This is a genomic window from Novosphingobium sp. HR1a, from assembly GCF_015594425.1.
In the GTDB taxonomy this organism is placed as follows: Bacteria; Pseudomonadota; Alphaproteobacteria; order Sphingomonadales; family Sphingomonadaceae; genus Novosphingobium; species Novosphingobium resinovorum_A.
In genome coordinates this window covers 1-54,508 of record NZ_JABXWS010000048.1, presented here as the reverse complement: position 1 = coordinate 54,508, position 54,508 = coordinate 1, and the positions used below count along the sequence as shown (strand labels likewise).

Annotated in this window: 58 protein-coding genes, 3 tRNA genes and 1 riboswitch (1 of these 62 cut by a window edge); of the genes, 37 read left to right on the top strand and 24 right to left on the bottom strand. The window is 67.1% G+C overall.

The window, feature by feature from the left end:
- The 12 genes from HWN72_RS12575 to HWN72_RS12520 all read left to right on the top strand — a co-directional run.
- A protein-coding gene (locus HWN72_RS12575; protein WP_036526250.1) for a YbjN domain-containing protein crosses the window boundary here: on the top strand, positions 1–357 show its 3' portion. The gene continues 162 nt to the left of window position 1, outside the view; only the last 357 of its 519 coding nucleotides appear in the window; the start codon falls outside the window, past its left edge; the stop codon is at positions 355–357.
- Positions 358–493: 136 nt separating this feature from the next.
- Complete coding sequence (gene proC / locus HWN72_RS12570) at positions 494–1,303, top strand: pyrroline-5-carboxylate reductase (RefSeq protein WP_211150396.1); 810 nt, start codon at positions 494–496, stop codon at positions 1,301–1,303.
- 161 nt (positions 1,304–1,464) lie between these two features.
- Positions 1,465–2,211 (top strand): Bax inhibitor-1/YccA family protein, encoded by a 747-nt coding sequence (locus tag HWN72_RS12565; RefSeq protein ID WP_008830191.1) that lies wholly within the window; start codon positions 1,465–1,467, stop codon positions 2,209–2,211.
- A gap of 163 nt (positions 2,212–2,374) precedes the next feature.
- The gene (locus HWN72_RS12560; RefSeq protein ID WP_156799823.1) at positions 2,375–3,145 is read left to right on the top strand and encodes a hypothetical protein; all 771 of its coding nucleotides are present in this window, start codon (positions 2,375–2,377) and stop codon (positions 3,143–3,145) included.
- 119 nt (positions 3,146–3,264) lie between these two features.
- Positions 3,265–3,340, top strand: a tRNA-Ala gene (locus HWN72_RS12555).
- Positions 3,341–3,508: 168 nt separating this feature from the next.
- Entirely contained in the window at positions 3,509–4,567 is a 1,059-nt protein-coding gene (gene obgE, locus HWN72_RS12550; RefSeq protein ID WP_008830189.1) for a GTPase ObgE, read from the top strand.
- Positions 4,568–4,755: 188 nt separating this feature from the next.
- Positions 4,756–5,898 carry a glutamate 5-kinase gene (gene proB / locus HWN72_RS12545; protein WP_008830188.1) on the top strand — a complete coding sequence of 381 codons (1,143 nt, stop codon included), beginning with the start codon at positions 4,756–4,758 and terminating at the stop codon, positions 5,896–5,898.
- Entirely contained in the window at positions 5,895–6,833 is a 939-nt protein-coding gene (locus tag HWN72_RS12540; RefSeq protein ID WP_008830187.1) for an NAD(P)-dependent oxidoreductase, read from the top strand. The genes proB and HWN72_RS12540 overlap by 4 nt, the downstream gene beginning before the upstream one ends.
- 16 nt (positions 6,834–6,849) lie before the next feature.
- Positions 6,850–7,836: a bile acid:sodium symporter family protein gene (locus HWN72_RS12535; RefSeq protein WP_008830186.1), complete on the top strand. Its 987-nt coding sequence runs from the start codon at positions 6,850–6,852 to the stop codon at positions 7,834–7,836.
- Positions 7,837–8,001: 165 nt separating this feature from the next.
- Positions 8,002–9,174 carry a hypothetical protein gene (locus HWN72_RS12530; protein WP_008830185.1) on the top strand — a complete coding sequence of 391 codons (1,173 nt, stop codon included), beginning with the start codon at positions 8,002–8,004 and terminating at the stop codon, positions 9,172–9,174.
- Positions 9,175–9,185: 11 nt separating this feature from the next.
- The gene (locus HWN72_RS12525; protein WP_008830184.1) at positions 9,186–10,376 is read left to right on the top strand and encodes a sulfotransferase; all 1,191 of its coding nucleotides are present in this window, start codon (positions 9,186–9,188) and stop codon (positions 10,374–10,376) included.
- A complete protein-coding gene (locus HWN72_RS12520) occupies positions 10,373–11,389 on the top strand; it encodes an alcohol dehydrogenase catalytic domain-containing protein (protein WP_008830183.1) in 1,017 nt (338 codons plus the stop codon). Before HWN72_RS12525 ends, HWN72_RS12520 begins: the two co-directional genes overlap by 4 nt.
- Positions 11,390–11,506: 117 nt before the next feature.
- On the opposite strand, the gene HWN72_RS12515 is transcribed toward HWN72_RS12520, so the two are convergent.
- Positions 11,507–12,733, bottom strand: coding sequence for an MFS transporter (locus tag HWN72_RS12515; protein WP_008830182.1), 1,227 nt, complete (start codon positions 12,731–12,733; stop codon positions 11,507–11,509).
- Between the two features lie 205 nt (positions 12,734–12,938).
- Here HWN72_RS12515 and HWN72_RS12510 point away from each other — a divergent pair, with 205 nt between their 5' ends.
- From HWN72_RS12510 to HWN72_RS12495, 4 genes are read left to right on the top strand one after another with little or no spacing between them, the layout of a single operon-like run.
- A complete protein-coding gene (locus tag HWN72_RS12510) occupies positions 12,939–13,466 on the top strand; it encodes a spore coat U domain-containing protein (protein ID WP_211150395.1) in 528 nt (175 codons plus the stop codon).
- Positions 13,466–14,164, top strand: coding sequence for a molecular chaperone (locus tag HWN72_RS12505; protein WP_008830180.1), 699 nt, complete (start codon positions 13,466–13,468; stop codon positions 14,162–14,164). Before HWN72_RS12510 ends, HWN72_RS12505 begins: the two co-directional genes overlap by 1 nt.
- Positions 14,165–14,181: 17 nt before the next feature.
- Positions 14,182–16,500 carry a fimbria/pilus outer membrane usher protein gene (locus tag HWN72_RS12500; RefSeq protein WP_211150394.1) on the top strand — a complete coding sequence of 773 codons (2,319 nt, stop codon included), beginning with the start codon at positions 14,182–14,184 and terminating at the stop codon, positions 16,498–16,500.
- 2 nt (positions 16,501–16,502) lie between these two features.
- On the top strand, positions 16,503–16,997 hold the full coding sequence (locus HWN72_RS12495; RefSeq protein WP_008830178.1) for a spore coat U domain-containing protein: 495 nt from the start codon (positions 16,503–16,505) through the stop codon (positions 16,995–16,997).
- Positions 16,998–17,128: 131 nt separating this feature from the next.
- Here HWN72_RS12495 and HWN72_RS12490 read toward each other — a convergent pair whose 3' ends face one another.
- From HWN72_RS12490 to HWN72_RS12475, 4 genes are all read right to left on the bottom strand, one after another.
- A complete protein-coding gene (locus tag HWN72_RS12490) occupies positions 17,129–17,902 on the bottom strand; it encodes a sulfite exporter TauE/SafE family protein (RefSeq protein ID WP_008830177.1) in 774 nt (257 codons plus the stop codon).
- A 169-nt stretch (positions 17,903–18,071) separates the two neighbouring features.
- Entirely contained in the window at positions 18,072–18,248 is a 177-nt protein-coding gene (locus HWN72_RS12485) for a YezD family protein (protein ID WP_008830176.1), read from the bottom strand.
- A gap of 102 nt (positions 18,249–18,350) precedes the next feature.
- A complete protein-coding gene (locus tag HWN72_RS12480; RefSeq protein WP_008830175.1) occupies positions 18,351–18,803 on the bottom strand; it encodes an Rrf2 family transcriptional regulator in 453 nt (150 codons plus the stop codon).
- Positions 18,804–19,053: 250 nt separating this feature from the next.
- Positions 19,054–19,803 (bottom strand): energy transducer TonB, encoded by a 750-nt coding sequence (locus HWN72_RS12475; RefSeq protein WP_008830174.1) that lies wholly within the window; start codon positions 19,801–19,803, stop codon positions 19,054–19,056.
- 150 nt (positions 19,804–19,953) lie between these two features.
- Between HWN72_RS12475 and HWN72_RS12470 the strand changes: the two genes are divergently transcribed.
- From HWN72_RS12470 to HWN72_RS12455, 4 genes are all read left to right on the top strand, one after another.
- Positions 19,954–20,223 carry a GlsB/YeaQ/YmgE family stress response membrane protein gene (locus HWN72_RS12470; RefSeq protein WP_008830173.1) on the top strand — a complete coding sequence of 90 codons (270 nt, stop codon included), beginning with the start codon at positions 19,954–19,956 and terminating at the stop codon, positions 20,221–20,223.
- Between the two features lie 129 nt (positions 20,224–20,352).
- On the top strand, positions 20,353–20,628 hold the full coding sequence (locus tag HWN72_RS12465; protein ID WP_008830172.1) for a hypothetical protein: 276 nt from the start codon (positions 20,353–20,355) through the stop codon (positions 20,626–20,628).
- Between the two features lie 256 nt (positions 20,629–20,884).
- Positions 20,885–21,487 (top strand): superoxide dismutase, encoded by a 603-nt coding sequence (locus HWN72_RS12460; RefSeq protein WP_008830171.1) that lies wholly within the window; start codon positions 20,885–20,887, stop codon positions 21,485–21,487.
- Between the two features lie 238 nt (positions 21,488–21,725).
- A complete protein-coding gene (locus tag HWN72_RS12455) occupies positions 21,726–22,904 on the top strand; it encodes an MFS transporter (protein WP_036527212.1) in 1,179 nt (392 codons plus the stop codon).
- Here the strand turns inward: HWN72_RS12455 and HWN72_RS12450 are convergent.
- Positions 22,882–23,430 carry a sigma-70 family RNA polymerase sigma factor gene (locus HWN72_RS12450; protein WP_008830169.1) on the bottom strand — a complete coding sequence of 183 codons (549 nt, stop codon included), beginning with the start codon at positions 23,428–23,430 and terminating at the stop codon, positions 22,882–22,884. The genes HWN72_RS12455 and HWN72_RS12450 overlap by 23 nt on opposite strands.
- Positions 23,423–23,608: a NepR family anti-sigma factor gene (locus HWN72_RS12445; protein WP_155986315.1), complete on the bottom strand. Its 186-nt coding sequence runs from the start codon at positions 23,606–23,608 to the stop codon at positions 23,423–23,425. Before HWN72_RS12445 ends, HWN72_RS12450 begins: the two co-directional genes overlap by 8 nt.
- Before the next feature lie 272 nt (positions 23,609–23,880).
- Here HWN72_RS12445 and HWN72_RS12440 point away from each other — a divergent pair, with 272 nt between their 5' ends.
- Both HWN72_RS12440 and HWN72_RS12435 read left to right on the top strand, forming a co-directional pair.
- A complete protein-coding gene (locus HWN72_RS12440) occupies positions 23,881–25,563 on the top strand; it encodes a CHASE domain-containing protein (RefSeq protein WP_008830168.1) in 1,683 nt (560 codons plus the stop codon).
- Between the two features lie 93 nt (positions 25,564–25,656).
- Entirely contained in the window at positions 25,657–26,004 is a 348-nt protein-coding gene (locus tag HWN72_RS12435; protein ID WP_036527214.1) for a PilZ domain-containing protein, read from the top strand.
- 139 nt (positions 26,005–26,143) lie between these two features.
- Here the strand turns inward: HWN72_RS12435 and HWN72_RS12430 are convergent, their stop codons facing one another.
- Both HWN72_RS12430 and HWN72_RS12425 read right to left on the bottom strand, forming a co-directional pair.
- Positions 26,144–27,226, bottom strand: coding sequence for a glycosyltransferase family 1 protein (locus HWN72_RS12430; RefSeq protein ID WP_036527215.1), 1,083 nt, complete (start codon positions 27,224–27,226; stop codon positions 26,144–26,146).
- Positions 27,223–28,128, bottom strand: coding sequence for a UDP-2,3-diacylglucosamine diphosphatase (locus tag HWN72_RS12425; RefSeq protein ID WP_008830165.1), 906 nt, complete (start codon positions 28,126–28,128; stop codon positions 27,223–27,225). Before HWN72_RS12425 ends, HWN72_RS12430 begins: the two co-directional genes overlap by 4 nt.
- Before the next feature lie 275 nt (positions 28,129–28,403).
- Between HWN72_RS12425 and HWN72_RS12420 the strand changes: the two genes are divergently transcribed.
- The gene (locus tag HWN72_RS12420; RefSeq protein ID WP_008830164.1) at positions 28,404–29,078 is read left to right on the top strand and encodes a response regulator transcription factor; all 675 of its coding nucleotides are present in this window, start codon (positions 28,404–28,406) and stop codon (positions 29,076–29,078) included.
- 166 nt (positions 29,079–29,244) lie between these two features.
- On the opposite strand, the gene HWN72_RS12415 is transcribed toward HWN72_RS12420, so the two are convergent.
- Both HWN72_RS12415 and HWN72_RS12410 read right to left on the bottom strand, forming a co-directional pair.
- The gene (locus HWN72_RS12415; protein ID WP_008830163.1) at positions 29,245–29,853 is read right to left on the bottom strand and encodes an LON peptidase substrate-binding domain-containing protein; all 609 of its coding nucleotides are present in this window, start codon (positions 29,851–29,853) and stop codon (positions 29,245–29,247) included.
- Positions 29,854–29,858: 5 nt separating this feature from the next.
- Entirely contained in the window at positions 29,859–30,761 is a 903-nt protein-coding gene (locus HWN72_RS12410) for a tetratricopeptide repeat protein (protein WP_211150404.1), read from the bottom strand.
- Positions 30,762–30,975: 214 nt separating this feature from the next.
- On the opposite strand from HWN72_RS12410, the gene HWN72_RS12405 reads away from it, so the two are divergent.
- The 3 genes from HWN72_RS12405 (at position 30,976) to HWN72_RS12395 (ending at position 31,696) form a co-directional block, all read left to right on the top strand.
- Positions 30,976–31,050, top strand: a tRNA-Gly gene (locus HWN72_RS12405).
- Between the two features lie 111 nt (positions 31,051–31,161).
- The gene (locus HWN72_RS12400; RefSeq protein ID WP_008833224.1) at positions 31,162–31,506 is read left to right on the top strand and encodes a hypothetical protein; all 345 of its coding nucleotides are present in this window, start codon (positions 31,162–31,164) and stop codon (positions 31,504–31,506) included.
- 115 nt (positions 31,507–31,621) lie between these two features.
- Positions 31,622–31,696 (top strand) — tRNA-Gly (locus HWN72_RS12395).
- A 215-nt stretch (positions 31,697–31,911) separates the two neighbouring features.
- On the opposite strand, the gene HWN72_RS12390 is transcribed toward HWN72_RS12395, so the two are convergent.
- Positions 31,912–33,258 (bottom strand): TldD/PmbA family protein, encoded by a 1,347-nt coding sequence (locus HWN72_RS12390; RefSeq protein WP_008832090.1) that lies wholly within the window; start codon positions 33,256–33,258, stop codon positions 31,912–31,914.
- An 83-nt stretch (positions 33,259–33,341) separates the two neighbouring features.
- A complete protein-coding gene (locus HWN72_RS12385) occupies positions 33,342–33,698 on the bottom strand; it encodes a hypothetical protein (protein ID WP_248005981.1) in 357 nt (118 codons plus the stop codon).
- Positions 33,699–33,993: 295 nt separating this feature from the next.
- Between HWN72_RS12385 and lptB the strand changes: the two genes are divergently transcribed.
- From lptB to HWN72_RS12370, 3 genes are all read left to right on the top strand, one after another.
- On the top strand, positions 33,994–34,779 hold the full coding sequence (gene lptB / locus HWN72_RS12380; protein ID WP_036527225.1) for an LPS export ABC transporter ATP-binding protein: 786 nt from the start codon (positions 33,994–33,996) through the stop codon (positions 34,777–34,779).
- 131 nt (positions 34,780–34,910) lie between these two features.
- Positions 34,911–36,419, top strand: coding sequence for an RNA polymerase factor sigma-54 (gene rpoN / locus HWN72_RS12375; protein WP_008832087.1), 1,509 nt, complete (start codon positions 34,911–34,913; stop codon positions 36,417–36,419).
- A gap of 181 nt (positions 36,420–36,600) precedes the next feature.
- Positions 36,601–37,287: an energy transducer TonB gene (locus HWN72_RS12370; protein ID WP_008832086.1), complete on the top strand. Its 687-nt coding sequence runs from the start codon at positions 36,601–36,603 to the stop codon at positions 37,285–37,287.
- 299 nt (positions 37,288–37,586) lie between these two features.
- Here the strand turns inward: HWN72_RS12370 and dinB are convergent, their stop codons facing one another.
- Positions 37,587–38,714, bottom strand: coding sequence for a DNA polymerase IV (dinB, locus tag HWN72_RS12365; RefSeq protein WP_008829809.1), 1,128 nt, complete (start codon positions 38,712–38,714; stop codon positions 37,587–37,589).
- Between the two features lie 91 nt (positions 38,715–38,805).
- On the opposite strand from dinB, the gene HWN72_RS12360 reads away from it, so the two are divergent.
- The gene (locus HWN72_RS12360; protein WP_202196475.1) at positions 38,806–40,071 is read left to right on the top strand and encodes a multidrug effflux MFS transporter; all 1,266 of its coding nucleotides are present in this window, start codon (positions 38,806–38,808) and stop codon (positions 40,069–40,071) included.
- 18 nt (positions 40,072–40,089) lie between these two features.
- Here the strand turns inward: HWN72_RS12360 and HWN72_RS12355 are convergent, their stop codons facing one another.
- The 6 genes from HWN72_RS12355 to crtY form a co-directional block, all read right to left on the bottom strand.
- A complete protein-coding gene (locus HWN72_RS12355) occupies positions 40,090–40,236 on the bottom strand; it encodes a lmo0937 family membrane protein (protein WP_008829807.1) in 147 nt (48 codons plus the stop codon).
- A gap of 79 nt (positions 40,237–40,315) precedes the next feature.
- Positions 40,316–41,287: a phytoene/squalene synthase family protein gene (locus HWN72_RS12350; RefSeq protein ID WP_008829806.1), complete on the bottom strand. Its 972-nt coding sequence runs from the start codon at positions 41,285–41,287 to the stop codon at positions 40,316–40,318.
- Between the two features lie 156 nt (positions 41,288–41,443).
- Positions 41,444–42,037 (bottom strand): TIGR00730 family Rossman fold protein, encoded by a 594-nt coding sequence (locus tag HWN72_RS12345; protein ID WP_008829805.1) that lies wholly within the window; start codon positions 42,035–42,037, stop codon positions 41,444–41,446.
- Between the two features lies 1 nt (position 42,038).
- Positions 42,039–42,476: a hypothetical protein gene (locus tag HWN72_RS12340; RefSeq protein WP_008829804.1), complete on the bottom strand. Its 438-nt coding sequence runs from the start codon at positions 42,474–42,476 to the stop codon at positions 42,039–42,041.
- The gene (locus HWN72_RS12335; RefSeq protein ID WP_008829803.1) at positions 42,473–43,951 is read right to left on the bottom strand and encodes a phytoene desaturase; all 1,479 of its coding nucleotides are present in this window, start codon (positions 43,949–43,951) and stop codon (positions 42,473–42,475) included. The genes HWN72_RS12340 and HWN72_RS12335 overlap by 4 nt, the downstream gene beginning before the upstream one ends.
- Entirely contained in the window at positions 43,948–45,147 is a 1,200-nt protein-coding gene (gene crtY, locus HWN72_RS12330) for a lycopene beta-cyclase CrtY (protein ID WP_008829802.1), read from the bottom strand. The genes HWN72_RS12335 and crtY overlap by 4 nt, the downstream gene beginning before the upstream one ends.
- 38 nt (positions 45,148–45,185) lie before the next feature.
- Between crtY and HWN72_RS12325 the strand changes: the two genes are divergently transcribed.
- The 3 genes from HWN72_RS12325 to HWN72_RS12315 all read left to right on the top strand — a co-directional run bounded on the left by HWN72_RS12325 (position 45,186) and on the right by HWN72_RS12315 (position 47,302).
- Positions 45,186–45,779 (top strand): GNAT family N-acetyltransferase, encoded by a 594-nt coding sequence (locus HWN72_RS12325; protein WP_008829801.1) that lies wholly within the window; start codon positions 45,186–45,188, stop codon positions 45,777–45,779.
- Between the two features lie 20 nt (positions 45,780–45,799).
- Positions 45,800–46,378: a DUF2585 domain-containing protein gene (locus HWN72_RS12320; protein ID WP_036527289.1), complete on the top strand. Its 579-nt coding sequence runs from the start codon at positions 45,800–45,802 to the stop codon at positions 46,376–46,378.
- A 120-nt stretch (positions 46,379–46,498) separates the two neighbouring features.
- Complete coding sequence (locus HWN72_RS12315) at positions 46,499–47,302, top strand: MipA/OmpV family protein (RefSeq protein ID WP_008829799.1); 804 nt, start codon at positions 46,499–46,501, stop codon at positions 47,300–47,302.
- Here HWN72_RS12315 and HWN72_RS12310 read toward each other — a convergent pair.
- The 3 genes from HWN72_RS12310 to HWN72_RS12300 form a co-directional block, all read right to left on the bottom strand.
- The gene (locus HWN72_RS12310) at positions 47,290–47,898 is read right to left on the bottom strand and encodes a uracil-DNA glycosylase family protein (RefSeq protein ID WP_008829798.1); all 609 of its coding nucleotides are present in this window, start codon (positions 47,896–47,898) and stop codon (positions 47,290–47,292) included. The genes HWN72_RS12315 and HWN72_RS12310 overlap by 13 nt on opposite strands.
- A gap of 46 nt (positions 47,899–47,944) precedes the next feature.
- Positions 47,945–48,814 carry a DUF1838 family protein gene (locus HWN72_RS12305; protein ID WP_008829797.1) on the bottom strand — a complete coding sequence of 290 codons (870 nt, stop codon included), beginning with the start codon at positions 48,812–48,814 and terminating at the stop codon, positions 47,945–47,947.
- Positions 48,815–48,911: 97 nt separating this feature from the next.
- The gene (locus HWN72_RS12300; protein WP_036527234.1) at positions 48,912–49,538 is read right to left on the bottom strand and encodes an SOS response-associated peptidase family protein; all 627 of its coding nucleotides are present in this window, start codon (positions 49,536–49,538) and stop codon (positions 48,912–48,914) included.
- A 43-nt stretch (positions 49,539–49,581) separates the two neighbouring features.
- A riboswitch (TPP riboswitch) is annotated at positions 49,582–49,692 on the top strand.
- Between the two features lie 63 nt (positions 49,693–49,755).
- Between HWN72_RS12300 and thiC the strand changes: the two genes are divergently transcribed.
- Entirely contained in the window at positions 49,756–51,630 is a 1,875-nt protein-coding gene (gene thiC, locus HWN72_RS12295) for a phosphomethylpyrimidine synthase ThiC (RefSeq protein WP_211150392.1), read from the top strand.
- A 109-nt stretch (positions 51,631–51,739) separates the two neighbouring features.
- Here the strand turns inward: thiC and HWN72_RS12290 are convergent, their stop codons facing one another.
- Complete coding sequence (locus tag HWN72_RS12290; protein ID WP_008832962.1) at positions 51,740–52,531, bottom strand: response regulator; 792 nt, start codon at positions 52,529–52,531, stop codon at positions 51,740–51,742.
- Between the two features lie 457 nt (positions 52,532–52,988).
- Here HWN72_RS12290 and HWN72_RS12285 point away from each other — a divergent pair, with 457 nt between their 5' ends.
- From HWN72_RS12285 to HWN72_RS12275, 3 genes are all read left to right on the top strand, one after another.
- A complete protein-coding gene (locus HWN72_RS12285; protein ID WP_008832963.1) occupies positions 52,989–53,654 on the top strand; it encodes a sigma-70 family RNA polymerase sigma factor in 666 nt (221 codons plus the stop codon).
- A 25-nt stretch (positions 53,655–53,679) separates the two neighbouring features.
- Positions 53,680–54,090: a response regulator gene (locus HWN72_RS12280; RefSeq protein ID WP_036527291.1), complete on the top strand. Its 411-nt coding sequence runs from the start codon at positions 53,680–53,682 to the stop codon at positions 54,088–54,090.
- A 79-nt stretch (positions 54,091–54,169) separates the two neighbouring features.
- On the top strand, positions 54,170–54,430 hold the full coding sequence (locus HWN72_RS12275; RefSeq protein WP_008832965.1) for a hypothetical protein: 261 nt from the start codon (positions 54,170–54,172) through the stop codon (positions 54,428–54,430).
- The last annotated feature ends 78 nt before the right edge of the window (positions 54,431–54,508 follow it).

Below are 54,508 nucleotides of genomic sequence, written 5' to 3'. Positions count from 1 at the left end.
CAGTTGCAGGCGATCTGGCGTCCGGAGGACCGGGTGCTGCAACTCCTGTGCCTTCCCGACATCCGCGTGGCCGATGCCAAGCGCTCCGCCGTGTTCGAGGCGCTGGCGCTCATCAACGAGCAGGTCTGGCTGGGGCACTTCGACATGTGGTCGAACGGCGGCGTCGTGCTCTATCGCCACGGGCTGATGCTCGGGCCGGACGGGCTGCTCGGGCCGGGGCAGGCACAGATGGTGGTCGAGGCCGCGATCGAGGAGTGCGACCGCTTCTACCCGGTGTTCCAGTTCATCCTGTGGGGCGACAAGACGCCGTCCGAAGCGCTCGCGGCGGCCCTGGTGGACGCGGCCGGGGAAGCCTGACCGCTCGTCACTGCGGTTCGCAGCGTGGTTGGCTATGCCGCCCGCTGGTCCCGCTGCGCATGGCACGCATGGCCCTTGTGGCCTGTGATCGGCTCGCCTAAGTCGCGGGCCGATCCAGTTTCAAGGGAATATGCGCATGGACCGGTTTCAGAACATCCTGCTCGTGGGCTGCGGCAACATGGCAGGGGCCATGCTGACGGGCTGGCTGGCGGGCGGCATTCCGGCCTCGCGCTTCACCGTCGTCGATCCGCATCGCGAGAGCGTGCCTGAAGGTGTCGCGCTGCTGCCCGAACTGCCTGCGGAAGGCCGCTTCGATGCGGTGATGCTGGGGGTCAAGCCGCAGGGCCTCGACGCTGTCGCACCGGCAGTGGGCGCGCTCGTCGGACGTGAGACCGTGCTGTTCTCGATCCTCGCGGGCGTCGAATTCGACAGCCTTGCGGCGCACTTCCCGCAGGCCGGCGCGCTGGTGCGGATCATGCCGAACCTAGCGGCCGCCATCGGCAAGTCGCCGGTCGCACTCGACGCGCGCGGCCTCGACGAGACCGGCCGCGCGGCGGTGACTGCGCTGATGCAGCCGCTCGGCACGCCCGAGTGGCTGGCGGGCGAGCATCTGTTCGACGCGGTCACCGCGCTGGCCGGTTGCGGCCCGGCGTTCGTCTATCGCTTCATCGATTCCCTCGCCGCGGGCGCGGTGGCCCTCGGCCTGGATGCGGGCCAGTCGCAGCGGCTGGCGCTCGCGATGGTCGAAGGGGCGGCGCAGCTCGCCGGCGCTTCCGAGTTTTCGCCGGGCGAACTGGCGGACAAGGTCGCCAGCCCGGGCGGTTCGACCCGCGCGGGTATGAACGTGCTGGACGAGGGCGGCGCGCTGGCCGGCGTTGTGCTCGAAGCGATGACCGCCTCGCGCGATCGCAATGCCGAGATGGCAGCCGAGGCCCGGCGCGGCTGATCGTCGTGGTTTGAAGCCGGAGCCAAGAAGAAATAGGTCCGTTTTACACTTTGTCACAAATGGCGCGGGCCGGTTCTTCTTGAAACTTTCGCGTTCGAGCGCGATATTCCCTCCTGAGCGGGACCGCATTTGGCTGGCTTCTCCGCTAAAGGGAGTTTGAAATGGCGAATTGGAACGACCCCCAGCCCCGTCAGGGCTTCGGTGCGTCTCCGAGCCGTGACGGCAGCGATCTCGGTCGCACCGCCGGCCGGACCGCTTACGATGCGGGTCTGCGTCGGCACATGCTGTCGATCTACAACTACATGGCCTCGGGCGTGCTGCTTTCGGGCATCGTCGCGATGCTCTTCGCGCCTTACGCGATCGCTATGATGCAGTCGCCGATCAAGTGGCTGGTCATGCTGGCCCCGCTGGGCTTCGTCTTCGCGATCAGCGGCGGCGCGCAGCGGTTCAGCGAAGGCACGCTGAAGGTGCTCTACTGGGCGTTCGCGGCCGTGATGGGCGTATCGCTCTCGACGATCTTCGTGATCTACACGGCGACCTCGATCGCGACCACGTTCTTCGCGACGGCGGCGGCTTTCGCGGGCCTCAGTCTCTATGGTTACACCACGAAGAAGGACCTGTCGGGCTTCGGCACCTTCCTGATCATGGGCGTGGTCGGTATTTTGATCGCCTCGCTGGTGAACATCTTCGTGGGTTCGAGCGTGCTGCAGCTGGCGATTTCGATCCTCGGCGTGCTGATCTTCGCAGGGTTGACCGCCTATGATACGCAGATGCTCAAGAACCAGTACTATCACCTGCGCGGCACAGATTTCGTCGGCAAGGCCGTGATCCTCGGCGCGCTGAGCCTGTACCTGGACTTCATCAACATGTTCCAGTTCCTGCTGAGCTTCCTCGGCCAGCGGGACTAAGGGCGGCGGTTAATCGCAACCGGAATGGAGATAATTTTCCTCCGAAGCGATTAATCCACAGTGCAGTTTCACCTAAGCATGATGCCCGGTGCGTTTTATCGCACCGGGCATTTGCTTTATGACTCAGCGGGGTTAGACCGTTTGCCGCGATGGAGAACGATGCGTGTACCGAGGGCTTGAGATGATCGACAACGGGCAGGGGCGTCGTCGCCTTTCCTTGCTGGCGGGCTCGGCGGTGGCCGTCACGCTTGCCGCGCTGGCAGGCTGTGCGAAGCCGCCTCCGCCCCCGCCACCCCCGCCGCCGGTCGTGGTGATCCCGCCGATGCCGACGCCGCCGATGGGCGCGCCGCTCGAAATGCGGGTGCCGGCCAAGGCAGAGGATGGCACGCGCCAGACCGTGAATTACGGGATTTCCACGTCGCAGACGATCTGGAACTTCCGCTCGGCCTATAACGTGGCTGCGCTCAACTGCGTCGAGGTTCAGTTCACCCCGATCCTCGAGGGCTACAAGCGTTTCCTGAAGGTCTACGACAAGTCGCTCGACCGTGCGAGCAAGGAAATCGACGCGAGCTTCCGTACACAGCATTCCGGCCGCGCCGCGATCGTCGCGCGCGAGACCTACCAGACGCAGGTCTACAACTTCTTCTCGCTGCCGCCGGTGGACTCCAGCTTCTGCCAGGCAGCGATGGAAGTGAGCGCCGAATTGAACACGGTGGAGCCGAGCCAGTTCGACAACTGGTCGTACACCGGCCTCGCCAAGCTCGAGGCGCCGTTCAAGGCGTTCTTCGATGCTTATGACCAGTACCGCGCCGATCTGGCCGCATGGCAATCGCGCTACGGATCGAACGGCCTCATTACCGTGCGTCCGAATGCGGAGCAGGTCATGGCCCAGCCTGTCGTCCAGCCTCAGGCGAGCGTGCCGCAGGCGCAGTGACGTCGGCAGTGGGTGCGAGAATCTTCGCGCCCGCCCATTTTTTCTCTTCCGCGCGGGAGGCGTCTTCGCTAAGGGGACGCTCCCGAGCGCGGTGACGCAATCGGACTTGATACTGGAACGGGGCCGTAGCTCAGCTGGGAGAGCGCGTCGTTCGCAATGACGAGGTCAGGGGTTCGATCCCCCTCGGCTCCACCAGTATCGCACAATTCAGGCGTGTCCGGACGAACCGGGCATCACCCGGCCCGAGACACGGCCGGGTTTTTTGTTTATCTGCGGCCAGCGGCGTTCAGCGGAGGGAAAACCTCCGGCGACCGGGACCGGTCGCGAAGGGGCGCTTCATCAGCGCTGGAAGCGATAGGACCGATGCATTTTCTCGACCAGGCCAAGATTTACGTGCGTGCAGGCGGCGGTGGCCCCGGTGCGGTCAGCTTCCGGCGTGAGAAGTACGTCGAATACGGCGGCCCCAACGGCGGCAACGGCGGCAAGGGCGGCGACATCATCTTCGAAGCCGTGCCCGGCCTCAACACGCTGATCGACTTCCGCTATACCCAGCACTTCAAGGCCCCGCGCGGCGGCCACGGCATGGGCCAGAACCGCAACGGCGCGGCGGGCAAGGACCTGGTCATCAAGGTGCCGATCGGCACCCAGGTCATCGCCGACGACGAAGGGCGCGACACCGTGCTGCTCGACCTCACCGAGCCGGGCCAGCGCGTCACCTTCATCGAAGGCGGCATGGGCGGGCGCGGCAACGCCAGCTACAAGACCAGCACCAACCGTGCCCCGCGCCAGCACCAGCCCGGCATGCCGCCGATCGAGCAGTGGGTGTGGCTGCGCCTCAAGCTGCTGGCGGACGTCGGCCTCGTCGGCATGCCCAACGCGGGCAAGTCCACCTTCATCAACGCGCTGTCGAACGCCAAGGCGAAGGTCGGCGACTACGCCTTCACCACCCTGCGTCCGCAGCTCGGCGTCGTCATGCACAAGCACCGCGAGTTCGTGCTGGCGGACATTCCCGGCCTGATCGCAGGCGCGGCGGACGGCGCGGGGATCGGCGATCGCTTCCTCGGCCACATCGAACGCTGCCGCGTGCTGGTCCACCTCATCGACATCTCCAACACCGATCCGGTGGAGGCGATGCAGGTCGTCGAGGAGGAACTGGAAGCCTACAGCGAACTGCTGGCCGACAAGCCGCGCCTGGTGGCGCTGAACAAGGTCGATCTGGTCGATGACGCACTGGCGGAAGAATACGCCAAGGAGCTGCTCAAGGCCGGCGCGGACGAAGTGTTCCCGATTTCCGGCGCGACCGGCAAGGGCATGCCGCGCCTGCTTGATGCGGTGATCGACTATCTCCCGGCCGCCACCGTGACCGAACGTCCCACCGGCGAGCGCGAAGAGGCCGACGACACGCCCTGGTCGCCGATCTGACGGGCTGAAGGCCCACCCCCGGCCCCTCCCGCAAGCGGGAGGGGAGAAGAGGGGTTTCGCCCTCCCGCTTGCGGGAGGGCCGCGAGACTTGCCGAGCCTCAGGCGAGGTTAGTCGCAGCGGGGTGGGCATCGCCGCCCAACCTTGCGCTTTCCTCAACTGCACCTTTCCCCTAGAGGCTGGCACGCCCATGCCTATTGCCCGACTCTCAGACCTCGCCGATTCCTCCCTTGCGCCGCGCCTTGTCATCAAGGTGGGTTCGGCGCTGCTCGTCGGGCCGGAGGGCGTCCGACGCGCATGGATCACGCAGCTGGTGGCCGAGATCGCCGAGGCGCGCGGGCGGGGGCAGGACGTGATCGTCGTCTCCTCGGGCGCGATCGCGCTGGGCGCGGCGACGCTGGGGCTGGAAAAGGGGGGGCGCGGCAGCCTCGCCGATGCGCAGGCCAGCGCCGCCGTCGGCCAGATCGCGCTTTCGGGCCTCTGGGCCGAGCTTCTGGGCGCGCACGGCATCACCGCCGCGCAGATGCTGCTGACGCTGGAGGATCTTGAGGACCGCCGCCGTTACCTCAACGTCACGGCCACGCTGACCCGCCTGCTCGATGCGGGCGCGGTGCCGGTCATCAACGAGAACGATTCGGTGGCGACCCAGGAAATCCGCTTCGGCGACAACGACCGCCTCGCCGCGCGCGTGGCGCAGGCCGCGCAGGCGAGTGCGGTGGTGCTGCTTTCCGACATCGACGGCCTCTACGATCGCCACCCCAAGCTGCCCGGTGCGAAGATGATCCCGGTGGTCGCGGGTGTCACCGCCGAGGTGCGGGCGATGGCCAGCACCGAATCGAATTCCGGCATGGGCTCGGGCGGCATGGTCTCCAAGCTGCAGGCGGCCGAGATCGCGGAGCTGGCGGGCATCTGCCTTGTCATCGGCAACGGCCAGCACGAACGCCCGATGGCGCGCATCGTGGGCGCCAAGGATCGCGAGGGCATCGGCACCCTGTTCGTGCCCAGACGCAAGGCCGCCGCGCGCAAGGCGTGGCTGGGCGGCCGCCTGCGTCTCAAGGGTGAGATCGTGGTGGACGACGGTGCCGCAGCGGCACTCGGGCGCGGGTCCAGCCTGCTCGCCAAGGGCATCACGGCGGTCGAAGGCGTGTTCTCGCGCGGCGATCCCGTCGCCATCGTCGACGGCGCGGGCAAAGTGCTCGCCCATGGCCTTTCCGAATACGACGCCGCCGAATGCGCCGCCATCGTCGGCCTGCATTCGAGCGAGCAGGAACAGGTGCTCGGCTATTCGCCGCGCTCCGCTGTGGTCCACCGCGACCAGATGGTGTTGAAATGAACCGCCGCCGCAATCTCATCGACCGCCCGGTCATCGCGCTCACCGGCGCCACCGGCTTCGTCGGACAGGCCGTTCTGGAAGCGGCCATCGAGGCTGGCTTCGCCGTGCGCGCACTCACCCGCCGCGGCCAGCCCGAGCGCGAGCATGTCGACTGGATCGGCGGCGAGCTGGGCAATCCTGCCTCGCTGGTCGAACTGGTGCGCGGGGCCGAGGCGGTGATCCACGTCGCGGGCGTCGTCAACGCGCCCGATGCGGCCGGGTTCGAGGCGGGCAACGTCACCGGCACCCTCAACCTCATCGAAGCGACCGTGGGCGAGGGCGTGCGGCGCTTCGTCCATGTCTCCTCGCTCTCCGCGCGCGAGCCGGATTTGTCGGCCTACGGCGCCTCCAAGGCGCGGGCCGAAAAGATCGTTATGGCCAGCCCGCTCGACTGGACCATCGTGCGCCCGCCCGCGATCTACGGCCCGCGGGACAAGGAGATGTTCGAGCTGTTCCGCGTGGCGCGCTGGGGCTTCATCCCGATGCCGAAGCAGGGCCGTGCCTCGATGATCCATGTCGACGATCTGGCGCGGCTGCTCGTCGCGCTGGAGCCGGGCGGGCTGTCGGTGACCGGCAAGGTCTTCGAGCCGGACGACGGCAAGCCGCAGGGGTGGGAGCATTTCGAACTCGGCCTCGCGATCGGCTGGGCGCTGGGCAAGCGGCCGCGCGTGATCGGGCTGTCTCCGGCGATGCTCCACCGGGCTGCGCGCATCGACAATTTTTTGCGCGGCCCCCGTGCAAAAATGACGCTCGACCGCGCCGCCTACATCAGCCATCCGGACTGGGTGGTCTCGCCCGAGGCCGCGCCGCCGGGCAAGCTCTGGCGTCCCCGCATCGAGACGCGCGAAGGGCTGAAGGCCACGGCGCAATGGTATCGTGAGCACAAGTGGCTCTGAAGAGGTAACGCCCCGCATGAACCGCCTGCTCGCCCGCCTGAACATCGATCCGTTCCTGCTGATGCTGCTTGGCACGGTGGCGCTGGCGACGGTGCTGCCCGCGCAGGGCGTGTGGGCACGCGTCGCGGGCGGCGTGGCGGATGCGGCTATCGCGCTGCTGTTCTTCCTGCACGGCGCCAAGCTCTCGCGCGAGGCGATCCTCGACGGCGCCAAGGCGTGGAAGCTGCACCTGACCGTCGGTGCGACGACTTTCTTGCTGTTCCCGATCATCGGCCTTGGCGTGCGGGCGATCCCCGGTATCGAGCCCTCGCTGGCGACGGGCGTGCTGTTTCTGACACTGTTGCCGTCCACCGTGCAGTCCTCGATCGCCTTCACTGCGATCGCCGGAGGCAATGTCGCGGCGGCAGTGGTGAGCGCCTCGTTCTCCAACCTCGCGGGGATATTCATCACGCCGCTGCTGACGGCGCTGTTCATTACCGGCCGGAGCCAGGGATTCTCGACGGACCCGATCATCGACATCTCGGTGCAGTTGCTGCTGCCGTTCCTGGCGGGGCATTTCCTGCGCCCGTGGATCGGCGGCTTCGTCACCCGCAACAAGAAGGTGCTGGGCTACGTCGACCGCAGCTCGATCCTGCTGGTGGTCTACACCGCGTTCGGCGCGGCGGTGCTCGAAGGGCTGTGGCACAAGGTGACGGTGGGCGAACTGGCGCTGATCGCGGCGATTTCGCTGGGCGTGCTGGCGGTGGTGATGGTGGTGTCGAGCTTCGTTGGGAAGGCCATGGGCTTCTCGCGCGAGGACAGGATCGTGCTGCTGTTCTGCGGCTCGAAGAAGAGCCTCGCGACCGGCGTGCCGCTGGCGGGCGTGCTGTTCCCGGCGGCGCAGGTGGGTGCGATCATCCTGCCGCTGATGTTCTTCCACCAGATCCAGCTGATGGTTTGCGCCGTGCTGGCCCGCCGCTTCGCGGCGGCGGAGGAAAAGGCTGCGTCGTCGTCCCGGACTTGATCCGGGACCGCTGCGCGTGACCGGCCCACGTCGCTGGGCGCGCACCTGAAGACAGCCACCGGTCCCGGATCAAGTCCGGGACGACGCAGGAATTCGCCCGGGCGATGGGCCGCATCTCGTCAATCTAGATAGTGCATACTATCAAATCGGCAGGGAGAGCCTGCCATGCACATCGAACCTGCCATCCTGCCCTATCTCGCCGACCTCGAAGGTGCGGTCGCGAACCTTGCGGATACCTGGCGGCCTGACGATCCGGCCTACCGTGCCGACGTCTACCGCCAGACCGTGGCGAGCCTGTCCTATTCCTACTTCATGTACTTCCACGCCGATGCCGAACATCCGGACTGGGCGCCGCTGTGGAACCCGGTCTACACGCTCCAGCCCAACCCGGACGACATCTACACGCAGTCGCCGATCCGGGGCGACCTGACCTACCGCGTTTCCGGCAACCGGGGGACATGCCGCATCCTCTCGTTCACCACGCAGGCCGCGCTGTCGGGCACGGTGGACGCCATGCCGCGCCCCAATGGCCACAACGAGTGCGACACCAACGACCTCGGAATCGCTCCGGGCGAGGACTTCTCCATCGTGTTCAGTGCCGAGCGGCCCGCCGGATACGCGGGCCACTGGGCGCCGATCGACCGCTCCGCGCGCGGCATGTTCACCCGCTTTCGCATGTACGACTGGGAGCGTGAGGTGGACCCGGTGCTGTCGATCGAATGCCTCGACCCGGTGCCGCCCAAGCCGCGCCTCGCGCCCGAGGAAATCCTGCGCCGCATCGGCGAGATGGCGAAGCTGCCGCGCCGCAAGACCGACCTCTACTACCCCATGCAGAACGGGGTGAAGGAGCGTGTCGGCTTCAACGTGTTCGAGCCGGTGCGCTATCCCGGCGCGCTGGTGAAGCAGACCTACTGGCCCGCCTGCTTCCAGCTGGAAGACGACGAGGCGCTGATCATCGAGACCGAGATTCCCGCCCGCGCGCCCTACTGGAACGTGCAGCTCAACGACCCGTACTTCAACGCGCTGGAATATGTTTACCGCCTCAGCAGCACCAACGGCGCGATGGCGCGGCTGTCGAGCGACGGGAAGTTCCGCGCCGTCATCGCGCTGACCGATCCGGGGGTGCCCAACTGGCTCGACCCCGCAGGCTACAACGAAGGCGGCATCTACGGTCGCTGGTACGATTGCGACAGCGAGCCGGTGCCCACGATCACCCGCGTCAAACTGGCCGATCTGCGCTCCCATCTGCCCGAGGACACGCCCGTGGTCACGCCGGCCGAGCGCTCCGAGGAGATCCGCCGCCGCGTCGCCGCGTGCCAGCGGCGGCGGCGCTGGTGAGAGGCTGAGCGATGGACCTCGGCTACGATCCGCCCGAAACCTTCCGCCATGCGCTCGGCCAGTTGCACGATACCGTCATCGCCGAGACCGTTAGTGACGATTTCGGTCCGGCCGACTACCTGCCGGGCCTCACCGTGCTGTTGCAGTCGATGGACTACGACCCGCGCTTTTCCGAACAGGGCAGGCGCGCTGCATGGGGCATGGTCGTCGGCGTGCTGCGCGGGCGGGCGCAGGCCGTGGTGGCGATGAAGGCGAACCCCGGCTTCGATGCGGCCCCGGTGCTGTCGCCGGTGGTCATCACCGGGGTGCCGCGCACAGGGACGACGGCGCTGCACCGGCTGCTCGCGGTCGATCCGCGCTTTCAGGGGCTGCAGACGTGGCTGCTCGACAGCCCGATGCCGCGTCCGCCGATGGCGCGCTGGGCGGAGTATCCGCAGTATCGCAAGACCCTCGCGGGGCTGGATGCGCAGTATACCGCGCTCCCCGATGCCAGGGCCGCGCATTTCCGCGCTGCCGAGGAAGTCCACGAATGCTGCATGCTGCTGCGGCAGTCGTTCGTCTCGAACTTGTGGTCGTGCGGCTGGTCGGCCGCGACTTACGATGCGTGGTGGCAGTGCCAGAGCGAGGCGGCGGCCTATTCCCACTTCGCGCGGTGCGTCCGGCTGATCGGCATGAATGATGCGGGCAAGCGCTGGCTGCTCAAGAACCCCGGCCATATCGCGCATCTCGATTTGCTGCTGGCGGTGTTCCCCGACGCCCGCGTGATCCAGACTCACCGCGATCCGGGCAAGGCGGTGCCGAGCCTCGTCTCGCTGCTGATGAACATGAACGGGCTGATGGAGCCCGACCGCAAGCAGCAGCGCGCGGAAAACCTGCTGCGCCGCGAAGTCGCCAAGTGGGCCAATGCGGTGGAGAAGTGCGAGGCGGTGCGCGTGCGGCATCCGGGGCAGGTGCTCGATGTGGTCCACGCCGATTTCCACGCCCGCCCGATGGAGACGGTGGAGGTGATCTATCGCTTCATCGGCATGGACATTCCCGAGGAAACCCGAGCCGCCTTGCAGCGCCGGATCGATGAGAAGCCCGAACTCAGCCACGGCGTCCACCGCTACTCCATCACCGACTACGGCATGACCGCTGACGAGGCGCGCGAGCCGTTTCGCGCTTACATAGAGCGCTACGACCTGCTGGAGACGCGGGCATGAAGGCGGCGATCTATCCCGGGGGCGGTGCGCCGATCGTGATCGAGACGATCGCCGACCCAAAGCCCGGCCCCGGCGACCTGCTGATCCGCGTGGACCGCTGCGGCATCTGCGGCACCGACCTTGCCATGACCAGGGGTGGCGCGTGGGACTTCGGCGCCGGTGTCCAGTTCGGGCACGAGTTCGCCGGAACCGTGGTCGAGGTCGGCCGCGGGGTCGAGGGCTGGAAGGTCGGCGATCCGCTGGCGGTGCTGCCCTCGGTCGCCTGCGGGGAGTGCGAGACCTGCCGTGCCCATGGCAACAATGTGCTGTGCCGCGAGAGCCCCGCGCGTGCCTCGGTCGGCTTCGCGCAATACGCCCGGATATCGGCTAGCGTCGCCACTCCGCTGCCGAAGACGCTTTCCATGGCTGACGGGGCGCTGATCGAACCCTTGGCGATCAGCCTTTACGGCACGCAGATGGCGCGAATCCGGCCGGGCGAGCGGGTGCTGGTGCTCGGCGGCGGGACGGTGGCGCTCTATGCGATCTGGTGGGCGCGGCGGCTGGGAGCGGGGCGGGTGACCGCGATGTCGCGCTCGTCGCGGCGGCGGGACTTGTGCCTGCAGATGGGGGCGGACGCCTTCGTGGCCTTCGGGGACAACGAGGCGGGCGAAGTCGTCGAGGCGCTGGGCGGTGCACCGCAGGTGGTGCTGGAAGGCGTGGGCGCGCCGGGGATGCTTGGCCGCGCGGTCCAGCACGCTGCGCCGTTCGGGCGGATCGTCAGCCTGGGGTTCTGCACCGCGCCCGACCCGGTGATCCCGGCGATCGCGAGCTACAAGTGCGTGTCGATGCACTTCGCGGTCGGCTATTCCATGCGGGAGTTTCTTTTCATCGCCGACCTTCTGGGACGCGGCCATGTCCATGCCGATCCCAAGGCGATCGTCACCGACACCATCGCCTTGGAGCAGTTGCCTGCGATGTTCGAGACCCTGCGCGGCCCGAATGCGGAAACCAAGGTCCACGTGCGCTGCGATTAGGTCGTCGTCCCGGACTTGATCCGGGACCGCTGGCTGTCTTTAGGTAAGAGCTAGCTGCGCGCGCCCGCGAGGTGGGCTGTTCATGGTCAGCGGTCCCGGATCAAGTCCGGGACGACGTCAGGCCGGCACCGGTTCCCCCAACGCTTCCTCCACCTGCGGCCCCTTGCGCAGCATGAGCAGCAGCAGGGCGCCTGCGAATACCGACGTGCCCACGGTCACCAGGAACGTGTCGAAACTGCCGGTCCGCGCCAGCGTCCAGCTCAGCAGCGCTGCTCCCGAAGCGGCCGCCAGCGAGCACACCCCCGTCAGCAGCCCGAGCACGCTGGAATAGATTCGCGTCCGGAAGTGCCGCGCGACGAGGAAGGCGAGGATATCCCCTTCCGCCCCCACCGCGAAGCCGAGGCTGAAGATCGCCGCGGTCACCACTACCGGCGCGTCCCAGTTGCTCGCCAGCACGAACAGCCCGAGCCCCGGCAGCGCCAGCATCACGAACGACACCACTTGCGGCGCGAAGCGGTCGAGCGCCACGCCGGTCACGAAGCGGCCCAGCAGCATCCCCACCGCCAGCGCGGTGAACATGATCGAGGCGCCTTCGCCGCTGATCCCCTGGTCAAGCACCAGCATCTTGAGCTGCACGAGAATCAGCGTCAGTGGCAGGTTGCACAAGTACATCGCGCCGAACAGGATCCAGAACGCCCGCTCGCCGAAGATCTCGGGATAGTCGTCGCGCGCGCGGCGCTTGGGCGCGGTGACGAGGGCCGCATGCGCTCGCCCGCTGGGGATGAGCAGGAACACGACGATGCCGGTGAGCACCGTGAACAGCGCCAGCATCCGGTACGTCGCCGACCAGCCGTGCGCCTCGACGAACTCGTTGATGACCGGCCCGCCGATCGCGGCGAACAGGGCCGGGCCGCAGGCGACGATTGCAAGACCGAGGCCGCGCGCGTGCTCGATATGCTGCACCACGAGGCGGGTGTAGACCGTCGCGGTCGTCGTCACGCAAATGATGCTCTGGAAGATGAAGATCGCCAGATAGGCCTCGAACGAGCCGCCGATGAGGCTGAAGCCCAGCATCGTCAGCGGCATGGCGACGATCCCGATCAGCGCGGTCAGCTTGACCCCGAAGAGGTCGGCGAGGCGGCCGATGAAGGGCATCGACAGCGCCGTCAACATGCCGAGCATGCCGGTCATCGCGAACTGCGCCTTGGACCACCCGGCATCGGCGACGAGCGAGGGCGCGATCGCGCTGGTGACGGTGCCGATGATCGACATGCCCGTACCCATGCCCAGCGTCGCCGCCAGCAGCGGGCGCCACGCGGCACCGATTTCCGATAGATAGCGCAAGGTCAGGTCTCTCCGGGGCGATTTTCGTTATGCCCGCCAGCTTGCCACCTGACCGGCCGGGGCAAAAGCGCAGGACCGCCCCGCACGGGCTATTTCACGCCGGGGCAATCGGAAATCGCCGGAGCGTTTGGTTGCCGCGTTCCTAGGTGAACCACCGGGGAGGGCGTTGGAAGGCTGGGCAACCCTGTCTTGGTAAACGATTGCCATGAGCAACGTTCACCATGCCCACGGCGCTCGCCGCCTTCGCCCGCTTGCCGCAGGGTTCGCCCTTGCCGCAGGTATCGTCCTCGCGCCCCAGGCCGCGTCCGCCGCGACGGTGACCGACACCATCACGGTGACGGCCAACGTGCAGTCGGCCTGCGTCGTCGCCGCCAGCCCGCTGGCTTTCGGCAACTACAACCCGACGTCGTCCTCGAACGTCGATGCGACCACCACCGTCAACGTCACCTGCACGCAGGGCACCCCCTACAACGTCGGCCTCAATGCGGGCACGACGACCGGCGGCACGACCACCGTGCGCAAGCTCAATTCCTCCGGCCATACCCTCAACTACGCGCTCTATTCCGATTCCGGCCGCACCACGAACTGGGGCAACACCGTCAATACCGACACCGTCGCGGGCACCGCCGGGACTTCCGCCACCGCCTACACCGTCTACGGCCGCATCCCCGGCAGCCAGAACACCACGGCGGGCGCCTACACCGACTCGGTGACCGTCACGGTGACCTACTGATGACCTTTCGGCGCGCTCCGGTACTGCTGGCGGCCCTGTTTGTTGCCATGTGGGGCGGCTTTGCCGCCCCGGCGCGGGCGGGTTCGCTCAGCGTGATGCCGGTGCGCGTCGATGTACCTTCGGGCCGCCGCTTCTGCTCGCTGACGCTGGGCAACGATTCCGACCGCGCGGTGACCGTGCAGGTGCGCGGCTTCGCATGGAGCCGCGACGAGGGCGGTGCCGACATTCTCGATCCCGATACCGACTTCGTCGTCAATCCGCCGATCGCGACGATTGCGCCGCACGGCACGCGGCTGGTGCGCTGCAGCCTGCCCGCCGATACAGGGGCGCAGGCGGAAAGGCAGTGGCGCCTGATCGTCGACGAACTTCCCGACCCCACGCAGGCCCAGCCAGGCGTGGTGCAGACCTTGCTGCGCCTCTCGGTCCCGGTGTTCCGGGGCGCCGAGGGCGTGGCACCGCAGTTCACCGCCTCCACCTCGCCGCTGGGGCTGCGCCTTGCCAATACGGGCAGCGGCCACGCCCGGATCGTGGCGCTCACTCTGCAAGGGGCGAGCGAGACGGTAACGCTGGACAAGCCGTTCTATCTCCTTGCCGGAGGTGCGCAGCTGATCCCGGCCGAGCGCCTGCCGCGCGGTCTGTTCTCCATCCACGTGCGTGCCGAGGAGGGCGAGTATACCGTCGCCCTCCCTGCGCCGTGAGCTGATGGTCGCCTCCGGTGAAGCGCACCTCCCGCCGCCTTGCGGCAGCCCTTTCGGCTGCGCTTGCCCTGTCGCCTGCGATCGGCGTCGGAACTGCCTGCGCGCAGTCGGTGGCCGAGGCGGCGCCCATGCCGGTCGGCGTCGTCCTCAACGGGCAGGCGATCGCCGAGCCCGGCCTGCTCATCGTGCATGACGGCCACCTCCTTGCGCGGCGCAGCGACATCGAGAGCTGGGGCCTCGCCGCCCATTCCATGATCGCGTCCGAGACGCTGGGCGGCGAAAGCTACGTCGCGCTGGACCGCGTGAAGGGTGTCGCGCGGCTCGACGCGGACGGGGCGACGCTGCTGGTCGATGCCGACGTCAGCCTGTTTCCGCGCTACACGTTCGATCCCGGCCGCCATGTCGTGCCGCTGGCGCAGACGATCCCGGCGCAGTTCCTCGATTACGACCTGACGCTGTCCGACTGGAACGGCCACGCGCGGCTTGGCGGTTTCGTCGATGCGGGCGTTTCCGGACCTTGGGGCGTCGCCGACTCCAGCTTTCTCGTCGACAGCGACCGGGGAGGCGTCGTGCGGCTGGATACCGCGCTGCGCCGGGACTTTCCTCAGCAGCGGATGCGGCTGGTGCTGGGCGACGCCGTCGGCACCGGCGCGCCGTGGAGCCGTCCGGTGCGGTATGGCGGTGTGTTCCTCGGCACCGATTTCTCGCTCGATCCGCAGAGCATCAACTTCCCGCTGCCGGTGATCTCCGGGAGCGCGCTGACGGCTTCGACCGTTGAACTTATGGCGCAATCGTCGCGCCAGTCGATGGACGTCGGGCCGGGCGCCTTCGACCTCACCCTCCAGCCGCGCCTTACCGGGGCCGGGCAAGTGACGATGAGCGTGCGTGACCTTGCGGGCAATACCCGGCAGGTGACGCGCAGCTTCTACGCGAGCCCGAGCCTGCTGCGCCCCGGCCTCTCCGAATTCGCGATCGAGGCGGGGGCGCTGCGGAGGCGCTTCGGCTTCGACAGCTTCGCTTATGGCCCTCTGTTCGCGGCGGCCGGACTGCGGCGCGGGATCACCAATGCGCTGACCCTCGAAGGGCGCGTGGAGGTCAGTGGTCGCACGCGCATGGCGGGCCTTGGCGCGGCGATGGTGCTGGGCGCGGTCGGCGAGGTTTCGCTGGCAGGCGCGGTGTCGCAAGGGTCAGCGGGGACCGGGACGCTGATGCGCGCGCAAATGCAGCGCGTCACGCCGGTCTATACCTTCACCACCAGCTACGAGCGCGCCGACGCGCAGTTCCGGCAGGTGGGCGAGGGCCGCTTCAACGGCGGCGGGCGCAGCGAACTGGCGGTCGCAGGAGGGCTTTCGCTCGGACGGATCGGCAGCCTCAATGCCAGCTATGCGCGGCTGACGCAGGGTATCGGCGGGGAAGGACAAACCCGCTACGATCTCGCCTCGGCCTACTACACGGCGAACCTGCGCGGCGGCTATCTCTCGGCGGGCGTGCAGTACACCGCCTATCGCGCGGGGCGGCGCGACGCGGGGCTGTTCGGCTCGCTGACCATTCCGCTGGGACCGCGCCGCAATGCTTCGGTGATCGCCGAGCCGGGCCGTGCGGCCGCGACCTTCACGCAGAACCTGCCCGACCGCAGCGGCTTCGGCGCGCGGGCGCTGGCCGGGCGCGATGGTGGAGCGGCATGGCTGGAGGGCGGGCTCGGCTATCGCAGCGGCGCAGGCGACATCCGCCTCGACGTAGCGCAGCGGCGTGGGCAGCAGGGCGTGCAGCTCAACGTGCGCGGCGGCCTGCTCAGGGTGGACGGAACGCTCGTCGCCAGCCAGCACATCGACGACGGCTTCGCGCTGGTCGACGTGGCCAGCGACGCCCCGGTCACCGTCACCGTCGAGAACCGCCCCCGTCCGACCAAGGCCGGGCGCGGGCGCGGCGTGATCGTCACCGGCCTCCAGCCTTATGCCGAGAACCACATCGGCATCGACGCCGCCGAAGTGCCGATCGCGGAGGACCTCGACACCGCGCAGCAAGTCGTCGCGCCGGGCTGGCGGCAGGCGGTGCGGGTGCGCTTCGGCACCGTGGGCGGGCAGGGCGTGCGGCTGCGGGTGCTCGATACGCAGGGAATTCCGCTCCAGACCGGATCGAGCATCGCCTGGGCAGGCGGGGTCGGCGTCGTAGGCTACGACGGCGAAGTCTGGCTCGAAGGCTATCGCGGCGGTGCGGGCACGCTCAGCGTCTCGGGTGCGGGCGGGACGTGCCTGGCGCCGATCCCGGCGCTGGGCGAGGACGCGCGGCTTGCGGCAACGCCCGTCACTTGCGTGCGCGGGAACGAAAGGACGTGACGATGCGGCTTGCCACTCGGTCCATCGCGGCGCTGGGGGGGCTGGCGTGCGGGCTCATGCCCATTGCGGCGGCGGACGCGGCGGGGTGCCTCGTGTGCATCTGCTCGGTCTCGACCACCAATCTCAGCTTCGGGACGTACAACCCGGCCAATACCTCGCCGACCACGGCGACGGCGACGGTCACCGCCAACTGCATCTCGGTCAGCGTGCCGATGAACGCGACGGTCGATCTTGCGCTGAGTGCGGGCACGTCGGGCAACGCGGCGGCGCGGCAGATGGCGAACGGGGCCGCGCGGCTGAACTACAACATCTATCAGGATGCGGGCTATGCCACGGTCTGGGGGAACAACAGCAATGGCGGCTCCTCGCAGTCGATGCTGATCAACAACCTGCTGAATTTCAACGCGACCAAGACGGCCTATGGGCGGATTCCGGCGGGGCAGTACGCGAAGACGGGGGGCTATTCGGACCCGGTCGTGGTGACGTTCACGTTTTGACGTGAGACCCACCCCGTCCGGCTAGTTCGCTTCGCTCCCAAGCCTCCCGGCGATTTTCTCCTCCCGCCTGCGGGAGGGGCAGCGAGACTTGGTCCGCAGGACCTAGTCGCAGCGGGGTGGCCAAGGCGTCCTCAGAAGATCGGCCACGACTTCCAGATGCTGAACACGCTGGTGGCGATCAGCACCACCGAGACGGCCGCGAGCAGCGTGCGCGGCTTGATGCGCTTGGCGAAGAGGGCGCCGAAGGGCGCAGCTACGACGCCGCCGATGATCAGGCCGACCGTCGCCACCGTGAAGGCCGAAAGCCCGATGGTGGAGATGAACGCGATCGAGATCGAGGTGGTCAGCAGGAACTCGGCGGTGTTGACGGTGCCGATGGTCTTGGCCGGTTCGCCGCCTTGCACGAGGAGGTTGGAGGTGACCACCGGACCCCAGCCGCCGCCGCCCGCCGCGTCGAGGAAGCCGCCCGCCAGCGCCAGAGGGGCGGTGTACTTGGGGTCCGCGAAGCTCGGCTTGCGCATGCGGATGGCGCGGAACATCAGGTAGATGCCGATGCCGGTGAGGTAGATCATGACGTAGGGCTTGGCCACCGAGGCGTCGATGCTCGACAGCAGGTAGGCACCGGCGACGCCGCCGATGATGCCGGTCGGCACCAGCCGCAGGAACAGGCCCCAGTTCACGTTGCGGTGCAGGATATGGCTGATGCCCGAGGTGCCGGTGGTGAACAGCTCGACCAGGTGGACGCTGGCCGAGGCCGCTGCCGGAGGAACACCGACCACGCTGACCAGCAGCGTCTGGGTGATCACTCCGAAGGCCATGCCGAGCGCGCCATCGACGATCTGCGCGGCGAAACCGATGGCGATGAAGGGAGCGATTTCGGCCAGTGTCGGCAGCGAATCGAGCATTCTTACTCCTCCTGGGGTGCAGGTTGGATCTGGTCGCGGCCTGTTGGCCCCATCTACTGGCCCATCTACTGGCTAGGCGAATGCCGCGCGGATGGGAACCACGCGGATCAATCTCCAGGCAGAAGCCGCCCGGTCGTCCGGTGTGCTCGGCTTCGCCAGGTCGGGTCGATCAGTGGTTGAAGCGGCGGCGCTCGGTGACGTCGACCTGCATCAGCTTGCCGTCGTGGACGGTCAGCTGGATCACGCCGAAGCGCAGGCGCTGCAGCGCCTCGATAACGTGCTGGACGCCTTCGTTGAGCAGCGGGTGTTCGGTTGCGGTCGCATCGGCGGGCTTGGCAATTCGCATGCGCATCTCCTCTCGCAGCGGGGCGGATGCGGGCTTGGTATTCTCTATCGTAAAAGTTGACAATGGGGTCGAGGAAGAAGGTTTGCTTTCAGCCGCTAAAGCTCAGACGTCCTCGACAGCTTCCAGTCCTTCGGCGGCGGGCACGGGGTCGATCTTGTCGGACAGCCGCATCCCGTCGAGGAGGCCCGCAGTGGCGTCGCGGACCTGCAGCATCAGCGCGCGGGTGCGGCAGTCCTTTTCCTCGACGCAGTTCTTGCAGGTCTCGTGCGCGAAGCGGCTGGCGCAGGGCACCAGAGCCAGCGAGCCGCGCATCACGCGGATGAGGTCGCCATAGGTGATGTCGATCGGCGGCACGCCCAGCCAGTAGCCGCCGTCCTTGCCGCGCTGTGAGGCGACGATGCCGTAGCGCGACAGTTCCGACAGGATGACGGTGAGAAACTTCGCCGGGATGTTCTGGGTCTCGGCGATGTCGGTCAGCGGGATCGGACCCTGGCCGTACTTGTCCGCGAGGTGCTGCATGGCCCGGATCGCATAGCGTGTTTTTTGCGAAAGCATCGGTGCAATTCTCGCGAGGACTTCGAAGGGGTGTCTTGGCTCCATTGGCGTGGGTGCGTCAAGCTGCGCCGTGTCGGATTACGGGGGTAACGCGCGGGGGAGGGGTTGGTGTCCCGGTCTTGCCCACCCCTGCCCCCTCCCGCGAGCGGGAGGGGAATGAGAGACCTGCGCCTTGCCCTCCCGCAAGCGGGAGGGCCGGGAGGCTTGCGAGCGCAGCGAACTAGCCGACGGGGTGGGCACCCCACCACTTTCAAGGCGTGTCCTCCGGCGGAAAATACCACCCGTGGGTCTCGACCATGATTGCAGCCACGGGCTCTCCCGCACGGTTACGCGAGGGCTTGAAACGGAACCGTTCAGTGATCAGCCGGCAGGTCGTCGCATCGAGGTCGGGGCGACCGCTTGAGGTGAGGATGCGGCAGTCGCTGACCCGCCCGTCCACGCCGATGCGGTACTGCAGTTTGAGTTCGCCGCCGCTTTTGGCTTCGCGCAGGTCCGGCGGCAGGTCGGAGAAATGCAGGCGTCCGCGAATCTGGCGTGGGCGGGTGAGGGCATCGTCATCGCCTTCGCCCGCGCCGTCGCCGTTGCCGCCGCCGCCGTCACCATCGCCGATCCCGCCCGCGCCCTGTCCGGGGCCAAGGCGGTCCGAGGCGCCGCTTTGCGCGGCCGAACCAATGCCGGCCTTCGGCGCGGTGACGATCGGCGGCGGCACGATCAGCGGGGGCAGCTTCGGCGGCGGGGCGACCACCTGCGTCGCCTTGTTGCGCAAGTTGGGAGGTGAGGGACGGCCCTTCGCGGCGGTGGAATCCGCCTTGGCCGGGATTTCCTTCGGCCGGGGTTTCTCCGGCTCCTCGCGCAGGGGAATGATCGCGGCGAGCGTCTCGCGGCGTTCCTGCGGTGTCATGCGCGCAGCAAGTCCCGCCATCATCGCCGCCAGCCCGCCCGCCACGATCAGCAGCGAGGCGAGGGCGGACGCCGCGCGGTTCCGGGCCGAAGTATACACGTGTCGCGCCTCCTTGCTGGCCAGAACCCGGCGGGCGCGCGGTTGGTTGCGGCAAAGTTCACGTTGCGACGAGGCGTTCGTATTGTTGCGGAACCTTGCGCGCTACTGCCCGTTATTAGGGTCAGCACACTCAATTCGGAGACGGAAACCATGACCCTCCTTCTTATCCTCCTCGTCGGTGGCATCATCGGCTGGCTCGCTTCCATCCTGATGCGCACCGATGCGCAGCAGGGCATTTTCCTGAACATCGTCGTCGGCGTCGTCGGCGCGGTGATCGCCGGCTTCATCATCACCCCGCTCATCGGCGGTGCGCCGATCACCAGCGGTGCCTTCGACATCATGTCGCTGTTCGCCTCGTTCCTGGGCGCGGTCGTCCTGCTGGCGATCGTCAACCTCTTCCGTCGCGGCTCGGTTCGCTAAGAACCGCACGGTCCCGACGACCTCGAAGTGAGGCCCGCTTCGGCGGGCCTTGCGGCGGGAGGTGGCGCGTCCTCCCCTCGGCATCTTCAACGCGCCCGATACCATAAACAGGGAAAAGGATTCCTCGCCATGAAAGCCACTGCCACTTCGCGTCTTGCCATGATTGCCGTCGCTGCCGCTTCGCTGGGACTTGCCGCCTGCAACAGCCCGCAGCAGGAAGCGACCGAGAAGGCGGCCGACGCCGTGGAGGCCCAGTCCGACGCCGCCGCCGACGCGATCGACGCGCAGGCCGATGCGACCACCGGAGCCGCCGAAGATGCGCTGGAAAACAAGGCCGACGCGGTCAAGAAGGCAGGCGACGCCAAGTCCGACGCGATGAAGGACGCTGCCGACAAGCAGAACTGACGAACCTGACGGCCGGATCACACGGCCGGTATGGGTTGGCTCGCCGGCGTTTGCTCCCCTTGCAGGACGACGGCGACCACGGGAGAGGATGGCGGCAACCCCGCCATCCTTTTTCGCATGAGAAATTCAAAATGCCGCGATTGCGCGCTTGAATTGTTGCGCTGCACGTCAGACATAGGCCGCGATCTTTTCTGCGCTTTTTCGGTTTCCCGCCGAAGTGCAGGCCAGCTTCAATAACCTGAAAAAGGACATGACCATGACCATCGCCCTCATGCCGCTGCCCTATGCGCAGGACGCGCTCGAACCGCACATCTCGAGCAAGACGCTGGAAATCCACCACGGCGCCCATCACAAGACTTACGTGGACAAGCTGAACGCCGCGATCGCCGGCACCGAGAACGAAGGCAAGTCGGTCGAAGAGATCGCCAAGTCGGCTTCCGGTCCGCTGTTCAACAACTCGGCCCAGACCTGGAACCACGGCTTCTACTGGCACTCGCTGTCGGGTGAGAAGACCGCGCCGAGCGAGAGCCTGGCCGCTGCCATCACCGCCGACTTCGGTTCGATCGACGCGCTGCTCGAAGCGCTCTCGAACGAGGCGGTGAACCACTTCTCGAACGGCTGGGCCTGGCTCGTCGTCGAAGGCGGCAAGCTCAAGGTGATCTCGACCCACGACGCCGACAGCGCGCTCGTCAAGGACGTCGTGCCGCTCCTGACCGTCGACGTCTGGGAGCACGCCTATTACATCGACCAGATGAACAAGCGCCCGGCCTACGTGAAGGCGGTCCTCGAGAACATCCTCAACTGGAAGTTCGCCTCGGACAACTTCGACCGCGGCACCGCCTGGACCTACCCGGCGTAAGCCGAAGGCCAGACAGGCTTTTCAAGGCCCCCGCATCCGGCAAGGGATGCGGGGGTTTTGTTTTTTGTGGAGCCGTTTCATGCGGTCTTCCTCGCACCATCTCGTCATTGCGAGCTTAGCGAAGCAATCCAGGGCGGCGTAGGACTGCTCTGGATTGCTTCGCTACGCTCGCAATGACGATTGCGTTGATCGTGACCCGCTGCAACAAACCCGTCTTCCGACAAGGGGGACGGCTTCGATGAATCGCGCGTGGTTGACGCTGGCACTGGTCCTGTGCGGCACCATCATCGGCATGATGGGCGTCGATCTGGTCCTGCCCGCTGTGCCGCTGCTGCCCGAGGCGCTGGGCGGCGACCCGTCGCAGGCACAACTGGTGCTGGCCGCTTACGTCGGAGGCACCTGTATCGGCCTGCTCGGCTACGGCGCGCTGGGAGACCGGGTGGCGACATCGCGGCTGATCGTGGGCTCGCTGCTGGCGACCGCCGCCGTCTCTCTGGCCTGTGCGATGGCCCCGAATATCGAGGCGCTCATCGGGCTTCGCGCGCTGCAGGGTATGGTCGCGGCCGGTCCCGCCGTCTTTGCGCCGGGCATCGTCAAGGCCATGTTCGACGAGACTCGGGCGGTCCGGGCGATCGGCCTGCTGGGCAGCATCGAGGCGCTGGGGCCGGCCCTTGCGCCCGTAGCGGGGGCGGGGCTGCTCGCGCTCGGCGGCTGGTCGCTGAATTTCGAGGTCATGGCCGCCGGGGCCTTCGCGGCGGCGGTGCTGGTCATGCTCACCGGCGGCTTGCCGCAAGTGGGACGGCGCGGGCAGGGCAGCTTCGTGGTGTTGCTGCGCGACCCGACGTTCCTGCGCTATGCGCTCAGCCAGGCGAGCGTGCTGGGCGGATTGCTGGTCTTCGTGTTCGGGATGCCCACCGTCTTCGTGCGCGTGCACGGCGGGACGCTGGCGGACTTCATCACGATGCAGATGAGCGGCGTCGTCACCTTCATCATCGCCGCCAACACCGCCGCGCACTGGGGCGACAGGCTGGGCGCCGAGCGCGTCATCGCCTTCGGCACCGGTCTCTCCGCACTCGGAGCGGCAGGGCAGTTCGCCTACGCGCTGTCGGGCGGGACTTCGGCGCTGGTGATCACGGCGCTGTTCATCCCCGTCAACACCGGCCTCGGCCTGCGCGGTCCGGCGGGGTTCTTCCGCGCGATCCTGGCGAGCCGCGGCGACGATGCCCGCGCCAGTGCTCTGGTGATCCTGTGCATCCTGACCGCCGCAGCGCTGGGAACGAGCATCGTCTCGCCATGGATCGAGCGCGGCACCGTGCCGCTGACGGCAGCGGCGCTCGCGTTTCATCTGGCGGCTTTGGCATGCCTGGTCGTACTGCCGCCGTTGCGGCAGCCGGTCAGCCCGTCTTGCGCGCCTTGACCTCGACCTGCTGCGGCTGATCGCCGTCGAGCATCCGGGCAAGATCGGCGCGGGCACGGGCGACACGGCTCTTCATCGTGCCGATCGGACAGCCCGCGATCTCGGCGGCTTCCTCGTAGCTGAAGCCCGAGGCGCCGACGAGCAGCACCGCCTCGCGCCGTTCGGGGGCCAGCTTCTGCAGCGCGGCTTCCATGTCGTCGAGGTGGAGCGGGCCTTCCTGATCCGCTTCCATCACCAGCATCTTCTCGACCACGCCTTCATCGAGGTCGGTCTGGCGGCGGGAGCGGCGCAGCTCGGACAGATAGTGGTTGCGCAGGATCGCGAAAGTCCAGGCGCGCATGTTGGTGCCCGCCTGATAGCGTTCGCGCGCGGTCCACGCCTTGATCGCGGCTTCCTGCACGAGATCGTCGGCAAAGTCCGGCCGTCCCGACAAGCCTCGGGCAAATGCGCGGAGATGAGGGAGGACGGAGAGCAGTTCCTTGCGGAAGCCTTCGTCCGCGGCGCTGGGCGCTATCCGGTCAGGCATCGCCGTCGTCGTCCAGCTTCTTAAGGAGATCCTTGAAGCTGTCCGGCAGCGGCTCTTCCACCACGGAGTTGTAGAGCTTCCTCAACCCCCCGGCCCAGCCGGGTTCTCCGTCTCGACGGACTTCGGGCGGCAAGCCGGGCACAGGGCCGGAGTCACCACGTCCATTGGGCTGATTCAACACGAACTCCCTTTCACCGAAAGCACACTTGCGGCGAGACCGGGGAGCGGTCAAGCCCGGCGCGCGGCCCAATGTCTTCGCGCGCAAGGCTGGCGGAAGGCGGGGCGCTGTCTCGGGCATCGTCCGGTCTGCAAGCCGAGCGGACGTCGTTTGCAGATGGAACAATCGATGCCGAGCATGGTTCCCCTCAGCGTAAAGTGTTGGCATAGCATGATGCTTGCGTTCATAAGTGATCGCAACGCGACGGAGTTTATGGTGCAGGACGTTGCCGGGTGATTGACCAGGCTCTGCTCGACAGGGTTCAGAAGCAGGCGTGGTTCCACAGGTATCCGCGCGGCTGGCCGTTCCTGCTGTTCCTCATCGCGAGCATGACCACGGCGGTCTCCGTCATGGCGATCGAGCGCGCGGACAAGCAGACGCGCGCGATCGAACTCGACCGTCAGCTCACCGAGATTTCCTCCGCCCTCCAGCGCCGCGTCACCGAGAACATAGCGCTGCTGCGCGCAGGCAGCGCGCTGTTCGCGACCCAGGACGTCGTTTCGCCCGAACAGTTCGCCGAATTCGCGCGCGACCTGCAAGGCGACGGTACGCTCTACGGCTCGCTCGGCATGGGCTGGGCGCCGCTGATCCCGGTGGACAAGCTGGCCGCTTTCGAGTTTGCGGTGCAGGGCGGCGGACGGCTGGACTTCAGCGTCGATCCGCGCCCCGAGCCCGGCCAGAAGTATGCCGTTCCGGTCTATTACCTGGAGCCGCAATCGTCGGGGAACAAGCGCGCGCTGGCCTTCGACATGTACTCCGAGCCCGTGCGCCGACAGGCGATGGAGCGGGCCATGGCCCGGCGTGGCCCGGCGGCGACGGGTGTGGTCCACCTCGCGCAGGACGGCTTCCGCTACCCGGCGCGAGATCAGCAGACCGACGCGGCGTTCCTCATCTATATGCCGGTGACGCTGGAGAGAGGCGGGCGGCGGTGGGTCAAGGGCTTCGTCTATAGCCCGTTTCGCGCGCAGACTTTCCTCGGCTCGGCCAGTGAACTCTACCGCAACGACAGCATCGACATCGCCATCTACGACGACCACGTCGCGCCGGAGACATTGCTGGCGGAACAGCGCGGCGCCGACGGGCTGACCGGCCCCACCATAGAGCGACGCATCGACGTGGCGGGGCAGGCCTGGATCGTCGAGGTCGGCGACCGTCAGGCCAATGCGCTCTCGCCGCTCTCGCGCCTGACGCTGTTCTTCGGAGCGCTCGCCTCGCTGATGGTGATGGCGATCGGGCGGCTGATCACCAAGCGCGCCGCAGAAGACCGCGTCGTTCTGGAGTGGCTGACCAGCCAGGCCTCGATCCGTAATTCGCTGACGCGCGAGTTGAACCACCGCGTCAAGAACACGCTGGCGAACGTGCTGTCGATCGCAGCACTGACGCGGCGGCGCTCGAAAGGCATCGACGATTTCACCGAAAGCCTGACTGCGCGCATCCGGGCCCTGTCGGCCACCCACGACCTGCTCTCGCAGTCCGACTGGGGCCACGCGGCGCTGGGCGACATCGTACGCTCGGAACTGGCGCCCTACATGGAAGGTAACGAGAGCCACGTCGTCATGGCCGGGCCGGGGATCAAGCTGGCGCCCAACGATGCCATGTCGCTGGGTCTGGCCATCCACGAACTGGCGACCAATGCCGCCAAGTATGGCGCGCTCAGCACGATCGAGGGGCGCATTCACGTGCAATGGACGATGGCCTCGCCCGACCTCGCGGAGATTCACTGGCGCGAGGAAGGCGGCCCTCCGGTGGCCGAGCCGACCAAGCGCGGTTTCGGGCGCGATCTTATCGAGAAGATCGTGGCGCACGAACTGAAGTCGGAAGTGGATCTCAGGTTCGAGCCGGGCGGCGTGGAATGCCGGCTCAAGGTCCCGGTCCGCGCCTCGCGCGAATTCGTGCTTAGGAACGAGCGGCGCTAGCATCGTTCTGCGGGCCGCACCAAGCGGGGCCATTATCGATTGCTTAAGCCGTGACGCAGTAATGCCCTCGCCAGATCATCGGGGGCAATTGCGATGGAAGCGCGTAACTGGAGCCGTCATATCGTCGAGAAGGACGTCGCCTGTCTCGTCGAAGGGGCGAGGGAACAGGTGTTCCTCTACGACCTTTCCATGGGCGGCTGTATGTTCGAGATGGCCTGCGACCGCGACATGCGCGAACGGTCGGCGACGCTCGATCTGCAGGGGCAGGGCATCGTCCAGGGACAGGTGGTATGGCAGGTCGGTCGCTGCATCGGCATGCGCTTCGAGGCATTGATCTCGCAAGCCGTCGTCCGGCGTCTGGGCTTCACGCCGCCGGTCGAGGATTTCCTCGGCTGCCCGGTACGTGAACCCAGCGGACACGCTCCCCAACCGCTGCTGTGATCGGGGTCTGGCCGGGCACGATCCGGCTTGGACTGCCTGTACCTTGGTCCCATCGCGTAAGCACCTGACAGGCGGCGCATCTCAAACCTGACCCTGGCCTCCCGCCTTCGGAGATGACAAGGCACGGGGAGGGTTGACGCTAGGCCGCTGACCGAAGGCCGCGTTCGGCGCTGTCCAGCGCGCCCTCGATCGCGGCGAGGAACTGGTCGGTGGCGCGTTCCCACGAATAGAGCGAGCCCAGCGCGGCGGCGTCGGTCCGCTCCACCGTCAGTGCGCCCTCGACCGCGCGGGCGAGCGAGGTATCGACCGCGCCCGCCGCCCAGCCGACACGGTGGTCCACGCCCCGTCCGTCAGGGCCGAGGATGTCGATCGGCCCGGTCACCGGGTACGCTGCCACCGGAGTGCCGCAAGCCAGCGCCTCGATGACGACGAGGCCGAAGGTGTCGGTCAGGCTGGGAAACACGAAGCAGTCGGCGCTGCGATAGGCAGAGGCCAGCGCCTCGCCCGACAGTGCGCCGAGGAACAGCACGTGCGGATAGCGGCGGCGCAGGTTGTCGAGCGCAGGGCCGTCTCCGACCACCACTTTGCTGCCGGGCACGTCGAGGTCGAGGAAGGCCTCGAGGTTCTTCTCCGGCGCGACGCGGCCAACGTTGAGCAGGACAGGACCGGGCCGCATCGCCTTCAGCGCGGTCATCTCCGCAAGGCGCGGGCCGTCGGGGCGGAACAGGGCGTGGTCGATGCCCCGGCTCCACGCGCGGGTCGGGCCGATGCCGCGTTCTTCCAGTTCGGCGGCGAGGCTGCGGGTGGAGACCATGACCGCCTGGCTCTGCGCATGGAAACGCTGCAGGATCGGCCAGAAGTACTCGGCGGAGAGCCCGGTGCGCACCGCGCAGTATTCAGGAAAACGCGTGTGGAAGGCGGAAGTGAAGGGCACCCCGCGCGCCAGGCACCAGCCGCGCGCGGCCCAGCCGATCGGGCCTTCGGTGGCGATATGGACGATGTCCGGCGCCGCCTTGTCGAGCATCCGGCGTACGCCGAAGCGCGGCGCCATCGCCAGCCGGATCGAGGCATAGCCCGGCATCGGCATCGTCAGGAAGCGGTCGGGCGTGATCGTCTCGACCTCGTGCCCGCGGGCAGTGAGGTGTTCGACGGTCGAGGTGAGCGAGCGGACGACGCCGTTGACCTGCGGCAACCAGGCGTCGGTTGCCAGGGCCAGCTTCACGATACGGCCTCCGGGGTGGCTTCCTTGTCTGCGGCGTGCTCCTCGGCGGCCGTTTCGGCGATCGTGTGGCCGCCGGTTTCCTTGACCCAGTCGATCAGCGACATGTGGCCGGTGAAGTCCTCCGCCAGTGCGGTGCAGCTTTCGACCCAATCGCCGTCGTTGTAATACGTGATGCCGCCGAATTCGCGGATCTCGGCGCAGTGGATGTGGCCGCAGACGACGCCGTCGAACCCGCGCGAGGTGGCCTCGTTGGCGACGGCTTCCTCGTAGCTGCCGATGAACTGGACGGCGTTCTTGACCTTCTTCTTCATGTAGGCCGAGAGGGACCAGTACGGCATGTGAAAGCGGCGGCGCACGGCGTTGAACACGATGTTGGCGCGCAGCAGCATCGAGTAGGCCTGGTCGCCCAGGAACGCGAGCCACTTGTGGTAGAGCACGACGCCGTCGAAGGCATCCCCGTGCGTGACCAGCAGGCGGCGGCCGTCGACGGTGGTGTGGACGTATTCCAGCGCCAGCTCGACCCCGCCGAAGCTGAGGCCCGCATAGTCGCGCAGCATCTCGTCGTGGTTGCCGGCGATGAAGATCACGCGGGTGCCGCGGTGCGCCATCTTGAGGATGCGGCGCACGACTTCGTTGTGGGCGTCCGGCCAGTACCAGCCCTTGCGCAGCCGCCAGCCGTCGACAATGTCGCCGACGAGGTAGAGCGTCTCGCACTCGTGCGCCCGCAGGAAGTCGACCAGCATGTTCGCGTTGCAGCCGCGCGTGCCGAGGTGGATGTCCGAGATCCAGATCGTGCGGTACTTGCGCTTGGGCCGGAAGCCCTTGGGATCGGGAAGGTCGAGCCAAGCGGGAATCCCGCTGTTGTTGCCACGTCCGATGAAGTCTTCGATCTGCTCGCGCATGGTCGTTCGTCCCCAAATTCCCTGCGATTTCGGGGCCTATGACAGCAGGCGGTTGCGGCGGCGTGACGGTTGCGGGTCAATTCGATGACAAGTGCCAAGCGGCTTGTTGATAAGCGATATTTCCCGATTGTTTCCGGCGTCGGGGCCGGTTTTGCGAATTCATGACCGTGTCACCGATATGTCACCGGGTCGTCATACTCGGGAGGCAAAAGCCGCGCGTACAAAGGGTCCTGACCCTGGGGGCAGACTATCTCGAAAAGGCGGACAACGGGGCGATGCGGCGGATCGACATATTGCTGGCGAGCGAACTTTCGGGTGGGCTCGCGCCGTTTCGGCATGACCAGTTCGACGTCATGCTGCATCGCTGGACCGACTTTGCCGAGCTGCCGCTGATCGAGGGGGCCTTGTGGGTCTTCATCGACTGGGTGCTGCCCGAGATGTCCGGCCTCGAACTGTGCCGCCGCCTGCGCGCGGACAGCCTGACCGCCCATGCCCATGTGACCATGGTGCTGGAGGAGGACAACCAGGAGGACCGCAAGCGTGCGCTGCGCATGGGCGCGGACGACTACATGGTCGGCCCGCTGACGCGCAATGCACTGCTGGACCGGGTGCTCGGCGCCAACCTCGGCGAGCAGGACAGCGCGGGCATCCGCGTCGTCACGCAGGGCGAGCTGATGGTGGACGTCGCCGCGTTCCAGGCGCGTTTCCAGGGCAAGCCGATCTCGCTCATGCCCAACGAACTGCGCCTGCTGCGCTACTTCATCGAGCACCCCGGCCGGGTATTCAGCCGCACGCAGCTGATCTCGGCGCTCGGCAAGCAGGAGCCGCCGGTGGACGAACGCACGGTGGACGTGTGGATCGGCCGCCTGCGCCGGGCGCTCAAGGGCGTGGGTGCGGGCAACCCGCTGCGCACGGTGCGTTCGCTGGGGTATGTGTTCGATACGGTTTGAGGGGAAGAGCCCACCCCCAACCCCTCCCGCAAGCGGGAGGGGAGTAGGAAGGTTACGCCCTCCCGCAAGCGGGAGGGGAGTAGGAAGGTTACGCCCTCCCGCAAGCGGGAGGGCCGGGAGGCTTGAGAGCGTAGCGAACTAGCCGGACGGGGTGGGCCTCGCCGCCCTACTGTAACGTCGCCCCATCCTCGTCACCATCGCCCGCGCGGCCGAAGAACTGCATCAGCTGCACCAGCAACTCGCACCGCGCCGAGAGCCCCGAGGCTTCCAGCAGCGCCTGCTTGGCGGCCGGATCGAACGGCGCGATCTGCGAGACGCCGTTGATCAGCGACATGTCGTCGAGCCGCCCGACCTGCTCCCAGTCGACCACATAGCCCTGCGCCTGCGCGAACCGCTTCGCCTCGCGCTCGAAGCTGGCGCGCTCGATCGGGGCGAGCACTTCCTCGGGCTCTTCCAGCAGCTCCGCCTCGACCTGACGGAACGGCGTCGTCACGTCGAGTTCGCGCAGCACGCGGAAGCGTTTCTCGCCGTCGAGAATGATGTTGAAGCGGCCGTCTTCCAGCGCCTCGACATCGCCGATGCGGCCCAGGCACCCCACCGCGAAGAGCGGGGCGCCCTCGAAGCCCTTCTGCGGCTGGATCATGCCGATCAGCCGGTCGCGTGCGAGGGCGTCGCTCACCATCGCGCGGTAGCGCGGCTCGAAGATGTGGAGCGGCAGTTGCAGCCCCGGGTAGAGCACCGCGCCGGTCAGCGGGAAGATGGTGATCCGCGCCAACCGCGTCAGCCGAACAGGACGGTCGAGAGCTTGCGGCGCGTGGCCGAAACCCACGGGTCTTCGAGGCCGATCGCTTCGAAGATCTGCAGCAGCTTGGCCTTGGCCGCGCCCTCGTTCCATTCGCGGTCGGCCGTGATCATGCGCAGCAGCGTTTCGGCGGCGCCGTCGCGCTCACCGGCGGCGAAGGCGGCACCGGCGAAGGCGAACTGCGCTTCCATGTCGGCGGGGTGCTCGGCTGCGGCGGCGCGCAGAGCGGCCAGTTCGCTGTCCTCGGGCTTGTCCTTGGCGAGTGCCAGCACACCGCGCGCGCGCTCCACATGCGGGTCGGTGGAGAGCGGCTCGCCCAGCGAATCGAGAACCTGCTCGCCTTCCTCGATCCGCCCGGCGGCGACGAAAGCGCGGACCAGACCGCCGAGCACTTCGCCGTTGTCGGGCGCCATCTCGAGGATCTGCATGAAGATGCTGGCGGCGCGTTCGCCGTCACCCTCGGCCAGCGCTTCCTCGCCCATGGCGATCAGCGGGGTAAGGTCGGGCGCGGGCTCGACGCCGCCCGGCTGCACCGGCAGCTTGGCGAGCAACTGGTCGAGCATGCCCTTGAGCTGCGATTCGGTGCGGGCGCTGGTGAGGTCCGCCACCGGCTGGCCCTGGAAGATCGCGTAGACGGTCGGAATCGACTGCACGCGGAACTGCGCCGCGATGAACTGCTCCTCATCGACGTTGACCTTGGCGAGCAGAACGCCCTTGTCGGCGTATTCGGCGGCGACCTTTTCCAGCACCGGGGTCAGCGCCTTGCAGGGGCCGCACCACTCGGCCCAGAAGTCCAGGATCACGAGCTGGGTCATCGAAGGTTCGGCGACCGCCTTGCGGAACCGGTCCACGGCCTTCTGCTCGTCGAGGTTGAGACCCATGCTGGCCAAGATTCGTGCTCCAATTACGAAAAATCAATTCCCTAGATTGGCCTTTCGCGCGCGTTTGTGAAGGGAGAATGCGCCAATTCGGCCCGTTTCCGAGGCTGTCGCAAAAACTTTGTCTTTTATGCTTGCCGACCTTTCGAACCGCTGCTAGTGGGCCGCCTCCACACCGGACGGGCCGCTTTCCAGCAGGCCTTTTCGAAACGCCAGAGCGGGCGTAGCTCAGTGGTAGAGCACAACCTTGCCAAGGTTGGGGTCGAGGGTTCGAATCCCTTCGCCCGCTCCAGTTTTCCTACATAGCAAAACTACCTCCCTGAAGGGACCCGCAGTGTTCTGCGCGTCCGGGATCGGGCAAGTTCAGTTTGAATTTGCTGCGCCGCACCACGATAGTGGTGTCATGCAGAACCTCTTCCGAATCCTGTTCTGGCTGGCGCTGGTCTTTGCCGTGACGATGGCCGTGCTGCCGCATCCGCCGCACTTTCCCGGTGAGCCCAGCGACAAGTTCCAGCACATGATGGCCTTCGCGACGCTCTCGGTGCTGGGCGTGCTCGGCTATCCGCGCGTGCCCAAGCTGGCAATCGCGGCAGGACTGGTGCTGCTCGGCGCGGGGATCGAGGTGGTGCAGATGATCCCCGCGCTCCACCGCGATGCGGAACTGATGGACCTCGTCGCCGACACTTTCGCGATCCTCGTCATGCTCGGCGCGATCAGCCTTGCGTTGGGGCTGCGCAAGGCTCGGTAAAATGTGTGACGCATTTTTTGTGACGGGGGGCTCTTGCAGAGGTCGCGAACCGCTGCTAGTGGCCCCTCCACCCGGACGGAAGCGGTCTTCATCCCACTGTCCGTCGAACGCCAGAGCGGGCGTAGCTCAGTGGTAGAGCACAACCTTGCCAAGGTTGGGGTCGAGGGTTCGAATCCCTTCGCCCGCTCCAGTTTGACCTTCCAGACATCGATGGTGCGGAGGCGTGAAACGCCGCCGCTTGAGCCAAGCGCCCGTCATCCCAGCGAAGGCTGGGACCGCTGGCCCGTTACGGCCAACTATCGTCAGGGCATCCGAACGAGAGTTGGGCTTTTCACGGCCAGCGGTCCCAGCTTTCGCTGGGATGACGGGGTTTGTTTGAGGCGTTGATGCGTACCGGCGAGGGAATCAATCCCCCGCCACGGTCATCCCGTCCACGCGCAGCGTCGGCACGTTGATCGCGCGGTGCCATTCGAGGTCGTTCGCCGCCGTCAGCTGCGCGAACATGCGCAGCAGGTTGCCCGCCACGGTGAACTCCGCCACCGGCCCGGCCAACTCGCCATCGACGATGCGGAAGCCCGCGGCGCCGCGGCTGTAGTCGCCGGTGACGCCGTTGACGCCCTGGCCGATCAATTCGGTCACGTAGACCCCGTCCTTCACGTCCGCCATCAGTTCTTTGGGCGACAGCGTCCCCGCCGCGAGGTGGACGTTGCCGGTCGATACGCCCGGCGCGCCGCCGCCGTTGCGCGCGGCGTGGCCGGTCGGCGCAAGGTTCAACTGCCGCGCCGAGGCCGAATCGAGCAGCCAGCCGGTCAGGCGCCCGTCCTCGACCACATTGCGCGCCGAGGTGGCGAGGCCCTCGCCATCGAACGGGCGCGAGCGCAGGCCGCGCGGGGTGTGCGGATCGTCGGCGATCAGGATGCCGGGGGCGAAGATCTGTTCGCCCAGCTTTTCCAGCAGGAAGCTGGAGCGGCGCGTGATGGCGCTGCCGGTGATCGCGCCGAGCAGGTGGCCGACCAGCGAACTGGACACGCGCGGGTCGAAGATCACCGGCATGGCGCCGCTCTTGAGCTTGCCGGAGCCGAGCTTGGCGACGGTGCGCTCCCCGGCAAGGCGGCCGATTTCGGCGGGGGAGGGCAGGTCTGCATGGTGGTGCGTGCTGCGCCAGGCGTTGTCGCGCTGCTTGTCCGAGCCGTCGCCGCCGACGACCGAAGCGCTCAGCGAATGGCTGGTCGAGCCGTAGGCGCCGGAAAAGCCGTGGCTGGTGGCGAGCGCGAAGACGCCGTGCCCGAAGCTGGCGGTGCCGCCGTCGGAATTGGTGATGCCGGATACCGCGCGTGCAGCGTCCTCGGCCTCCAGCGCGGCTTCGCGCAGGGCCTCGGGGCTGGGCTCGTGCGCGTCGATCAGGTCGAGGTCGGGCCAGGGGCCGCGCGTCAGCACGTCCTCGGGGGCGAGGCCGGCATAAGCGTCCTCGGGCGCGGCGCGGGCCATGTCGATGGCGCGGGCGGCCAGTTCGTCGAGCGCGGCAGGGGAGAGGTCGGACGAGCCGATGCTGGCCGAGCGCTTGCCCACGAAGACGCGCAGCGCGATGTGCTCGCTTTCGGAGCGTTCGACGTCCTCCAGCTTGCCGAGGCGGACCTGGATGCCTTCGGAGGAACTGGCGCCATAGACCGCGTCGGCGGTCTCGGCCCCGGCGCGGCGGGCGCGCTCCACGAGGTCAAGCGCGCGGTCCCTTGCCTGATCCGGACTGAGCATGACCTGTAAAACTCCCGATAAAAAGCCGAACTTGCGGCCTTGCCCTAGTCGCGGTGCAGGCGAAGGGCAAACGGGAGTTGCGATCAGGCGAAGAGGAGGGCCAGTCCCTTGAACAGTGCGGTGAGGGCGAAAGGCAGGCCGATCGCCAGAAGCCACAGCGCCAGCCGGTCACGCCGGTAATAAGGCGCGAGGGCCGGGTCGTGCGCCTGTTCGTCGGTCAGCCCGTTCCAGCGCGCTTCGAAGCGGCGGCACGCCGGGATGATCGCGACAACGAGGATCACCAGCGCGAAGTACGGCAACAGCGAGCCGCCATGCGCCTTGAGCGCGCCGATGGTAACGAAGATCTGCAGCGCCGTGTAGACCAGCAGCGCATAAGCGATGTGGTCGCTCATCTTGCGGCGCCAGTCGCTGACCTGAGCGCCTGCAATTGGCGAATCCATCACCGGTCCGCCGTATGATCCCGAGTGCGACTGCTCGGGGTGGGAACTGGAACCTCGCACCGGCTGGTGCGCTGCATGGTCCGTCATCCTGTCCATAAGGGCGATTCTCCTCGACCTCTTGATGCTGAGTACATCACCGAAAGGCGTTCATGACAAGTTCAGTTCCAGATTCCGCAAGTGCGAAGGGCTCCGCAGTCCGATTTCCCCCGAGTCATGCACGAATCCTGCCAGTCGCGTCGCCTAAGCGGAAATGCCGTCTTGCGGGGGCGTGCCTGCCTGCGGTAAGTGCCCGGCGATGACGGCAGAATTTCAGCAGGATCACGGCCCCGCAGCCACCGACTCCGCACTTCTGGCGGAGCGTGGCGGGCTGGAGGTCATCTCGATCGCCAAGAGCTACGACAAGCGCGCGGTGCTCACCGACATTTCGCTTTCGGTCGCGAAGGGCGAAGTGCTGGGCCTGCTCGGGCCGAACGGCGCGGGTAAGACGACGTGCTTCTACTCGATCATGGGGCTGGTCCGGCCCGACTCCGGGCGTATCCTGATGGACGGGGTCGATGTGACCCGCCTGCCGATGTACCGCCGTGCGATCCTGGGTCTGGGCTATCTGCCGCAGGAAACCTCGATCTTCCGGGGCATGACGGTGGAGCAGAACATCAGCGCGGTGCTCGAACTGAACGAGCCCGACCGCGATGTGCGGCAGGCCGAGCTTGACCGCCTGCTCGACGAATTCGGCCTGACCCGCCTGCGCACCAGCCCGGCGATGGCGCTCTCGGGCGGTGAACGCCGCCGCTGCGAAATTGCGCGCGCGCTGGCCGCCAAGCCCTCGATCATGCTGCTGGACGAGCCGTTCGCGGGCATCGACCCGCTGTCGATCTCGGACATCCGCGACCTCGTGCGCGATCTCAAGACGCGCGGCATCGGCGTGCTGATCACCGACCACAACGTGCGCGAGACCCTCGACATCGTCGACCGCGCCTGCATCATCTACGGCGGCCAGGTGCTCTTCGCCGGCAGCCCGGAAGCGCTGGTGGCGGACGAGAACGTGCGGCGCCTTTATCTGGGCGAAGGCTTCACGTTGTGATTCTTCGGCGTGCCGGGGCCAATCGTGGTGCAGGTGCTTCGACAAGCTCAGCACGAGCGGGGGTGGGGGTGGATTTCCTTTTCCCGCCCATCCTGAGCTTGCCGAAGGATCACAGCACGGACCTCTGATCGATGGCGCTGGGGCCGCGCCTCGATCTCAGGCAGAGCCAGTCGCTGGTCATGACGCCGCAGCTTCAGCAGGCGATCAAGCTGCTGGCGCTGTCCAACCTCGAGATCGAGACTTTCATCGGAGAGGCGCTCGACGCCAACCCGCTTCTTGACGTGGGCGCCCAGGGGCCTGCCGCCGAGACCGTGGAGGCACCCGCCGAGGCGCGTGTCACGGCGCTGGAGACGTCCGGCGTGGATCGCCTGATCGGCGAGGGCCGCGCTGCCGACGATCGCCCGCTCGACATCGATACCGGCGCTCTCGACCGTGATCGCGACACCGGCGACGGCGCCGTCCGCGACGAGACATGGGGCGCGGACCTGCGGCTCAGCGGAGCATCGGGCGGCGAGGAAGGCCCCGGCATCGACGAACGCGCGGCCCTCGGCGGCACGCTGGCCGAACACCTCGAAGCGCAAGTCGGCGCGGTCGCGCGCGATCCCTTCACCGAGGGCGTCGCGCGCTACATCATCGGCCAGCTCGACGAGGCGGGCTACCTGCCGGTGAGCCTGTCCGAACTTGCGGGCGACCTCGGCGTCGATCCCGGCGAGATGGAGGAAGGGCTGGCGCTGGTCCAGGCGCTCGACCCCACCGGCGTCGGTGCGCGCAGCCTGTCCGAATGCATTGCCCTGCAGGCGCGCGAGGCGGATCGCTACGACCCGCTCATGGCCAAGATGATCGACAATCTCGACCTTCTGGCCAAGGGCGAATTGCCCCGCCTCAAGCGCATCTGCGGAGTCGACGACGAGGATTTCGCCGACATGCTCGCCGAACTGCGCAGCTACGACCCCAAGCCAGGCCTGCGCTTCGGCGGCGAGCCGAGCGGCGCGGTGACGCCCGATATTCTGGTGACGGCGCGCAGCGACGGCGGCTGGGACATCGCGCTCAACCAGGCGACGCTGCCGCGGCTGATCGTCAATCGCGGCTACTACGTGGAAATGAAAGGCGAGTGCGACGACAAGGCGTCGCGCGCGTGGCTGTCGGACAAGCTGGCGGATGCGAACTGGCTGATCAAGGCGCTCGACCAGCGGCAGAAGACCATCCTCAAGGTTGCGGCCGAACTTGTGAAGCAGCAGGACGGCTTCTTCCGCAAGGGTGTCGCGCACCTCCGACCGCTGACCCTGCGCGCGGTGGCGGAAGCGATCGGCATGCACGAATCGACCGTCAGCCGCGTGACCTCGAACAAGTTCCTCAATTGCCCGCGTGGGACTTACGAGCTGAAGTACTTCTTCAGTTCGGGCGTCGCCTCGGCGGACGGCGAGGGCGGGGCCTCGGCCGAGGCGGTCAAGGCGGCGATCCGCCAACTCATCGATGCCGAGGATGCGAAGGCGATCCTGTCCGACGACGCGCTGGTGGACCTGCTGAAGGGCAAGGGCTTCGAACTCGCCCGGCGTACCGTCGCCAAGTACCGCGAGGCGATCGGGCTCGGCAGTTCGGTGCAGCGTCGCCGCCAGAAGGCACTCGCAGGCGCGCGTTGATTTCGCGCGCTATTGCAATGCAGCGCATGCTAACCACGCTGATCATGTGGGCGCCCTGTTAAATACTTGGCATGTTTAGTAAAAAGTAATTTGCAAGAATTATGACTGTGTTATCTTCTCGCTGACCGGTGCCGTACCTGCGGTGAACGGCAGGATACGGGCCGCTGTTGAGGAGAAGCCCATGTCTTATGTCGACGGGAATTCCGGAAGTACACGCAAGGCCCTGACTGGTGGTGCCGTCGTCCTGATCCAGGGCGGTCTGGCACTGGCGCTGATCAACGGTTTCGCGGTGACCTTCTTCGAGAAGGAGAAGCCGCCGCACCTTGCCAGCGAGTTCTTCCCCACCAAGCCTGTCACCCCGGACCTGCCGCCACCTCCGACCGCAGAGCCGGACCAGAAGCTGGTGCGCGACACGCCGATCAGCGCGCCGCTGCCGCGCTTGGACATCACGCCCAAGGCTGCGATCACCGGCGTCACCGTCGATCCGATGCCGGTAAGCGGCGCCACCGAGTTCAGCAGCGACTTCGTGCTGCCCTCCACCGCGCCGAGCGAACCGGCGGCCCGTTTCACGCCCAAGGTCGCCCGGCCGCGTGGAAATGTCGCGGGCTGGGTCACCACTGCCGACTACCCGACCGCCGACATTCGCGCAGGGAATACCGGGACGGTGCGCTTCCGCCTCGCCATCGATGCCGATGGCCGCGTGTCGGGCTGTACGGTCACGCAGTCGAGCGGCTTTCCCGGCCTCGATGCGGCGACCTGCCGCAACGTGACCCGGCGCGCCCGCTTCGATGCGGCGAGCGATGCCACCGGCGGCAGGGCTGCAGGGACTTACGACGGGACCATCCGCTGGGTGATCCCGAACGACTGAAGCGCCCTTGGCGGCCTTCGGGTCGCCCGGCCGGGGTGTGGCTCGTTCCGCCAACCAGAGCCCGCTCCGGCCGTCAATTATGGCGGGAACTTGTGGGGCGGACGCGGGTTTAGTGATTGTGTCCCCGGTCAAGGGCGGTCTTCAGGGGCCGCCCTTCCATTTTTTGGGGCCGCTTATCCTCCCTGTCGCGCAGCGATGGGGAGGTGGCAGCCCGCAGGGCTGACGGAGGGGATTCTCCCCCTCCACCCCTCGCTACGCGAGCGGTCCCCCTCCCCATTCCTTCGGAACAGGGAGGATTCCTACAACAGCGATAACTGCCCGTCCTTCGCGGGCCGCGCGTCTTCCTCGCGCTGCTCAAGCGCCGAAAGCGTCAGGCCCATCAGGCGGATCGGCTGGGGCAGGGGCAAGTGGTCCTCCAGCAAGGCATGGCCGATCGCCGAGAACTCCGCCTTGTCCGCCACGAAATGATGCAGCGACCGCGCGCGGGTCAGCGTCTGGAAGTCGGCGTAGCGCAGTTTCATCGTCACCGTCCGCCCCCGCGCGCCGGAGCGTTCGATGCGCTCCCACACCGTATCGACGATGTGGTCCATGGTTTCGCGCAGGGCCACCGGATCCTCGATGTTCTCGAAGAAGGTGCGCTCGCCGCCTACCGACTTGCGCGGGCGATCGGCACGTACCTGGCGCAAGTCGACGCCCCGTGCGGCGCGGAACAGGTACTCGGCGAAGCTGCCGAAGTTGGCGCGCAGGAAGGCGAGGTCCTTGCCCGCAAGGTCGGCGCCGGTCTCGATGCCGAGGCGCGCCATCTTCTCCGCCCCGCGCGGGCCGACGCCGTGGAAGCGGCGCACCGGTAGCCCGGCGACGAACTGCGCGCCCTCGCCGGGGCGGATGACGCAGAGGCCATCGGGCTTGTTCTGGTCGCTGGCGAGCTTGGCGAGGAACTTGTTGTAGGACACCCCGGCACTGGCGGTCAGCCGTGTGTCGGCCTTGATCCGGCGGCGGATTTCCTGCGCGATGCGGGTGGCCGAGCCGATGCCCTTGAGGTCGGCGGTGACGTCGAGATACGCTTCGTCGAGCGAGAGCGGTTCGACATGGGGGGTATAGTCGAGGAAGATCGCGCGGATCTGCTGGCTGACCTCGCGGTAGACCTCGAAGCGCGGCTTGCGGAACACGAGGTCCGGGCAAAGGCGAACGGCGCGGGCGGAGGGCATTGCCGAACGCACGCCGAACTTGCGCGCTTCGTAGCTTGCCGCCGCCACCACGCCCCGTCCGGACGAGCCGCCGACCGCTACGGGAAGCCCCCGGATCGAGGGATCGTCACGCTGCTCGACGCTGGCGTAGAAGGCGTCCATGTCGACGTGAATGATCTTGCGCAGGCCGTCGGCCTCGTCCTCTCCCGATCCGGGGCGATGATCGTCCTGCGAAAACATGTGATATCATATAGCGCTGTTCGGGCCGAATGCGCCATCCGGAGCGGGATTTCACTGGCCATCCAATGCCAAGTGCGGCATGCGCCAGCGCATGACCTCCCCCGCACCACGCTCCGACAAGTTCCCGATGGGGGAGCTCGAATTCGTCGTCATGATGGCCTCCTTCCAAGCCCTGCAGGCGCTGGCGATCGACGTCATGCTGCCGGCGCTCGGCGCGATCGGCACCGACCTGCACTTGGCCGACCCCAACCGGCGCCAGCTGATCGTCGGCGTGTTCCTGATCTGCTCGGGGCTCGGTTCGCTGTTTCCGGGGGCGCTGGCCGACCGTTTCGGGCGGCGTCCGGTGGTGCTGACGGCGATCACTTCCTACGTGCTGCTCTCCATGGTCTGCGCGGTTTCGGCCAGCTTCGAGTTGCTGCTGATCGCGCGCGGCATGATGGGCTTCGTGACCTCGGCGATGATCGTCATGCCGATGACCATCCTGCGCGACCGGTTCGAGGGCGACCGCATGGCGCGCAGCCAGTCGCTGATCGCGATGACCTTCATGGTGGTGCCGATGATCGCGCCGATGCTGGGGCAGACGGTGCTGCTGTTCGCGGGATGGCGCTGGATCTTCGGGATCATGGGCGGTCTTGCCGCCTGCGTCTTCGCCTGGGCATGGACTCGCCTGCCGGAAACGCTGCACCCCGATTTCCGCCAGCCCGTGCGCTTCGGCGTGATCGCGGGGAACATGGGGCTGGCGCTGAAGGAGCGCGCGTCACTCGGCTATTTCCTGGGCGCGGCCTTCGTGCAGGCGGCGCTGTTCGGCTACATCAACAGCGCGCAGCAGCTGGTGGGCGAGCACTTCGGCGCGGGCACGATGTTCCCGGTGATCTTCGGCTGCATGGCGCTGGTGATGGCCTGCACCAACTTCGCCAACGCCCGCATCGTCGAGCGGTTCGGTGCGCGGCGCGTCTCGCACGCGGCCCTGCTGTGCTACATCGCGGTGGGCGCGCTTCATCTCGTGCTGGCGATGCGGGGCGAGGGGTTGTGGACCTTCCTGCCGCTGATGACGCTGTCGATGTGCATGCTCAGCTTCATCGGCTCGAACTTCCAGGCGATCTCGCTGCAGCCTTTCGCGCGGATCGCGGGGGCGGCGGCATCGGTCATGGCGTTCGTGCGCATGGTGCTGGGGGCGACGCTGGGGTCGCTGATCGGACAGGCTTACGACGGCACCGCGCGGCCGATCATGGCGGCCATGGTGATCTGCGGGCTGATCGCGCTGGTACTGGTGCTCTATTCGGAGGGCGGACGGCTGTTCCGCCGTCTCAACCCGCCGGAGTATTACCGCAATGCGCCTCCGCCAGTCGGTCACTGACGGGGCGCACGCGCTTTTTTATACCCTGCGGCCGCGGAACAGCTGCACGAGACCCACGACGATGGCGATCACCAGCAGCACGTGGATCAGCGCGCTGGAAACATGGAACACGACGAAGCCGAGCAGCCAGAGCACGATGAGGATGGCGGCGATGGTGAATAGCATGGACGTAGCTCCCAACAGTTGTGTGCGTGGGTAACGCCGGGTCCTACGGATTTGTTTCCGGTCTATTGCTTAGAGGGTTTCACGTCGTCCGGGACGACGAGAGGCGCGCCAGTTCGCGGCGCGATGGCCGGGGTATCGGCGCAGGGGCCGGTTCACGCTTGGCCTCGAAGAAGGCGCCCGCGATCAGGCGCAGCTTCTGCGGCGTGCTGACCCGCGCGCGGTGGTCCCATGCATGGGCGCCGAGGCGTTCGACCTCCCGCGCGATGCCGCCGTAGATGCCTGCCGCCGAAAGCACCGCCCAGCGCTGCCGGAATGCCAGCTTCGCCGCGCCGACGCGGGCGGAGGCCTCGTATTCGCGCGCCATCGCGCAGGCCCGCGCGACTTGCGGGACGAGGGCGTGGCGATAGTGCGGCTTGGTGATCTCGCCGGGGGGGATGTCAGCCTCCACCAGCCACTCGACCGGAAGGTAGCAGCGGCCGTTGGCGTCGTCTTCCCACACGTCGCGCACGATGTTGGCGAGCTGGAACGCGATGCCGAGGTCGCAGGCGCGGTCGAGCGTGTCCTCGTCGTCGGCGGGCACGCCCATGACGGCGGCCATCATCACCCCCACCGCGCCCGCTACGTGATAGCAGTAGCGCAGCATGTCGGTTTCGGAGCGCGGGCGCCATTCGGCGGCGTCGAGCGCGAAACCGGCGAGCACGTCCTCGACCATGGCGGGGGTGATCGGCGTCTCGCGCATGAGCTGGCCGAGCGCGTCGAAGGCGGGCGAGCCGGTTGCCTCCCCGGCCATCGCCAGTTCGGTGAGGGTGCGGATCGTGGCGAGGCGCGATTCGGGGTCGAGCTTGCCGGGGGTGGAGGCGCCGCCCCCATGTCCTCCACCGAACTCCTGCTCGTCGGCGATGTCGTCGCAGGCGCGGCACCAGGCGTAGAGCAGCCAGACCCGCTCGCGCGTTTCGCGGTCGAACAGGCGGCTGGCGGCGGCGAAGCTCTTCGACCCGCGCCGGATGGATTCGCGCGCCTCGGCGACGAGGGCGGCGCGGTTAAAGGGCATTGCCGCTGGTCTTTCGTTCACCCCACCCGTCGTCATTGCGAGCGAAGCGAAGCAATCCAGGGCGGCTTGAGACTGCCCTGGATTGCTTCGCTTCGCTCGCAATGACGAACGAGGGGGGGACAAGCCCTCCCTCGCCCGAACGGCAGGCCACGTGCATCACAGCGTGTTCGGGTCCATGTTCACGATCGGCACGATCGGCTGGTGCGCATGCATCCGGTCGAGCAGCGGCGCCAGTTCGGTATCGGCCAGCAGGATGCCCTGGTGCGCCGGACGCACGAAGCCGACTTCGGCCATGTGACGGTTGAACGCCAGCAGCCCGTCGTAGAACCCGAAGGCATTGAGCACGCCGACCGGCTTGTTGTGATAGCCCAGCTGCGCCCAGCTGACCGCCTCCCACAGCTCGTCCATGGTGCCGACGCCGCCGGGCAGGACGAGGAAGCCGTCGGACAGCTCGGTGAACTTGGCCTTGCGCTCGTGCATGGTCTTCACGATCGTCAGTTCGCAGTCGTAGTTGGCGACTTCGCCGCCCTTGCCGTCCTTGCCGGTGAGCGCTTCGGGGATGACGCCGATGCACTCGCCGCCCGCCGCCAGCGCGGCACCCGCGACGGCGCCCATGAGGCCGAGGCGACCGCCGCCGTAGACGACGCCGATGCCCTGCGTGGCAAGCGCGGTGCCGACGTCCGCGGCCAGCTGGACGTAGCGGGGATCGGCGGGAGTGGCGGAGCCGCAGTAGACGGCGAGACGCTTCATGTCAGTCAACTACCTTGATATTAACCAGCGCGCCCTCCGGAAGATCGCGCGTCTGCCGGGCGAGGTCACCCGTGATTTGGATGAGGCGGACGAAATCGATCCGCACCAGATTCTCGTGGGCATAGTCCCCGGCGACGAGCGCCTGCGGGGTGAGGCTGTAGACCTCGCCCGATGCGGGAGGCCCTAGCCGCTTTACCGCCGCATCGACAAGGGCGTCCGCGCGCCAGATCGCCTTCGTTTCATCGCGGGCCATGTGCGCCCTGGCCTCCGCTTCGGTGCCGAGCGGGGTGACTTCGCCGAGATCGGGATCGACGTAATGGAACGCGCCCGCATCGTCGGTGACGAGCATGTGCCCCATCAGGCTGTGCGCGACGACCTCGGCGAAGTGCACGCCGGTCCAGCCCCATGCGGCATTGAGGGCGTGGACTTCCCGGCTCACCTGAGGTCTTCCAGCATCAGCTTGGCGGTGGCCTTGGCGCTGCCGACGACGCCGGGAATCCCCGCGCCCGGATGCGTGCCCGCGCCGACGAGGTAGAGGTTCTTCAGCTTGTCGTCGCGGTTGTGGCCGCGGAAGAAGGCGCTCTGCGTCAGGATCGGCGAGAGGCTGAAGGCATTGCCCTTCCACGCGCCGAGGTCCGCCTCGAAATCGGGCGGGGCGTAGTGGAAGCGGGTGACGATGCGGTCCTCGATGTCGGGGATCAGGCGGCGGCCGACTTCGCGGATCACGCGCTGTTCCAGCACCGGGCCGACTTCCGCCCAGTCGATCGGCAGCTTGCCCATGTGGGCGACGGGGACGAGCGCGTAGAAAGTGCTCTTGCCCGGCGGCGCCATCGAGGGATCGGTGACGGTCGGGTGATGGAGATAGATCGAGAAATCGCGCGGCAGCACGCCATGCTCGAAGATGTCGTCGAGCAGGCCCTTGTAGCGCGGCCCGAACAGGATCGTGTGGTGCGGGATGCCGGGCCAGGTGCCCTCCAGCCCGAAGTGCACGACGAACAGGCTTGGCGAGAAGCTCTTCTTGGTGAGGCTCCTGGCCATCTCCTTGCCGCGCACCGTGTCGCCGAGGAGGCTGGCGTACGTATGCATGAGGTCGCCGTTGGAGGCGACCGCGTCGAAGCGTTCGCGCCAGCCGCTCTCGCATTCCACTTCGGTGACCTGATCGCCGATGGTGTGGACCTGCCGGACCTTGTCGCCGACGCGCAGCGTGCCGCCGAGCCGCTCGAACAGGTTCGCCATACCCTGCGCCAGCTTGTTGGTGCCGCCCTTGGTCCACCACACGCCGCCGTCCTTTTCCAGCTTGTGGATCAGGGCGTAGATCGCGCTGGTGCTCATCGGGTTGCCGCCGACCAGCAGGGTGTGGAACGAGAGCGCCTGGCGCAGGTGCTCGTCCTTCACGTAGTGCGAGACCATCGAATAGACCGAGCGCCACGCCTGATAGCGCATCATCGCGGGCGCGGCCTTGATCATGCTGGAGAAGTCGAGGAACGCCTCGTGCCCCAGCTTGACGTAGCCTTCCTGCCAGACCCCGGCGGCGTAGCGTTCGAATTCCTCGTACCCGGCAAGGTCGCCGGGGGCGACGCGGGCAATCTCGCGGCGCAGGGAACCTTCGTCGTTCGAGTAGTCGAAGGTGACGCCGTCGGTCCAGTTGAGGCGGTAGAACGGCATGACCGGCATCAGCGTCACGTCGTCGGCGATGTCGTGGCCGGAGAGCTTCCACAACTCGCGCAGGCATTCCGGATCGGTGACGACGGTGGGGCCGGCATCGAAAGTGAAGCCCTCGCGCTGCCAGGAGTAGGCGCGGCCGCCCACCTTGTCGCGCGCCTCGATCAGGGTGGTGGCGATGCCGCTGCTCTGGAGCCGGATCGCGAGGGCGAGGCCGCCGAAACCGGCGCCGATGACGCAGGCTTTCTTCACGAGACGGCTCCCAGATCAGCCAGCGGACGCCCGCGCCCGGTCAGGCTGGCGAGCGCCGCGCCCACCGGCACCGGCGGCTTTCCGGCCAGCACGCGCGCCATGTCGAGCGGGGTCGAGCGGCCTGCGTAGAAGCGTTCGATCAGCCCTTCGGGCAGCGTGTAGAAGCGCGCCAGCATGCGCCAGCGATCCGGGCCGTGTGCGGCGCCGAAGAGCATCTTGCTCAACATTCGATAGAAGCGCCCTTGGCGCCAGTGCTGTGCGGCCCTGTCATGACTGGTCCTCAATAGGGCGGACCCGGAGAGATTGTCGAGGCTGGTCAGGTAAAGCGCGAATCTTGTCGCATCGGGAATCGAGTAGGATGTCAGCGGATGGCACAAGGCGGCGCGGGTTCCGGCACGCGGCAGGGGGCTTCCGGCGCGCCAGAATGCCTCGAAATCCCCCTCGGCGATGACGGGAAGGACGCCGGTTTCCTCGTAGGCAACGCTCTCGACCTGCCAGCCTTGCGCGCGGGCATAGTCGGCGATGCGGGTGCGCAGGGCCGGGAGGTCGAGGTCGGAGGTATCGGAATAGTACGTATCCTCGACGAAGACCTCGGTATCGGAGAAGGGCAGGCAGTAGACGAAGCGGTAGCCGTCGATCTGCGCGACGGTGGCATCCATCACCACCGGCCGCGCCAGCCCATGCGGCGAAGCGAGGCGCAGCGACAGCCCGACGAACTTCTGCCAGCCGCCTGCCATGTGCGGCAGGCCCCGGCTCCCCCGCGCGTCGATCACCGCCCCGGTGGCGAAGCGGCGACCATCGGACAGGGTGACGCTGGTGGCGTCGGCGTGCCCGACTTCGAAGCCGGTGACGATGGCGTCGGCGGGCAGCGCTGCGCGCACCGCCGCGTCGAGCTTTGTGCCCGTTGCGCTCCGGTAGGGTGTCGTTAGGTGCCGCCTGGTGCCGGGAAAACGCACCTCGTAATCGTCCCAACGGGCAACGACGATGGGGTCCAGCAGCGCCTCGCCGCCTTCGGGCAGGTCGCTGGCGAAGAAGGACCAGACGTGTTCCCCGCCAAGTCGCTGATCACGCTCGAATATCGCCACACGAAGGTCCGGTCGCCGCGCCGCGAAGGCAAGCGCGATCAGCCCGCCGGCAAGGCCGCCGCCGAGTATCGCGAGGTCACAGAACGCCGGATCGGCCGATTTTTGCTGCATCGCGGCGTTGTTTAGGCACTGCGAACGATTGCTGCAACTTGGCAGACCCCTCGCTTTACTGCATGTTCGTGACGATGACAGGGCAACTCACAGGCCAACTGGCCGTTTGCGACGCCGCATCGGGGGATGCGGCCGCAATAGCCGAGATTTACGCGCACTACGTGCTGGAAAGCACCGCGACGTTCGAGACCGAACCACCCGACGAGGCGGAATCGGAACGGCGGATCTGTGAGCTTATCAAGGGCGGCTATCCCTTCCTCGTCATGCGCGACGATGACGGCAAGGTGCTCGGCTTCGGCTTTGCCCAGCGCTACGGCCCGCGTGCGGGCTATCGCTACAGCGTCGAGACGACGATCTACGTGTGCCAGGACAGCCTGAACCGCGGGATCGGCAGCGCGCTGCTTCAGGAACTGCTCACCGAGTGCGAGAAGCGCGGTTTCCGGCAGGCTTTTGCGGTGATCGCGGCCTCGGAACCGGCCTCGGTCGTGCTCCACGCGCGGGCGGGGTTCCTGCCGGTCGGTACGCTGACGGCGGCGGGCTGGAAGCACGGTCAGTGGATCGACGTGTTCCTCATGCAGCGCCGCCTCGGCGACGGCAACGAGACGCTGCCCGAAGGTGCCGCGGCATCCTGAACCTCGCGGGACGCTCGCCCCTGCTGCCGCATCGTCCGGCGGCGTGGCTGGCGCTTTGTCTTGGCCTTGCGCTGCTTTTGGTTGAGCTTGCGATGGGCCGCCCGGGCATCTGCCCTTGCGGCGTCGTCCGGTTCTGGGCGGGGGATGTGCAGTCGGACCAGAACAGCCAGCAGGTGGCTGACTGGTACAGTTTCAGCCACGTCATCCACGGGCTCATCTTCTACGGAATCGCGCGTGCGCTCTGGCGGTGGACTGCGCTGGGCCGCGTCCTGTCGCCGCGCTGGGCCTTGCCGCTGGCGGTGGCGTTAGAGGGAGGCTGGGAACTGCTGGAGAACTCGCCCCTGATCATCGATCGCTACCGTTCAGTCACGATCAGCTACGGTTACAGCGGCGACAGCGTGCTCAACTCGCTGAGCGACGTGGGGTGGATGGCGCTGGGTTTCATTGTCGCCGCGCGCCTTCCGGCCCGTGCCAGCGTGGCTCTGGCGCTTGTGTTCGAGGCGTTCACGCTGTTCATGATCCGGGACAACCTGACCCTCAACGTCCTGATGCTGGTGCACCCGATCGAGGCGGTGCGTGACTGGCAGTCGTCGGTCTGAAAGCCACGCGAGGCAACTGTTAGGTCCCGCAAAGCGTTGGTCTCCCAAGATCTTCAGGGGACCGTCATGAATTCACGCCTTGTCTTACGGATTTGCACGGCATCTGCCGCCCTTCTTTCGATGCCCGCCATCGCGCAGGAGGCGCCGCAGCAACAGCCGGCCGAGAACGTCCTCGACGGCGATTACCTGACGGTCGGCGTCGGCGCGGTCTATGTTCCCAGTTATCGCGGCTCGGATGACTACATCCTCTCGCCGGTGCCGCTGGTGCGCGGCCATTTCAAGGGCGTGGACATCAATCCGCGCGTTGCGGGCGTGGCGCTGGACTTCATTCCCGACGACAAGGATTCGGGCATCGGCTTTTCGCTGGGGCCGGTCGTCACGGCCTCGTTCAATCGCAACCGGCGCGTGCGGGACGAGGTCGTGCGGGCGGCAGGCAAGCTCGATCCGGCGATCGAGGTCGGCGTCAGCGCGGGCGTGACCAAGTACCGCGTGCTGCACGACTACGATACGCTCACGCTGTCGAGCGACGTGAAGTGGGACGTGAACGGTGCCTACAAGGGCATGGTCTGGTCCCCCGCGATCAGCTACACGACGCCCCTGAGCCCGGCGATCGTCACGGTGCTGGCGGTCAGCGCTCGCCGTGTCGATGACAAGTTCGCGCGCTACTATTACTCGGTGAATCCCGGGCAGAGCCTTGCGAGCGGGCTGCCGGTCTACAATGCCAAGGGCGGCTGGGACAGCGTCAACACCTCGCTGCTGATGGCTTATGACCTCTCCGGCGACGTGCGCGACGGTGGGCTTTCGGTGTTCGGAGTGGCGAACTATTCGCGCATGCTGAACGACGGCAAGGACACGCCGTTCACCTCGCTGCGGGGCAGTGCGAACCAGTGGGTCCTGGGCGCGGGCGTGGCCTATACGTTCTGATGCGGGGAGCCTTCGACGGCTTCGATCACCTTCCGGCGCAAGTCAGGCAGCACTTCCGCTTCGAACCACGGGTGCTTCGCCATCCACAGCCGGCTGCGCCACGCCGGATGCGGAAGGGGGAACAGTCCTTCCGGCGCCTCGCGCCACCGTCGCACCGTTTCGGTGAGGTTGGGCGCGAAGCCGCGCGGCAGGTAGCGTTTCTGGGCGTACTGCCCCACCAGCAGGGTCAGGCGCCGCTGCGGCAGTTCGGCCAGTAGCGGCGCGTGCCAGCGCGGGGCGCATTCGGGGCGAGGGGGCTTGTCGCCGCCGCTCGCCTTGCCCGGATAGCAGAAGCCGGAGGGCATCTGCGCGACTTTCGCGGTGTCGTAGAACATGGCCTTGTCGAGCCCCAGCCAGCCGCGCAGCCGGTCGCCGCTGTCGTCGTCCCAGCCTATGCCGCTGGCATGGACCTTGCTGCCCGGCGCCTGCCCGATGATGAGCAGGCGCGCGGAGGGGCTGGCCGCGACGAACGGGCGCGGCTCGAAGCCCAGCGCCGTCTCGCACAGGCGGCAGGCGCGGATTTCGCCGAGCAGGGCGTCGAGGGTCGCGGAGGCCATCTACCGCAGATGGCCACCTTCCTTGCCTGAGACAAGGCGTGCCCTGTTACCCCGCCTTGTCGAGAGCGGCGACGGGGTCCTTGGCGATCTGCGGATAATACGTCTCGAGCATGGCGTGCCAGTCCGCCGGAAGGTCTTCGAAGCGCTTCACCTTGCCGCCGTTGCCGAACAGGTTGAGCGTACCGGGGCGATCGCCCATCCGCAGCCATTCCGGCCAGCTGCGCACGTCGTTGGACTGCACCCGCGTGTCGACGTTGGTGACCGCCGGGTCCAGCACCAGCGCGCTTGGCGCGGACAGGGTGCTCACTTCGTTCAGATAGGACACCGAGCCGTCGGGAGCGGTCACTCTGGCGTGCGAGCGGTCGCGCACCGCGATCTCGCCGGTGCGCAGGGTGAAGGGCACGGCGGGGGTGTGGACGTGCTCGAAACGGGGCGCGCCCGGAATATCGGGAATGTCGATCTCGTTGGTCGCCGAAACCCGCACGCGCGTGGGGATCGGGCCGCGACCGCCGACTTTCACGGTCTCTCCCGTGATCGGGTTGCGGAGGTCGGTGAGGCGACGGCCGGTGTCGATATCGACGCGGAAGCTGATCTCCAGGTCGATCAGCTCGAAACTGCCGTCGGCGTTGTGCGTGATGCGCTGGATCGATCCGAGATTGATCGCATAGACCGGGATCAGGTCGCCGCCCGTCGCGGCCATGTACGGACCCTTGATCCACGAGAAGACCAAGCCGTCGTCCGTGCGATAGCGCAGCTTGCGATAGATCAGCGAAGCGTCGGCTGCATTGGCGGTGTCGAGCAGGCGCTTCTTCGGCGTTGCCGCCGCCGCCGGAAGCGAGGCTGCGGCAAGCGCGGTGGCGCCCAGTCCCAAGGCGGTTCGTCGGTTCAGTTTTGCCGCGTCGTTCTGCTCGATCATTTTACACTCCCCTTACTGCGATCGAGAAAGTTGATCGTTATCGGAGGAGCAACAAGCATGCGGCACGGGATTGGTCGCGTCTCGGATAGCGATGGGCTCAGCCCGCCACACGCATCTCCATGAGGGACGAGGAGTAAGGCACGATGAGGCTCTTCGCGCGGTCCCAGGCGCCGCGCAGCCAGGTGTCCTGCACGGCCGGATCGGGTGGGAGGATCGCGGGCATCGTCTCTCGCCCCTCTGCTCTCAGTGCCGCGTTCGCTTCGCAGGCGAGGAGGGCGAAGGAGGGAATCTCGCTGTCCTTCCATACCGCCGCCATGGCGAAGACCGGTTGGTCGGCGCAGGCGAACCAGCACTGGCGGCGCTTGCCATCCGTGGGCGAGGGGCGGCCCCACTCCATGAAGGCGGTGGCGGGGACTAGGCAGCGGAACTCGCTGTTGCGCAAGTTGCCGATCCAGAACGGGCTGTCGAGGTTGCGCACCGTCAGGATGCCGCGCTGTTCGTGGACCGAGGGAGGCGGCGGTACGCCCCAGAGGCGCGGGATCATCCGGCGCGGGGTGCGATAGTGCGGCCTCGGCCCGGCGATCGCCTCTCGCCCTGCCGTGATGACCGGCGCGAACTGCCCGGGCGCGACGTGGCCGCCGTCCCACGGGTCATTGCCGGATTCGGCCCCGAAGGAGCGCGCGACATGCGGCGCGGGCGCGTCGAGGCGATAGAGCATCGGCATGGGCTCAAGCCTCTAGACCCCGCCGATACGCGCGTCTATCACTGCGCCGTCCCCGGGGAGCCAGCAAGTGGCTGAGAGTTGTGGGTATGCTCCACAAGACCCGTTGAACCTGAACCCGTTAGTACGGGCGGAGGAAGTGGAGCGTCGGGTTTGAGCATGTTTCAACGCCCGCAATGCGTCTCTTTTTTCGTCCCATGGAGAAAAAGAGAGGCAATCCATGGCAGACATCAATTCCAAGCTCGAGATCGGCGTGACCACCGGCCCCATCCGTGGATCGAGGAAGATCCACGTCGGCCCGCTGGGCGTGGCGATGCGCGAAATCCACCTCGAACCCGGCAGCGGCGAGGCCCCGGTGCGGGTCTACGACACCTCCGGCCCTTATACCGATCCTGATGTCACGATCGACATTTCGGCGGGCCTCGCCCCCAAGCGCCGCGAATGGATCACGGCGCGCGGCGACGTGGAGGATTACGCCGCGCGCGAGGTGAAGCCCGAGGACAACGGCATCAAGGGGCCTGACCGTTCGGCAGGGGTTCCGGCCTTCCCCAACGTCGTCAGGCGGCCCTTGCGCGCGAAGGCGGGCATGAACGTCAGCCAGATGCACTACGCCCGGCGCGGGATCATCACGCCGGAGATGGAATATGTGGCGGAGCGCGAGAACCTCGGCCGCGCCATGCTCAAGGAATACGTGCGCGACGGGCAGGCCAGAGATGGTGAAAGTTGGGGCGCATCGATCCCGGACTACGTGACGCCCGAGTTCGTGCGCGAGGAAGTCGCGCGCGGCCGCGCCATCATCCCCTCCAACATCAACCACCCCGAAAGCGAGCCGATGGCGATCGGGCGCAATTTCCTGGTCAAGATCAACGCCAATATCGGCAACTCTGCTGTCGCGTCGGACGTGGCGAACGAGGTCGACAAGATGGTCTGGTCGATCCGCTGGGGCGCCGACACCGTCATGGATCTTTCGACCGGGCGCAACATCCACGACACGCGCGAATGGATCATCCGAAACTCGCCCGTGCCGATCGGCACCGTGCCGATCTATCAGGCGCTGGAGAAAGTCGGCGGCATTGCCGAGGACCTGACCTGGGAAGTCTTCCGCGACACCCTGATCGAACAGGCCGAGCAGGGCGTCGATTACTTCACCATCCACGCCGGGGTTCGCCTGCCCTTCGTGCCGCTGGCGGCGAAGCGCGTCACCGGCATCGTCAGCCGCGGCGGCTCGATCATGGCCAAGTGGTGCCTGGCGCATCACAAGGAATCGTTCCTCTACGAACGCTTCGACGAAATCACCGAGATCATGAAGGCCTACGACGTCGCCTACTCGCTGGGCGATGGCCTGCGCCCCGGCTCGATCGCGGATGCCAACGACGAGGCGCAGTTCGCCGAACTCTACACGCTGGGGGAACTGACCAAGCGCGCCTGGGAGCAGGACGTGCAGGTCATGATCGAGGGGCCGGGCCATGTGCCGATGCACAAGGTCAAGGAGAACATGGAAAAGCAGCTGGCCGCCTGCGGTGAGGCGCCGTTCTATACCCTCGGTCCGCTCGTCACCGACATCGCTCCAGGCTACGATCACATCACCAGCGGCATCGGTGCCGCGATGATCGGCTGGTACGGCACGGCGATGCTCTGCTACGTGACGCCCAAGGAGCACCTCGGCCTGCCCGACCGCGACGACGTGAAAGTCGGCGTGGTTACTTACAAGCTGGCCGCCCATGCCGCCGATCTGGCGAAGGGCCACCCGGCGGCCAAAGTCCGCGACGATGCGCTGTCTCGCGCCCGTTTCGAGTTCCGCTGGCGCGACCAGTTCAACCTGTCGCTCGATCCCGACACGGCGGAGCAGTACCACGACCAGACGCTGCCTGCGGAGGGCGCGAAGTCGGCGCATTTCTGCTCGATGTGCGGGCCGAAGTTCTGCTCGATGAAGATCAGCCAGGAAGTGCGCGAGTTCGCCGCGAAGCAGAACCAGCCGGTTGAAACCTTCGTCGCCGCCGAAGAGGCGGAGGCCGGCATGGCCGAGATGAGCAAGGTGTTCCGCGAAACCGGCAGCGAACTCTACATGGGTTCGGGGGGGCGCGAGCACGACTGAAACGATACGTGTCCGCCGTCATTCCCGCCCGGGCGGGAATGACGGCGTCGCATCGGAAGGCGCGCGCTACCGGCGGTCTATGAGCGATGTTCCCGGAGGCGCCGGGCCTTCAGGCCTGCGGGCGCGTCGAGTTGAAGAACAGCGCCTGGCTGATCGTTGCGCGCACGGTGGTTTCCTGGAACGGCTTGGTCACGAGGTAGGTCGGCTCCGGCCGCTCGCCGGTCAGCAGGCGTTCCGGGTAGGCGGTGATGAAGATCACCGGCACTTCGCCGAACTTGAGCAGGTCTTCCACCGCATCGATGCCCGAGCTGCCATCGGCCAGCTGAATATCGGCAAGGACGAGGCCGGCGGGGTGCTTCTCGAAGATTTCGATCGCCTGCTTGTGCGTGGCGGCGGTGCCGACGACGGTATGGCCAAGGTCGGTTACGAGACCTTCCAGCTGCATCGAGATCAGCGGCTCGTCCTCGATGATGAGGACGCGGGTTGCGCTTTCCCCTTCGATCTCTGCAATCGCCTGGGAAACCAGCGCATCGACTTCCTCGACCTCGAGGCCGAGGATCGTCGCGGTTTCCTCGCGCGTGAATTCCTCCACCGAGGTCAGCAGCAGGGCCTGGCGGTGCGTCGGCGCGACGGCGGCGAGGCGCTCCTGCGCGGCCTGCTCGTGCCCGCCGCCGATGTCGCCCGCGGGTTCCTCGACATGGCCGGTCGACCAGATGCGCGTGAAGGCCTCATACAGCGCGGCGCGGCTGCGGGCGATGGCATCGCGCAGCGAGCGGTCGGCGAGGGCCGCTTCCAGCGTCGCGCGGACATAGGCGTCGCCCGAGTGCTGCGAGCCGGTGAGGGCGCGCGCGTAGCGGCGCAGGTAAGGCAGCTGGATCGCAATCTGATCAGAGACGGACATTCAAGTTCCTCAAGGCCTATGGGGGAAGTTGGCTTCCCGATTGCACGTCGATGGGCGCCCTTTGCGCCTGAAGGCCGGTGTCGTTTGTCTGACTCCGCCGGGCGTATAGGGCAACCGGAAAATTTTTTGCGGTGAGACGCTTTTTCGGGAACCAACGAAGGGGCGCTACGTTCCCACAATATCACCACTGGCTCCCCCACCCCCCCCGCAAACCGGTGGTGATCCGATCCCGGAGGCCCTCGCCCACTCAAGTGGACGGGGGCCTCAATTTTTATGGGCCATGATTGTTCCGCCGATCCTGCGGAAATACGGCAAAGTTTTTCGGGAAGTTTTTCGGTCTGGCGCTGATTTCTGTCGCTTCCGCAACGAAATGGGCGATTTCAGGACATTGCCGGGAACTATTTTCGCCGCACCGCCGTTAGCTATCCGACTGGTTTTCTCAGAGGAGGGTAACGCAATGTCGACTGTTGTCGAAGCAGGCGTCGAAGGGGTCCAGCCCGAAAAGGTCGCGCTCAGCGACCGTGATTTCCGCCGCGCGCTGGCAGAGGTAGCGCCGCACCTGCGTGCATTCGCGCGCGGTCTGTGCGGCTGCCGTGACCGCGCCGACGATCTGGCGCAGGAAGCCATGCTGCGGGCATGGGCGGCGCGCGAGCGTTATGCCGCGGGCACCAACTTCAAGGCGTGGACCTTCACCATCCTGCGCAACCATTTCTACTCCGAAGCCCGCCGCGCCCGCTTCCATGGCGAGTACGACGAACTGGCTGCAGAGCGCATCCTGCGCGCCGAAGCCAGCCAGGAAAGCGCCGTCGAACTGGCGGACGTCCTGCGCGCGCTGACCGCCATTCCCGAAACCTATCGCGAGGCCCTCGTGCTCGTAGCGGCCGGCAACCTCTCCTACGAGGAAATCGCCGATATCTGCGGTATCGCGCTTGGCACCGTTAAGAGCCGCATCTGCCGCGCCCGCGCGATGCTCTCCAAGATCATCGAATCCGGCCAGCTGCCGGACTTCCGCCACAACTTCGTGCTTGGCGGCGAGGCGATCGACGCCTTCTTCGGCGAACTGGTGAAGATCGCCAACGTCAATGCCGACACCGCTCGCCTCGCCCAGCGCGTGGCTGCCTGAACCGGGACAACGTACCTTGGATGCGATGGTGGCCAACTCCGGGAAAATCCTCATCGTCGAGGACGAGTTCCTGGTAGCGCTGCAACTGGAAGATATCCTTGCCGATGGCGGCCATGCCGTCGTCGGCACGGTTCCGGACATGGCTTCGCTAGGCATGCTGGGTGATGTTCCTGATGTGGCGCTCGTCGATCTCAACTTGCGCGACGGGCTCACCGGCCCGGCCATCGCACGCGATCTCTCCGGCCGTTACGGCGTGCGGGTGATCTACGTCACCGCCAATCCCGGCCAGATCGACACCCCGGCGCCTACCGCGATCGGGGTCGTCCAGAAACCCTTTACACGACAGGCGATCCTCGCGGCGATCTCCTATGCCCTTGCCGGATGCCCCGACAGCGCCCGGCCACAGGAACTGGAGCCGCTGCAACTGCGCACCTGACGTTTCACGAGTAGGAGAGGGGCCGCAAGAGCCCGGGCCTGATGACAAACACAACAGGGCCTGAGAAGAAGGCGAGAGGATGAGCCAAGTCGTCCTGCAATGCCTGCAATACTATGGCGCCGCTGCGGGAACCGTGGCGGCGCTTATCGTATCGCTCGACCTCGGCCGCAAATGGACCGGCTGGGGCTTCGTCATTTTCGTCACCAGTTCGATCGCCCTGGTGGCCTGGGGATTCCTCGACGACAAGGCCGAGGGGATCGGGCTGCAGAACGTGGCGCTGTTCGCGATCAACTGCGTGGGCGTGTGGCGGTATCTGCTGCGGCGAAAAAGGCCCGGCTGACCCTTATCCTCCCTGTCGCGCAGCGATGGGAGGTGGCGGCGTACGAACGTCGGTGACGGAGGGGTTTGGTAGTTCCGT

What these genes read in the sequence shown, in the direction of transcription:
- HWN72_RS12280 (WP_036527291.1), top strand. Translation starts at nt 53,680, where the DNA reads ATGGTGGCCAACTCCGGGAAAATCCTCATCGTCGAGGACGAGTTCCTG.
- HWN72_RS12535 (WP_008830186.1), top strand. Translation starts at nt 6,850, where the DNA reads ATGAACCGCCTGCTCGCCCGCCTGAACATCGATCCGTTCCTGCTGATG.
- HWN72_RS12485 (WP_008830176.1), bottom strand. Translation starts at nt 18,248, where the DNA reads ATGCGAATTGCCAAGCCCGCCGATGCGACCGCAACCGAACACCCGCTG.
- HWN72_RS12495 (WP_008830178.1), top strand. Translation starts at nt 16,503, where the DNA reads ATGCGGCTTGCCACTCGGTCCATCGCGGCGCTGGGGGGGCTGGCGTGC.
- HWN72_RS12525 (WP_008830184.1), top strand. Translation starts at nt 9,186, where the DNA reads ATGGACCTCGGCTACGATCCGCCCGAAACCTTCCGCCATGCGCTCGGC.
- lptB (WP_036527225.1), top strand. Translation starts at nt 33,994, where the DNA reads ATGACGGCAGAATTTCAGCAGGATCACGGCCCCGCAGCCACCGACTCC.
- HWN72_RS12565 (WP_008830191.1), top strand. Translation starts at nt 1,465, where the DNA reads ATGGCGAATTGGAACGACCCCCAGCCCCGTCAGGGCTTCGGTGCGTCT.
- HWN72_RS12540 (WP_008830187.1), top strand. Translation starts at nt 5,895, where the DNA reads ATGAACCGCCGCCGCAATCTCATCGACCGCCCGGTCATCGCGCTCACC.
- HWN72_RS12310 (WP_008829798.1), bottom strand. Translation starts at nt 47,898, where the DNA reads ATGGCCTCCGCGACCCTCGACGCCCTGCTCGGCGAAATCCGCGCCTGC.
- HWN72_RS12385 (WP_248005981.1), bottom strand. Translation starts at nt 33,698, where the DNA reads ATGGATTCGCCAATTGCAGGCGCTCAGGTCAGCGACTGGCGCCGCAAG.
- HWN72_RS12455 (WP_036527212.1), top strand. Translation starts at nt 21,726, where the DNA reads ATGAATCGCGCGTGGTTGACGCTGGCACTGGTCCTGTGCGGCACCATC.
- HWN72_RS12390 (WP_008832090.1), bottom strand. Translation starts at nt 33,258, where the DNA reads ATGCTCAGTCCGGATCAGGCAAGGGACCGCGCGCTTGACCTCGTGGAG.
- HWN72_RS12345 (WP_008829805.1), bottom strand. Translation starts at nt 42,037, where the DNA reads ATGAAGCGTCTCGCCGTCTACTGCGGCTCCGCCACTCCCGCCGATCCC.
- HWN72_RS12470 (WP_008830173.1), top strand. Translation starts at nt 19,954, where the DNA reads ATGACCCTCCTTCTTATCCTCCTCGTCGGTGGCATCATCGGCTGGCTC.
- HWN72_RS12400 (WP_008833224.1), top strand. Translation starts at nt 31,162, where the DNA reads ATGCAGAACCTCTTCCGAATCCTGTTCTGGCTGGCGCTGGTCTTTGCC.
- HWN72_RS12275 (WP_008832965.1), top strand. Translation starts at nt 54,170, where the DNA reads ATGAGCCAAGTCGTCCTGCAATGCCTGCAATACTATGGCGCCGCTGCG.
- HWN72_RS12490 (WP_008830177.1), bottom strand. Translation starts at nt 17,902, where the DNA reads ATGCTCGATTCGCTGCCGACACTGGCCGAAATCGCTCCCTTCATCGCC.
- HWN72_RS12435 (WP_036527214.1), top strand. Translation starts at nt 25,657, where the DNA reads ATGGAAGCGCGTAACTGGAGCCGTCATATCGTCGAGAAGGACGTCGCC.
- dinB (WP_008829809.1), bottom strand. Translation starts at nt 38,714, where the DNA reads ATGTTTTCGCAGGACGATCATCGCCCCGGATCGGGAGAGGACGAGGCC.
- rpoN (WP_008832087.1), top strand. Translation starts at nt 34,911, where the DNA reads ATGGCGCTGGGGCCGCGCCTCGATCTCAGGCAGAGCCAGTCGCTGGTC.
- HWN72_RS12450 (WP_008830169.1), bottom strand. Translation starts at nt 23,430, where the DNA reads ATGCCTGACCGGATAGCGCCCAGCGCCGCGGACGAAGGCTTCCGCAAG.
- HWN72_RS12350 (WP_008829806.1), bottom strand. Translation starts at nt 41,287, where the DNA reads ATGCCCTTTAACCGCGCCGCCCTCGTCGCCGAGGCGCGCGAATCCATC.
- HWN72_RS12285 (WP_008832963.1), top strand. Translation starts at nt 52,989, where the DNA reads ATGTCGACTGTTGTCGAAGCAGGCGTCGAAGGGGTCCAGCCCGAAAAG.
- obgE (WP_008830189.1), top strand. Translation starts at nt 3,509, where the DNA reads ATGCATTTTCTCGACCAGGCCAAGATTTACGTGCGTGCAGGCGGCGGT.
- HWN72_RS12300 (WP_036527234.1), bottom strand. Translation starts at nt 49,538, where the DNA reads ATGCCGATGCTCTATCGCCTCGACGCGCCCGCGCCGCATGTCGCGCGC.
- HWN72_RS12355 (WP_008829807.1), bottom strand. Translation starts at nt 40,236, where the DNA reads ATGCTATTCACCATCGCCGCCATCCTCATCGTGCTCTGGCTGCTCGGC.
- HWN72_RS12420 (WP_008830164.1), top strand. Translation starts at nt 28,404, where the DNA reads ATGCGGCGGATCGACATATTGCTGGCGAGCGAACTTTCGGGTGGGCTC.
- thiC (WP_211150392.1), top strand. Translation starts at nt 49,756, where the DNA reads ATGGCAGACATCAATTCCAAGCTCGAGATCGGCGTGACCACCGGCCCC.
- HWN72_RS12520 (WP_008830183.1), top strand. Translation starts at nt 10,373, where the DNA reads ATGAAGGCGGCGATCTATCCCGGGGGCGGTGCGCCGATCGTGATCGAG.
- HWN72_RS12315 (WP_008829799.1), top strand. Translation starts at nt 46,499, where the DNA reads ATGCCCGCCATCGCGCAGGAGGCGCCGCAGCAACAGCCGGCCGAGAAC.
- HWN72_RS12290 (WP_008832962.1), bottom strand. Translation starts at nt 52,531, where the DNA reads ATGTCCGTCTCTGATCAGATTGCGATCCAGCTGCCTTACCTGCGCCGC.
- HWN72_RS12370 (WP_008832086.1), top strand. Translation starts at nt 36,601, where the DNA reads ATGTCTTATGTCGACGGGAATTCCGGAAGTACACGCAAGGCCCTGACT.
- HWN72_RS12460 (WP_008830171.1), top strand. Translation starts at nt 20,885, where the DNA reads ATGACCATCGCCCTCATGCCGCTGCCCTATGCGCAGGACGCGCTCGAA.
- HWN72_RS12465 (WP_008830172.1), top strand. Translation starts at nt 20,353, where the DNA reads ATGAAAGCCACTGCCACTTCGCGTCTTGCCATGATTGCCGTCGCTGCC.
- HWN72_RS12530 (WP_008830185.1), top strand. Translation starts at nt 8,002, where the DNA reads ATGCACATCGAACCTGCCATCCTGCCCTATCTCGCCGACCTCGAAGGT.
- HWN72_RS12505 (WP_008830180.1), top strand. Translation starts at nt 13,466, where the DNA reads ATGACCTTTCGGCGCGCTCCGGTACTGCTGGCGGCCCTGTTTGTTGCC.
- HWN72_RS12305 (WP_008829797.1), bottom strand. Translation starts at nt 48,814, where the DNA reads ATGATCGAGCAGAACGACGCGGCAAAACTGAACCGACGAACCGCCTTG.
- HWN72_RS12480 (WP_008830175.1), bottom strand. Translation starts at nt 18,803, where the DNA reads ATGCTTTCGCAAAAAACACGCTATGCGATCCGGGCCATGCAGCACCTC.
- HWN72_RS12425 (WP_008830165.1), bottom strand. Translation starts at nt 28,128, where the DNA reads ATGCGCGAGCAGATCGAAGACTTCATCGGACGTGGCAACAACAGCGGG.
- crtY (WP_008829802.1), bottom strand. Translation starts at nt 45,147, where the DNA reads ATGCAGCAAAAATCGGCCGATCCGGCGTTCTGTGACCTCGCGATACTC.
- proC (WP_211150396.1), top strand. Translation starts at nt 494, where the DNA reads ATGGACCGGTTTCAGAACATCCTGCTCGTGGGCTGCGGCAACATGGCA.
- HWN72_RS12510 (WP_211150395.1), top strand. Translation starts at nt 12,939, where the DNA reads ATGAGCAACGTTCACCATGCCCACGGCGCTCGCCGCCTTCGCCCGCTT.
- HWN72_RS12360 (WP_202196475.1), top strand. Translation starts at nt 38,806, where the DNA reads ATGACCTCCCCCGCACCACGCTCCGACAAGTTCCCGATGGGGGAGCTC.
- proB (WP_008830188.1), top strand. Translation starts at nt 4,756, where the DNA reads ATGCCTATTGCCCGACTCTCAGACCTCGCCGATTCCTCCCTTGCGCCG.
- HWN72_RS12410 (WP_211150404.1), bottom strand. Translation starts at nt 30,761, where the DNA reads ATGGGTCTCAACCTCGACGAGCAGAAGGCCGTGGACCGGTTCCGCAAG.